The following is a 51,859-nucleotide window of genomic DNA, read 5'->3' as shown; positions in this document are numbered from 1 at the left end:
GCGGGCGTTCAGCCGTTGTCCGTCGAGGACGGGCTGGCCCTGTTCGACACCGCCGTATCGTCCGGCCGGGCCGTGCTGATCCCCGCACGATTCGCCCGGACTAGGACCAAGGTCCGCCGCGGCCGCCCCACCCAGGGGCTGGCGGAACGGCTCGCCGCGATGGACCAGGACCAGCGGCGGGCCGCGCTGTCCGACCTGGTCAAGGGCCAGGTGGCCGCCGTGCTCGGCTTCGCCGACGAGTCGGCGATCGAGTCGCGGCGCCTCTTCCAGGACCTCGGCTTCGACTCGCTGACGGCGGTCGAGCTCCGCAATCAGATCAACGCGGCCACGGGGCTGCGGCTCCCGGCCACGCTCATCTTCGACTACCCGACTCCCCACGACCTGACGCGTTTCGTACTGGAGCAGCTCTTCCCGGCCGCCGCGGCCGCGGAGCCCGACGTGTCCCGAAGCGACACCGAGGTACGCCGGCTCCTGACCACCATCCCGATCTCCCGGCTGCGTGCGGCCGGGCTGCTGGAAAGCCTGTTCAGCCTGGCCGGCCCGGATGAGGACGGAGAGATGAACGGCAGGACCGAGGAGATCGACACCATGGACACCGACCTCCTGATTCAGCTCGCCCTCGAGGGCGGGAGTTCCTAGGCAGAACGCCGATCAAAGGAATGATTATGACCCTGGTAACCACTTGGACGACGCTCAACGAATCCGACTCGGCGGACCTGGTGCTCTGCGTGGACTTCACCGAGACCGGCCGGGCGGAGGCCGGCTTCCCCGATCTGGTGCGGAATCTGGACTACGACGCGACTTTCTGGCACGTGCACCCGCCCGCCGTGGCGCCCGGTTCCGACGTTGACGGAGCCGACTATGTCCGTTCCTGGATCGAGCCCATCAAGGAGAGCGGCCGCAAGGTGCACGCGGTCATGGGCTACTGCGTGGGCGCCGTGTACGCGGCCGAGCTGGTCGACCTGCTGGCCGAGCTGCAGGGCAAGGCGCCGAAGCTCATCGTGTTCGACCCGGAGCCCACGAGCCTGGAGAACGTCTATTTCCAGTTCGGCAAGGTCTTCGGAATCCTCTCTTCGATTCTCAGCGAGGAGGACGTGGCCCAAACACGGGAGACCATGGACCGGCTGCTGCAGGTCGAGGGGATCACGGTGGAGGGCTACGCGGCCCAGCTGTACGCGGCCTTCCGCGATGTCGGTCACAACGCGTTCGAAAGGGCCGGTTTCGACGTCGAGTACTCCGAGGAGATGTGGGAGACGCTGGGCGCCTTCCTGTCCTTCCTGACCTACGCCGATCACCTCGACCCCTGGGAGGGCTGGCGGAGCGCCGCCGCGGTGACCTCCTCCAATCCGCGCAACGGCCTCAACCGCATGCGCGAAGCCGGACGCGACAACGTGGTCGCCGAAGAGCTCACGTTCACCGAGGGTCACGACGTGCTGCTCACGTCCGGCGATGTCGCCCGGGCCGTCACCAAGCTGCTGGAGAGATGATTATGGAGCAAGTGCTGAGCCAGCGCGCCGCTCGCAAGGAGCAGGCGCTGTGGATGCTGGAGGAGTTCGTCCCCGGTACGGGGGTCAACAACCTGGGCGTGGCGTTCAGCGTGGCGGGCCGGGCGAGCCGTCCCCTCATGCTGGAGGTGATCAACCGCCTGATGTGCCGCCACGAGGTCCTGCGTACGGTCTTCCGCATCGACACCGATGGGATGACGCGTGAGGTCGTGCCGCCCGAGGAGGCCGGGCTGCGGTTCGAGGAAGGCGGTCCGGGCGCCGGGCGGGAGTGGCTGACGGAGTTCGTCGCGCGGCCGTTCCAGCCGGACGGCGGGCTGCTGGTCCGCGCCGCCGTCCTGGAGGAGGAGGCGGGCGAGGTCTACTGCCTGGCCATCCACCACGCGATCTTCGACGGCCTGTCGTCGGCGCTGCTGATGAACGAGCTCGTCGCGCTCTACAACGCCCTGACGTCGGGCGAGTCGCCGCCCCGGGAGATCGTACCGGCGTGGGAGGAGCCGGAGCCCGCGCCCGTCAGCGGCGAGTTCTGGCGCGAGAAGCTGGACGGATTCCACGCCGGCGACCTGGACTTGTGGTGCGAGCAGCCGGAGGCGTCGCAGACCTCCCTCGTGGGCGATGTGATCAACTGGGAGCTGTCGCCCGCCGCCCGCAACGCGGCCCGGCAGATGCAGCGCGACCTGCGGGCACCCGAGTCGGTCGTCCTCCTGGCCGCCTACGGCGTGCTGCTCGCCGCCCACGGCGCGGGCCCCGACCTCACCGTCGGCTCGCCGGTCAGCGTCCGGACGCCCGAGGCCGCCACCCGCATCGGCTACCACATCAACGTGCTCACGCTGCGTACGCGGGTGCACTGGGCGAACACCTTCCGCACGTACGCGCGGGTCGTCCGGCGCACGTTCATGGAGGCCATGTCGCACGCCGACTATCCGGTCGACGACCTCCTGGAGATCGTGCCCCGCGACGGCTGGCGCAACAACCTGTTCCGGCACACCTTCAACTACGTCCCCGCCGACCTCACCTCCACGTTCACGCTGGGCGGCCTGAGCGCCGAGCAGTTGGTGATCGAGAACGGTTTCAGTAAGTTCGACCTGGAGTTCTTCGTCACGTCCACCCCGGACGCCATCAAGATCAGGACCGCGTTCTGCCTGGACGTGTTCGACCGGGCCGACGTGGAGCTGATGCTGGCCCGCTTCGACGAGCTGCTCGTCACGCTCGCGGAGGAATCCGACACGCCGCTCTCGGACGTCCTCGTCTGGTGCCACCGGGACCGGGCGGCCATCGAGATGGCCAACGCCACGGAACGCACCGTGTCGCCCGCGACCGTGCTGGAGCGGATCGCCCGCCGGGTCTCGGCCGCACCCCAGGAAGACGGCGATCTCCCACAGGACGGCGGCGCGGTGCTCGACGGCGAGCGCCGCGTCGGCCTGCGCAGGCTGTGGGCCGCCGCCGAGGCCACTCGCGACGCCCTGGAGGCCGTCGGCGTGAACAGGGGCGACGTCGTCGCGCTGCTCGCGCGGCGCGGTCCCGAACTGGCCGCGGCGGCGCTCGGCGTGTGGCTCGCCGGGGCGGCGTACCTGCCGCTCGAACCCGACCACCCCCAGCAGCGCCTCGACTACCAGCTCGACGACGCGGGCGCCGCCGTGGTCCTCGCGGGCGAGGGGATAACCGTCTCCGGCGACCGCACGGTGCTGCCGCTCGTGCCCGTGGACTCGGTGACGCCGATCGCCGGGACGGTCGCGCCGTTCACCGTCAGGCCGGAGGACTGCGCGTACCTGATCTACACCAGCGGCTCCACCGGGCTCCCGAAGGGGACCCTGATCGACCACTACAGCCTGGCCAACCTGATCGCGCACTTCGCGCACCAGCTGGCGGTGGGCCCGCAGGACACCGTGCTGTGGCTGACCACGTTCAGCTTCGACATCTCCATGCTGGAGCTGTTCATGCCCCTGGCGACGGGCGCGCGGCTGGCCGTCGCGCCGGACGACGCGCGCACTCAGGGCGAGCCGCTCGCCGAGGCCCTGCGACGGTACGACGTCACCGTCGCCCAGGCCACCCCGACCACCTGGCGCATGGTGATCGACCAGGTCGCGGACCTGCTGGCCGGCCGCCGTGTGCTCTGCGGCGGCGAACCGATGCCACCCGTCCTGGCCAAGCGGCTGACCGCGACCGGGTGCGAGCTCTACAACGTGTACGGTCCCACGGAGACCACGATCTGGTCCACCGCCGGCCGGATCGACCCCGCCGCGGACCGCGTGGACGTGGGCGTGCCGATCGCCAACACCAAGGTGTACGTGTCCGCCCCCGACGGCCACCCGCTGCCGGTCGGGGTCCGCGGCGAGCTGTGCATCGCAGGCGACGGGGTGGCCATCGGCTACCACGACCGTCCGGAGCTGACCGCGGAGCGGTTCGGCGAGCACCCCCTGTACGGCCGGTTCTACCGTACGGGCGACCTCGCGCAGTGGACGTCCGACGGCAAGCTGGAGATCCTCGGCAGGCTCGACCGCCAGATCAAGCTACGCGGCAACCGGATCGAGCTCGCCGAGGTCGAGAACGTGCTGCTGACCCACCCGGACGTCCGGGCCGCCGCGGTCGTGGTCGTCGGCGACCCCAGCGCCGACGCGGTCCTGTGGGCGTTCGTGGTGGCGCCGGAACGGCCCGAGGTCACCGTGGAGCTGTGGGAGCACGCGAGCGCGTCACTCCCGTACTCCGCGACCCCGCAGGAGTACGTGACCATCGACGCCTTCCCGATGACCGGCAACGACAAGGTCGACTACCCCGCACTCCGCCGCCTGGCTCTGGAGCTGCGCGACGCCCAGGCCGGCATCGAGGAGGCCGACATCCCGGCCGAGAGCGGGGACGCCCTGGTCGACTCCCTGGTGGCGCTGTGGAAGGCCATGCTCAACCGCAACGATCTCGGCCCGGCCAGCAACTTCTTCGCGCTCGGCGGGCACTCGCTGCTGGCGGTCAAGCTGCTGCAGGAGATCAAGCGGGAGACCAAGATCCGGCTCAAGCTGAAGGACATCTTCGAGGAGCCGACCCCGGCCGGGCTCGCCCGGAGGCTGCAGGCGGCCCTCGACAACGCCTGATAAGGGAGCGGAGCTCCCAAGCCAAGAGGTCCGCGGCCGGGTCCACCCCGGCCGCGGAAGCGACGTGAGTCTGCGGCAGCAGTGGAGAGGCGGGTTCTTTCGTGTTGGACAAAGTCGACGAAGTCTCGTTCGTGCCATCCCGGCGTTCCGGCCGCCCCGCCGCCTCGCCACCGACGCTCGACTCGATGCGCGCGGACATCGCGGGCCAGCTCGATCTCGACCCCGCCGCGGTCACGGACGACGCCGACCTGATCAGCCTCGGCCTCGACTCGCTGCGTGCCATGCGACTGGCCGGACGTTGGCGCCGCGCGGGAGCCCGCATCGTGTTCGCCGAGCTGGCGACGGAGTTCACGCTCGCGGCCTGGTGGTCGCTGGTCCGCTCGCGGCTGTCCGGCGCCGACGTACCCGCGGAGCCGGAGCCGGAGCCGGACGTGGACGAGGCGGCGCCGTTCCCGCTCACCCCGGTCCAGCTGGCTTACTGGATCGGGCGGGGCGACGGACAGGTCATCGGGGGCGTAGGCTGCCACGCCTACCTGGAGTTCGACGGCCCGGGCATCGATCCCGCCAGGCTGGAGCAGGCCGTCCGCGCGCTGATCGAGCGGCACGGCATGCTGCGCGCGATCTTCCATGACGACGGCACCCAGCAGATCATGGACACCAGCCCCTGGCCGGGCCTGACCGTCAACGACCTGTCGGAGCTCGGCGAGGACGCCGCCTCGAGCCTCAGGGAACGGCTCTCGCACCGCCGCTTCGACGCCTCCAAGGGCGAGGTGTTCGACATTCAGCTGTCGCTGCTGCCCGGCGGGCGCACAAGGGTCCATTTCGAGGTGGATTTCCTGGTCGCCGACGTGCTCGGCCTGCAGATCCTGCTGAAGGACCTGGCCCAGCTCTACCTCGGCCGGCCGCTTCCCAGCCTGTCCTACTCGTTCCCCCGCTACCTGGCCGCCCGCCAGACCGAACGCGCGGCGCGGCGCGCCCGTGACCAGGAGTACTGGCGCGCCAGGCTGGACGAGCTGCCCGGCGCGCTCCAGCTGCCCCTAGCCGTGGAACCCGGCCGGATCACCCGGCCCAGGTTCGTCCGCCGCGAGCGGTGGCTGCCCGTGGACTCGTGGCGGCGCATCCAGGAGCGGGCACGCGCGTACGGGCTGACCCCGGCGATGGTGCTGGCCGCCGCCTACAGCGAGGTGCTCGCGGCCTGGAGCGGCGAGTCGCGCTTCCTGCTCAACCTGCCGCTGTTCGACCGGGACGACACCGTCCATCCCGACGTGGCCCACCTGGTCGCCGACTTCACCAACCTGATCCTGCTGGCCGCCGACCTGTCGGAGCCGCAGCCGTTCGCCGACCGCGCCCGCGCCCTGCAGGCCCGCTTCCGCGCCGACGCCCGGCACACCGGGTATTCCGGCGTCGACGTGCTGCGGGACCTCGCCCGCAACGGGGAGCACACCGGAGCTCCGGTGGTGTTCGCCTGCAACCTGGGCACCGACCTGATCGCCCCCGAGGTACGCGAGGCCTTCGGCGCGCCTGGGTGGATGATCACGCAGACCCCGCAGGTCTGGCTCGACCACCAGATCAACGAGTACGACCACGGGCTCCATCTGGCTTGGGACGCGGTGGAGGAGCTGTTCGCGCCCGGGGTGCTGGACGCGATGTTCGAGGTGTACGGGGGGTTGCTGGAGTGGCTGGCGGAGGGGGACTGGTCGGTCGCCGCTCCGGTGCGGCTGCCTGACAGCCAGGCGGTGGTGCGGGAGCGGGTGAACGACACGCGAGGGCCGTTGCCGGAGGGGGTGCTTCACGAGGGGTTCTTCGCGTGGGCGGGGCGTGAGCCGGGTCGTGTGGCGTTGATCGCCGGCGATCGGACGGTGTCGTATGGGGAGTTGGCGGATCGGGCGCTTGAGGTGGCGGGCTGTCTGGAGATTGCGCCTGGTGATGCGGTGGGTGTGGTGTTGCCCAAGGGGCCGGATCAGATCGCGGCTGTGCTGGGGATCTTGGCGGCCGGGGGTGTGTATGTCCCGGTCGGGGTGGATCAACCGGTGGCCAGGCGTGAGCGCATTCTGTCGCGGGCTGGCGTGCGTGAGGTGTTGACGGAGCTGCCGAGCGCAGGGCGGCCGTTGTCGGGTCCGGTGGCGGTGTCGCCGGAGATGTCGGCTTATGTGATCTTCACGTCGGGTTCGACTGGGGAGCCGAAGGGTGTGGAGGTCGCTCATGGGGCGGCGCTGAACACGGTGGTGGATATCAACGGGCGTTTCGGGGTCGGCCCGGACGATCGGGTGCTGGCGGTCTCGGCGCTGGACTTCGATTTGTCGGTGTTCGACATTTTCGGGCTGTTGTCGGCGGGCGGTGCGCTGGTGTTGCCTGAGGAAGGCGAGCGGCGTGATGCCCAGCGTTGGGCGGAGTTGTGCGCGGCGCATGGGGTGACGGTCTGGAACAGCGTGCCGACGCTGCTGGACATGCTGTTGACCGTGGCCGAGCCGCCGCTGCGTCTGGCGTTGGTGTCGGGCGATTGGGTGGGCCTGGATCTGCGGGCCCGGTTGTCGGGTCGGCTGGTGGCGTTGGGTGGTGCGACGGAGGCGGCGATCTGGTCCAACGCCTTCGAGGTTGATCACATCCCGGCGCACTGGACGTCCATCCCCTACGGTTTCCCTCTCCGCAACCAGCGCTACCGAGTAGTCGATGTGCGAGGAAGGGACTGCCCGGACTGGGTGCCGGGGGAGTTGTGGATCGGTGGTGCCGGGGTCGCCAAGGGCTACCGGGGTGATCCGGAGACCACGGCGGCGAAGTTCGTCGATGGCTGGTATCGCACCGGCGATCTGGGCCGCTATTGGCCGGATGGCACGCTGGAGTTCCTGGGCCGGGCCGATCACCAGGTCAAGATCCGGGGCCACCGCATCGAGCTGGGCGAGATCGAGGCCGCGCTGGAGGCCCACCCCCAGGTCACCCGGGCAGTCGCCCTGGCGGTCGGCGACCGGCGGCAACGCAGGCTGGCCGCCTTCGTCACCCCTTCCCAGGTGGACGGCCTGAAGACGTTCCTGGAGGACCGTCTCCCCGGCTACGCGATCCCACCCACGATCACCACCCTGGACCACCTGCCCCTCACCGCCAACGGCAAGATCGACAGAAGTGCGCTCGTCGCCCTCGTCGCCGACGCCCCGGAAAGCACCGCGCACGAGCCGCCCATCGGCACGGCCGAGACCGTGCTCGCCACCATCTGGGCCGACCTGCTCGACCTCCCAGCCGTACAACGCACGGACAACTTCTTCACCCTCGGCGGCGACTCCCTGCTCGCCACCCGCATGATCGCCCGGCTACGCGCGGAAGGCGTTTCCGACGCCAAGCTCAGCCTGCTGTTCCAGACGCCGGTGCTGGCCGACTTCGCGGCCACCTTCACCGTTGGACAGGCGGCTCCGCCCACCCCTGCGCTGACGCCGGACATCGAGCACCGGCACGACCCGTTCCCGCCCACGGAGGTGCAGCGGGCCTACTGGCTCGGCCGGGCCGAGCACTTCACGCTGGGCGGCGTCGGCTGCCACTTCTACACCGAGTTCGACGGCGACATCGACCTCGACCGGCTGGAAACGGCCTGGAACCTGCTGATCGAGCGCCACGAGATGCTGCGCGCGGTCTTCGACCCCGACGGGCTCCAGCGCATCCTGCCCGAGGTGCCGCGCTTCACCATCGCCGCCGCCGACAGCGTCGAGCAGTTGCGCGAGCAGATGTCGCATCAAGTGCTCGACGTGTCCACCTGGCCGCTGTTCGACGCGCGGGCCGTCCGCCACGACGGCCGCGTACGGCTCGGCATCAGCTTCGACAACATCATCGTCGACGCGCTGAGCATGATGATCTTCCTTGCCGAACTCGACCAGCTCTACCACGACCCCACCACTGTCCTCCCCCCGATCGAGGTGTCGTTCCGCGACTATGTGCTCGCGCAGAACCCCGATCCCGCCGTCTTCGAAACCGCACAGGCCTACTGGGCCGACCGGCTGCCCGAGCTGCCGCCCGCTCCCCAGTTGCCGCTCCGTGTCGACCCCGCCATGATCGGCCGGCCGCGGTTCGCCCGCCGCGAGCTCCGGCTGCCCGCTGAACGGTGGCGCGCCATCACCGAGGTGGCGCGGCAGCACGAGCTGACCCCCGCCACGGTGCTGGCGACCGCCTTCGGTGAGGTCCTGAGCAGGTGGAGCGCCCAGGAGGCGCTGACGCTCAACCTCACGCTGTTCGACCGGCGCGAGGTCCATCCCGACATCCACCGCGTGCTCGGCGACTTCACCTCGCTCCTGCTCGTCGGCTACCGCCCGGGCGGCACCTGGCTGGACGGCGCGCGCCGGCTGCAGGAAGAGGTGTGGAACGGCCTGGAGCACGGCGAGGTCTCGGCGGTCTGGGTGATGCGCGAGCTGGCCAGGCGGTCGGCCGCGATCGAGATGACCATGCCGGTGGTGTTCACCAGCACGCTCGGCGTCACCGGTGAGGGCGCGTACGGGCTCTCGTTCGCCGAACCCGTCTGGGGTGTGTCACAGACCCCGCAGGTCTGGCTGGACAGTCAGGTGGGGGAGGTGGACGGCGAACTCCTGGTCCGGTGGGACGCGGTGGAGGAGCTGTTCGCGCCCGGGGTGCTGGACGCGATGTTCGAGGTGTACGGGGGGTTGCTGGAGTGGCTGGCGGAGGGGGACTGGTCGGTCGCCGCTCCGGTGCGGCTGCCTGACAGCCAGGCGGTGGTGCGGGAGCGGGTGAACGACACGCGAGGGCCGTTGCCGGAGGGGGTGCTTCACGAGGGGTTCTTCGCGTGGGCGGGGCGTGAGCCGGGTCGTGTGGCGTTGATCGCCGGCGATCGGACGGTGTCGTATGGGGAGTTGGCGGATCGGGCGCTTGAGGTGGCGGGCTGTCTGGAGATTGCGCCTGGTGATGCGGTGGGTGTGGTGTTGCCCAAGGGGCCGGATCAGATCGCGGCTGTGCTGGGGATCTTGGCGGCCGGGGGTGTGTATGTCCCGGTCGGGGTGGATCAACCGGTGGCCAGGCGTGAGCGCATTCTGTCGCGGGCTGGCGTGCGTGAGGTGTTGACGGAGCTGCCGAGCGCAGGGCGGCCGTTGTCGGGTCCGGTGGCGGTGTCGCCGGAGATGTCGGCTTATGTGATCTTCACGTCGGGTTCGACTGGGGAGCCGAAGGGTGTGGAGGTCGCTCATGGGGCGGCGCTGAACACGGTGGTGGATATCAACGGGCGTTTCGGGGTCGGCCCGGACGATCGGGTGCTGGCGGTCTCGGCGCTGGACTTCGATTTGTCGGTGTTCGACATTTTCGGGCTGTTGTCGGCGGGCGGTGCGCTGGTGTTGCCTGAGGAAGGCGAGCGGCGTGATGCCCAGCGTTGGGCGGAGTTGTGCGCGGCGCATGGGGTGACGGTCTGGAACAGCGTGCCGACGCTGCTGGACATGCTGTTGACCGTGGCCGAGCCGCCGCTGCGTCTGGCGTTGGTGTCGGGCGATTGGGTGGGCCTGGATCTGCGGGCCCGGTTGTCGGGTCGGCTGGTGGCGTTGGGTGGTGCGACGGAGGCGGCGATCTGGTCCAACGCCTTCGAGGTTGATCACATCCCGGCGCACTGGACGTCCATCCCCTACGGTTTCCCTCTCCGCAACCAGCGCTACCGAGTAGTCGATGTGCGAGGAAGGGACTGCCCGGACTGGGTGCCGGGGGAGTTGTGGATCGGTGGTGCCGGGGTCGCCAAGGGCTACCGGGGTGATCCGGAGACCACGGCGGCGAAGTTCGTCGATGGCTGGTATCGCACCGGCGATCTGGGCCGCTATTGGCCGGATGGCACGCTGGAGTTCCTGGGCCGGGCCGATCACCAGGTCAAGATCCGGGGCCACCGCATCGAGCTGGGCGAGATCGAGGCCGCGCTGGAGGCCCACCCCCAGGTCACCCGGGCAGTCGCCCTGGCGGTCGGCGACCGGCGGCAACGCAGGCTGGCCGCCTTCGTCACCCCTTCCCAGGTGGACGGCCTGAAGACGTTCCTGGAGGACCGTCTCCCCGGCTACGCGATCCCACCCACGATCACCACCCTGGACCACCTGCCCCTCACCGCCAACGGCAAGATCGACAGAAGCGCACTGGCCGCACAACCGGACCCATTGCCGGACGACGACGACCCCCCACGCCCAGGCCTGGAACAACAGCTGGCCGACCTCTGGGCCGAACTCCTGGAGATCCCGTCCCCCGGCCGCGGCCAGAGCTTCTTCACCCTCGGCGGCGACTCCTTGCTCGCCACCCGCTTCGCCGAGCTGGCCCGGCGGCGGCTCGGCGTGGAGCTGTCGCTGCGCCGCTTCTTCACCACCCCCACCATCGCGGACTGCGCCGAGGCGATCGGCCTGACGGAGGAAGGCGTGCTATGACCCAGGCACCAGCCGTACGAGAGCTGATCGCCGACATGGAGGCGGCAGGCATCCGGCTGTGGGAGGACGACGGCAGCCTCCGCTTCCGCGCGCCCAGCGGAGCCCTGACCGAGGAGCGGCGCGCGGCACTGGTCGGCGCCAAGCCTGAGATCATCGCGCACCTGCGCCGCGAGTCCGCGGCCGAGACCGTGCGCCCGGACCCCGCCCGTCGCCTCGACCCGTTCCCGCTGACCGACGTCCAGCAGGCCTACCTGCTCGGCCGCAACGACGCCTTCGGCTACGGAGGGGTCGCCTGCCACGGCTACGTCGAGGTCGCCTTCCCCAGACTCGACCCGGAGCGGGTCCAAGCCGCCTGGCGCACCCTGATCGGCCGCCACGACATGCTCCGCGCCGTGATCCATCCCGACGGCCACCAAGAGGTGCTGGCCGAGGTCCCCGGCTACGAGGTACGCGTGGCCGACCTCCGCGGCGCCGACCCGGAGGAGCGGCTCGCCGCCATCCGCGAGGAGATGGCGCACACGGTCTACCCGGCGGGCGCCTGGCCGCTGTTCGAGCTGCGGATCTCTCTCACCGACCGGGGCGCGCTCCTGCACGCCTCGATCGACCTGCTGATCGCCGACTACGTCAGCATCCAGCTCCTGCTCGCCGAGCTGCACCTGCTGCACGACGACCCCGGCGCGAACCTGCCGCCGATACCGGTGAGCTTCCGCGACTGCGTTCTGGCCCTGCGCGCGCAGCGCGAGAGCGGCCGGTACGACCGGGACCGCGCCTACTGGCAGGCACGGATGGACGACCTGCCGCCCGCGCCCGAGCTGCCCGCGCTCGGCCAGGACGCGGACCCGCGGTTCGAACGCTGGGAGAGCAGGGTGGAGCCGGAGGAGTGGGCGCGGCTGCGGGAACGGGCCGCCGTGGCCGGCACCACGCCGTCGCAGGCCGTGCTGGCCGCCTACGCCGAGGTCATCGGGCGGTGGAGCCGCAGGCCCAGGTTCACGCTCAACCTGACGCTGCTCGACCGTCCGCCGCTGCACCCCCAGATCGACCGGGTCGTGGGCGACTTCACCACGCTCAACCTGCTCGCCGTCGACACCACGCCGGACGCCCCCTTCGCCGACCGCGCCCGCGCCATCGGCAGGCAGCTCTTCGCCGACATGGAGCACCGCCGCCACGGCGGCGTCGAGGTCATCCGCGAGCTGGCCCGCCGGCGCGGCCGCGACGCCGCGCTGATGCCGGTGGTGTTCACCAGCGCCGTCGGCCTCGGCCAGGACGACGCCGAGCACGGGACGCCCGAGTACGGCATCAGCCAGACGCCCCAGGTGTGGATCGACTGCCAGATCAAGGAGCACCGCGGCGCGCTGCTGGTCAACTGGGACGTGCGCGCGGGTGTGTTCCCCGATGGGCTCGTGGACGACATGTTCGCCGCCTTCACCGCGCTCCTGCGCGACCTGACCGCCGGTGAGACGTGGGCGTCGGCGTCCCCCGTCCCGCTTCCCGCCCCGCAGGCGCACCGCCGGGCCCTGGCCAACGCCACCGCCGCGCCGCTCCCCGACGGGTTGCTGCACGACGAGGTGGTGGCCCAGGCCCGCCGCACGCCGGAACGCACTGCCGTCATCAGCGAAGCGGGCGCGATCACGTACGGCGAACTGCTGGACCGCGCGACGGCGGTGGCGCACGCGCTGCACGAGGCGGGGCACACGCCGGGCGAGATCGTCGCCGTGGTCATGGACAAGGGCGTCGAACAGGTCGTGGCCGTGCTCGGCACGCTGCTGGCCGGCGGCGCGTACCTCCCCGTGGACACCGGGCAGCCGCCGGCGCGCCGCGACCGCATCCTCGCCGACGCCTCGGCCCGCCTGGTCCTCACGCAGTCCTGGCGCGCCGAGGACGGCTGGATCGCGGTCGACACGCTCCCACCGGCAGCGCAGGTCCCATCGGCCCTGCGGCATCCCGACGACCTGGCGTACGTCATCTACACCTCGGGCTCGACCGGCGTGCCCAAGGGCGTGATGATCTCCCACCGGGCCGCCCGCAACACCATCGACGACATCAACGCCCGCTTCGAGATCGGCGCGGACGACCGCGTGCTCGGACTGGCCAACCTCGGATTCGACCTGTCGGTCTACGACGTCTTCGGAACGCTCGCCACCGGCGCCGCCCTCGTGCTGCCCGGCCCGGCCCGCAGGGGAGATCCCGCCCATTGGGCCGAGCTCGCCGCCGGGCACGGGGTCACGGTGTGGAACTCGGTGCCCGCGCAGCTCCAGATGCTCCAGCACTACCTGGATGCCGAGCCCCGGGCGGAGCTGCCCGCGCTGCGGCTGGCGATGCTGTCGGGCGACTGGATCCCGGTGGCGCTGCCCGGCCAGATCCGCCGCCGGATCCCCGGGCTGGACGTGATCAGCCTGGGCGGGGCGACGGAGGCCGCGATCTGGTCCATCCACCACCGCGTCGAGGAGCCGCTGCCCGGCTGGGTGAGCGTCCCGTACGGCACGCCGTTGGCCAACCAGACCTTCCATGTGCTCGACGCCGCCGGGCGGTCCTGCCCCGACTGGGTGCCGGGAGAGCTGCACATCGGCGGCGCCGGCGTGGCGATCGGCTACCTCGGCGACGCGGCCAAGACCGCCGAGCGCTTCGTCGAGCACGCCGGCGAACGCCTCTACCGCACCGGCGACCTCGGCCGCTACCGGCCCGGCGGCGTCATCGAGTTCCTCGGCAGGGAGGACTCACAGGTCAAGATCCGCGGCCATCGGATCGAGCTGGCCGAGGTGGAGACCGCGCTGCAGGCGCACCCGGCGGTCGCGGCCGGCGCCGTGATCGTCGACGGCGACCGGGCGCTCGAACGCCGCCTCATCGGCTTCGCGCAGGCCGTGCAGAAGGAAGAAGACCAGGACGACGCGCCCGACGTCGCCGCCGCGGCCCAGGCGGCGGCCCGCGCGGCCATCGACGGCGTCGACCTGCCGCGCGTGGTGGCGGTCGCCGAGACGCTCGACGAGATCGCGCTCACCTCGATGGCGGCGGCGCTGCGTACGGGCGGGCTGTTCACCGGCGCGGACAGCGCACACGACCTGGCGGAGATCCTGGACACCGCGCGGGTCGCGCCCGGCCACCACCGGCTGGTCCGGCGCTGGCTCACCGCGCTGCACGAGCGCGGGCTGCTCGACCGCGACGCCGCGGGCCGGTACCGGAACCTGCGCGGAAGCGCCGGCGTGGAGCGGCTCTGGGCGCGGGTCGAGAGCCTCGCCGACGGGCTCGACTACGGAGCCGAGCTGATCAGCTTCCTGCGGGTCAGCACCACGCACCTGCCCGAGCTGATGCGCGGCGAGCTCGACGCCCGCGCGCTGCTGTTCCCCGAGGGCGAGCTGGAGACCGCCGAAGGCGCGTACAAGGACAACGTCCTCAGCAGGTACGTCAACCGCATCGTGCGCGCCGTGCTCGGCCGTGTCGCCGAGCAGTACACCGGCGGGCCGCTCCGCGTCCTGGAGGCCGGCGCGGGCGTGGGCGGAACCAGCGCCGAGCTGATCCCCGAGCTGGCCGGACACCACGTCGACTACCTGTTCACCGACCTGTCGAAGTTCTTCCTCGACCAGGCGGCCGAACGCTTCGCCGGCCATCCGTGGGTGCGGTACGGCCTGTTCGACATCAACGCCGACTACCGCGCCCAGGGCTACGAGCCCAACTCCTTCGACGTCATCCTGTGCGCCAACGTCCTGCACAACTCCCACGACGCCGCCGCCGTGCTGGCCAGGTTCCGCGAGCTGCTCGCGCCCGGGGGCTGGCTGGTGTTCATCGAGACCACCCGCGAGCACGTGCAGATCATGAGCTCGATGGAGTTCCTGATGAACCCGCACGACTACGCCGACGTGCGGCAGGGCCGCGACCGTACGTTCATCGCCCGGGAGGAGTGGCTCGAGCTGCTGGAGGCGGCCGGCGCCCGCACCCTGGCCTGCCTGCCGGAGCCGGCCGATCCGCTGGCCTCGCTCGGGCAGTGCGTCTTCGCCGCCCGCTTCCCCGCCGACCGGGAACGCCTCGACCTCGCCGGGCTGCGGGCGTTCCTCGCCGAACGGCTGCCCGACTACATGATCCCCTCCCACGTCCAGGTGGTGGACCGGCTGCCGCTGACCGACAACGGCAAGATCGACCGGGCGGAGCTGCGTTCCCTGCTGCCCCGTACGGCCGGCGAGAGCGTGGCGGCCGGCGAGGAACCGCGAGACGACCTCGAACGGCGGCTCGCCACGCTCTGGGCCGACCTTCTCGGCCTGCCGCGGATCGGCAGGGACCAGGACTTCTTCGCGCTGGGCGGCGACTCGCTGCTGGTCACCCGGCTCGCCGGGCGGATCCGCGAGGACCTGCCCGAGGCGCACGACCTCTACTGGGACAGCTTGGTCCGCCAGATCGTCAACCAGCCCACCGTCGCCGCGCTGGCCGCCCATCTCCGCCAGGCCCGCGACGACCGCGACCGCGGCCGGCCCGCCGCCCCCGCCGGCCCGCTGATCCGCCTGGCCGGCGGCGAAGGCCCGGCGCGGGTGCTGCTCCACGACGGCACCGGCACCCTGACCCCCTACCGGGCGCTCGTACCGGAGCTGTCCGGTTCACCGCTGCTCGGCCTGGCGATCAACGATGCCCAGCGCTACCTGGAGCTGGCGCCCGAGGAGGCGGTGGACGCGCTGGCCGGCTCCTACGCCCGGCTCCTGCTCCAGGAACGCGCGACCAGCTACCACATCATCGGCTACTGCATGGGCGGGCTGATCGCCACCGAGGTCGCCCGCCGGCTCACCGAGAGCGGCGCGGTCGTCGCCGAGCTCACCGTCATCAGCAGCGCGCGCTTCCCGTACCGGATCGACGATCAGCTCATGCTGGAGTACGGCTTCGCCCAGGCCTGCGGCCTCGATCCGGCCCGGCTCGGCTACCCCGGCGAGGACCTGGCCAGAGCCCTGCACGCCGTGCTGGACTTGTCGCCCGGGCAGGTACGCGAAGGCAGCCTGGCCGCGCTCGCCGGCAGCGGCGACCACGGTCTGGCGGAGATCGGCCGCCGCTTCACCGCGCTGTCCGCCACCCCGCCGCCGCAACGGCTCGCGGCGCTGGCCGGCGGCCTCGGCCAGCCGGCCGAGCGGGTGGATCTCGCCTACCGGGTGTTCAAGCAGAGCTTCACCGCCGTCACCTGCTACGACCCCGAGCCGTACGCGGGGGACATCACGTTCCTGCGCCAGCGCGGCGTCACCAACCTCGTCCCGACCTTGCAGGACGACATGACCGGCTTCTGGCGCGACCTCTGCCTGGGCCTGCTCACCGTGCACGACATCGAGGGGGACCACTTCAGCTGCCTCGACCAGGCGCGCGCCCCAGGCGTGGCCGGCCTGATCACCGGGGTCCACGCATGATCGGCGTCCTCGGCGGCTACGGCGCGGTCGGCAGCACCACAGCCCGGCTGCTCACCGGCCGGGACGTCCGCGTCGGCGGCCGGGACGGCGCTGCGGCGCGCCGCTTCGTCCGCGACGCGCTGCGCGGGCAGGGCGAGGCCTGGCAGGTGGACGCCGACGACCCGGCCTCCCTGGCCCGGTTCTGCCGCGGTTGCCGCGTCGTCGTCAACTGCGCGGGCCCTTCCTACCTGCTCCAGGACCGAGTGGCCCGAGCCGCCCGCGCGGCGGGCGCCGACTACGTGGACGCGGCAGGCAACCCGGCCGCTTTCCCCGAACTGGCGCCTGGGGGGACCGGTAACGGCGCCGCGGATGGATGGGTGGCGGTGGTGGAGGCGGGCATGTTACCCGGGCTGACCGGCGTGCTGCCGCGTCATCTCGCCGCGCTCGCCGGCTCGGACAGCGGGCCGCTCCGGCTCGACGTCTACACCGGCGGTCTGGACCGGCTGACCCCCGCGGCCGCGGGCGACGTCATGCTCGTCGGTCAGGAGGAGCAAGGGGCCGCGCTGGCCGCGTGGCGCGGCGGCGGCAGGGTCGCCCGGGCCCTGACCCCCGCCCAAGACGTCGAGCTGCCGTACTTCCCCGGACCCGTCACCGCCTACCCCTACCTGAGCGCCGAGGCGGAGCGGGTGGCCGGCGATCTCGGGTTGGCGGAGGCCCGCTGGTACAACGTCATCACCGGCGACCGCATCCTGGCCACCGCCGCCACCGCGGCCTCCTCCGCCGGTCCCCCCCGTGCCGCCGGCCTGGCCCGCGCCGCCGAGCTCGAGTTAGCCGGACGCACCCCGTACTACGTCCTGCTCTTCCAGCTCAGCAGCCCGCAGCGCACCCGGACGCTCGCGCTGCGCACCGCCGACTCCTACGCGCTCACCGCCGCCGTCGTCGCCCACGCGACCACGGCCGTGCTGGAGGGCGGCATCCCACCGGGGGTTCACCACGCCGACGCCGTCCTCGACCCGGCGCGGATGCCGGCCGAACTGGACGCCGTGGCGACGATCGAGATCACCGACGGGCTGGCGCCCATCGACCTGACGGCGCCGGCGTTCGAGGAGGGCGCGCTGTGAAGCGGGTCGTGGTGTGCGGGACCAAGTTCGGCCAGATCTACCTGTCGGCCCTGCGGGAGGGCCCCATGAAACTGACCGGCATCCTCGCCCGCGGCGGCGCCCGCTCCGCCGCGTACGCCGAGCAGCATGGAGTGCCGCTGATCACCGACCCCGACCAGGTGCCCGACCTCGCCGACCTGGCCTGCGTGGTCGTACGGTCCGGCGTCGTCGGCGGCGAGGGCACCGAACTCGCCACCGCCCTGCTCGCCCGCGGCGTGCACGTGCTGCAGGAACACCCCATGCACGCCGACGAACTCGCCCGCTGCCTGCGCACCGCACGCGCCGCGCCCGCCGTCCACCACGTGAACACCCTGTACGTCCACCTTGACCCGGTACGCGAGTTCATCGCCACCGCCCGCCGCCTGTTCGAGCTCCAGCAGCCGCTCTACGTCGACGCCGCCTGCAGCGTCCACGTCGCCTATGCCCTGTTCGACATCCTCGGCCGCGCCCTGGGCGCGCTGCGCCCGTGGACGTTCACCGCCACCGCGCCGGGCGCGCCCTTCACCTGCCTCACCGGCACGATCGGCGGCGTCCCCCTGACCCTCCGGGTGCAGAACCAGATCGCGCCCAACGACCCCGACGCCCACCTGCACCTGCTGCACCGCATCACCGTGGGCGCGGAAGGCGGCAGCCTCACCCTGGTCAACACCCACGGCCCGCTCGTGTGGAGCCCCCGCATGTACGTCGGCCGCGACGCCGACGACCGGTTCGCCACCGGCGCCGACCACCTGCGCCTGCCCAGCGCCACCACCATCGGCCCCGCCCAGGCGCCCACCTTCCACGACATCGTCACGAAGCTGTGGCCCCAGGGCGTCAGGCGGGCGCTGACCGAGCTGCGCCGCGCGGCCGAGGAAGGGCAGGACCCGCTGCGCCAGGGCCAGTACTACCTGACGCTCAGCCGCCTCTGGCTGTCCGCCACCGCCGCGATCGGCCGGCCCGAGCTGCTGGTCCAGACGGCGCCCCAACCCCTCTCCGCCGCGGAGCTGTCATGAACTGGTTCCACTGCCACCAGCCCAGGCCGTACGCCGGGACACGGTTGTTCTGCTTCCCGCACGCCGGCGGCTCGGCGAGCTTCTACCGCGGCTGGCACCGGGACATGGCGCCCGCCATCGAGGTGCGCGCCGTGCAGTACCCGGGACGGGCCGACCGCCGCGCCGCCCCGCTCATCGACGACGCCCACCATCTGGCCAAGCTCATCACCGATGCGATGGCGCCCCTTCTCGACCGGCCGGTCGCGTTGTTCGGGCACAGCATGGGCGCGCTGCTCGCCTACGAGGTGGCACGCGAACTGGAGGCCAGGGGCCGGGGCGTGACGCACCTGTTCGCCTCGGGCCGGCACGCGCCCCACGAGCACCGCGCCGGCGACACGTACGAACGCTCCGACGACGAGCTGGTCGACGAGCTGGTCCGGCTCGGCGGCGTGGACCGGGAGCTCATGGCCGACCCGGAGATCCGGGAGCTGACCCTGCCCGCCGTACGCAACGACTACCGGGTGGACGAGACCTACCGGCACCGCCCGGGCGGCGTGCTCGCCTGCCCCGTCACCGTGCTGCTCGGCGCGGACGACCCCGAGGTGACCCCAGGACAGGCGGCCCGCTGGGGCGAGCTGACCAGGGACCGATGCGGCGTCCGGGTGCTGGACGGCGACCACTTCTATCTCGTGCCGCGGCAGGACGAGGTCATCGCGGCGCTGTCCCGCGCCGTCGCCATGACGTGGCTGTCCACGCCCTGAGGAAGGAGAACGATGGAGCAGGAGCTCATGCGCATCCTCACCGGAGGATGGGTGGCGCAGGCCACCTTCGCCGCGGTCCGGCTCGGGGTGGCGGACACGCTCCACGGCCGCCGCCTGGCCCCCGAACAGATCGCCGAGGAGGTCGGCGCCGACCCCGGCGCCCTGCGCCGCTTGCTCCGCCTGCTGGCGGGGGTGGGCCTGGCCTACGCCGACGACAAGGAGAGATACGGGCTCACCCCGATGGGAGCGCAGCTGCGCCGAGAGGCGCTCGGACCGCTCGCCGCGCTCTACGGCGAGGACTACTTCGCCGCCGCCTGGGGCGGGCTGGCGCACGCCGTACGCACCGGCGAGCCGGCCTTCGAGCACGTCCACGGCAAGCCCGTCTTCGCGCACCTGGCCGGCGACCACGACAAGGCGGCCGTCTTCAACGCGGGGATGGCGGCGGGCGCGTCGTTCTTCCGCCACGTGCCCGCCGCGTACGACTTCTCCGGCCCGCGCCGGGTGGTCGATCTGGCCGGCGGCACAGGTGCCCTGCTGGCCGCCGTCCTGCGCGAGAACCCGGAGGCCAGGGGCGTGCTGTTCGACGTTCCCGACGTGATCGCGGCCGCGCCCGCGCACCTGGAGCGGATGGGGGTGCTGGACAGATGCGAGCTGGCCGGCGGCGACCTGTTCGACTCCGTGCCCGAGGGCGGCGACGTCTACCTGCTGTCGCGCGTCCTGCACGACTGGGACGACGAACGCTGCGCCGTCCTGCTGACCAACTGCGCGAAGGCGATGGCGCCGGGGGCCGAGCTGCTGGTCATCGAGCGGGTCGTCGGACGGGACTCGTACCTGCCGCTCGCCTTCGACCTGCACATGATGGTGATGACCGGAGGACGGGAACGCACCGAGGCGGAGTACCGGGCGCTGATGGAGGAGGCGGAGCTGACCCCGGGCAGGCTGCTCGACCTGCCGCTCGGCATGCGTCTGCTCACCGCCACCCGCTGAGACCACATGCAGGAAGGCGCCGGGCTCTCCTCGAGCCCGGCGCCTTCGTCGCGTTCCGCGGTCAGCTCAGTACGAGCGCCGCCTCCGTGATCACCTCGACGCTGCCCGTGCTCCCGTCGACGCGGATCCGGTCACCGTCTCGCACCAGCATGGTGGCGTTCCTGGTCCCGACGACGGCGGGGATCCCCAGCTCACGCGCCACGATCGCGGCGTGCGACAGCGGCGCCCCCACGTCGGTGACGACCGCCGACGCCCGCGGGAACAGCAGCGTCCAGCCCACGTTCGTCACGGTCGTCACCAGGATCTCCCCCTCGCCCAGCCGGTCGCCCTCCGCCACGGACGCGAGCACCCTGGCGGTGCCCTCGACCACGCCGGCCGCGCCGGGGAAGCCGCTGATGGTCTGCGACGGTGGCGCCACCGTCGCGGCGGCGTCGTACACGTCGCCTCGGCGGTCGGGGTCGGCGGCCCACCGCTCGGGGTCGAACCGGCCGCGGATGATGCCGGGGTACGGCGGCAGCGACTTGTACAGCTCGTACGTCGCCCGCCGCCCGTCCACCCGCGTCAGCGGCCGGCGAGAGCCGCTCAGGACGTCCAGGATCTCCGCGATCGTCAGGAAGAACAGGTCGTCGCCGCGCCCGGTCACCTCCCCGGCGCGCAGCACGAAGTCACGCACCATCCAGAAGCCGCGCATCATCTCCGACCTGGTCTCCTCGCGGGAGCGGACGATCGCCTCCCACCGGTCGACGTCGCGGCGGAACTTCGCGGCCTTCCTCGGGTAACGCTCGTGGAAGCGCCGCCAGGCGGCCCGGCCGGCCTCCTCCTGCCGCTCCAGCAACTCCGCCGGATCGACCGTGAGGCCCGCGAGCTGCTCCTCCAGCCAGTCCGGGTTCTCCACGGGCCGGGCCGCGGAGACCTCGAACTCGTCCGGGCACCGGTGCCCGTACCGGCCGATGTACTCCTCGCGGGAGATCTCGCCCCGCTTGATCCGCGCCAGGCCGAGCAGCGGGCCGAGGCTCTCCAGCCTGCCGTCCCCTCCCTGGACCCCGGACATCAGCACGGTGGCGTCCCTCTCACCGACCAGCTTCGCCAGCCGGGCGCCGAGGTAGACGAGCGAGCCGGCGTCCTGGCGGGCGGCGGCGGCGAGCATGCGGTTGCACTCCGCGAACCGCGGCTCGACCTCGTCCTGCCAGAGCGTCACCAGGTCGTTGCTGCCAGCGATCTTGGCGCGGAGCTCCTCGGTGATCGCGGGCGCGGTGGCGATGTACTCCGGGATCCGCGCGACGAGCTTCTGGATCTCGCGGCGTCCGCCCAGCATCGGCTTGGCCGCCTTGAGGGTCTGCCAGCGCGACATCGGCAGCAGCGGGGTCTCGACGCCCTCGGGCAGCTTGCCGTAGATCGGCAGCTGGGTGTCGCGGATCTTCTTGGACATGCCGAGCGCCTTGCCGAGCGAGGCGGTCAGGCTCATGTTCATGTAGACGCGGCCGCCGATGTTCCCGCACATGGGGTGCCCGCCGAGGTCACTGACGATCATGATTTCGGAGATGAACGCCTGCACGAGCGACCAGGTGCACGGCGTCATGACGCTGGGGATGGCCTCACCCAGGTTGCCGTTGCTCCACAGGTAGTCGCCCTTGAGCGAGTCGTTCCACATCTCACGCTGGCCGGTGATCGGCCTGGCCTGCAGGATGTGCGGACGACCGCGGTGCAGCGCCCATTCGACGTCCATCGGGCGCCCGTACAGCTCCTCGATGTCCATGCCCAGCTCGGCGAGCCCCACCGCCTGCGCCGTGGTCAGCACCGGCTCCTCGCGCTTGCCGGGCGGGACCGGCTCCTCGCGGGTGCCCTCGGCGGTGCGTACGGTCATGACGGTCTTGGCCGCGATCCGCTGGTCGACGACCATGCGGACGGCCCGGTCGATCGTGACCGTGTCCGGCGTGACCAGGCCGCCGACGACCGCCTCGCCCAGCCCCCACGCCGCGTTGATGGTCAGCCGGTCGCGGTCCTCGGTGAACATCACGCCGGCCGCGTCGGCGGACACCAGCTCCTGGACGACGACCGCGATGGCCACTTCGTCCCGCGAGATGCCGTGGCGGTCGCGGTAGGCGATCGCCCGCTCGGTCCACAGCGAGGCCCAGCAGCGTTTGACCGCGTCCAGGACCTGGTCGGCGCCGCGGATGTTGAGATAGCTGTCCTGCTGCCCGGCGAACGACATCCCGGGGAGGTCCTCCGCGGTCGCCGACGACCGCACGGCCACCGCCGGGTTCCCGCCCAGCGACTCATACGCGGCCCTGATGTCGGCGGCGATCTCCGGCGGCATCTCATGGGCGGCGAACAACGCCTGGATCTCGGCCGCGTCCCCGGAGAGTATCGCCTCCCGGAGATCGTGACGGGCGACGAAGTCGCGGTAGGCGCCGGTGGTGACGTGAAAACCCGCGGGCACCGGCAGGCCGGCCCGGGCCAGGCGGGCGAGGGACTCGCCCTTGCCACCGACGATCTCCAACTCGGCACCAGGATCGGCCAGGGCAAGGGTGTTCATAGGCTCATCTCCAAAATTCAGCTGGGAAGAGAAACGGCCGCCTGTTCCACGGTATGAACCATGGAAATGGCGGCCCACCCCTAAACGCCCTTAATCAGCCATCGGCCCCCGGCTTGAGCAGGCCGGTCTCATAAGCGGCGGCCACGGCGGCCGCGCGGTCCTTCACCTCGAGCTTGGCGAAAATGTGCAGCAAATGCGTCTTCACGGTCGCCTCGGTGATGAACAGCCGCACGGCCACCTCGCGGTTGGTGGCGCCGCGGGAAATGAGCGAGAGCACCTCCAGCTCCCGGCGGCTGAGCGTCTGCTGCTGCGGCGCGCGGAGCTTGTGCGTCAGCACTCCCGCCACGGAAGGCGACAGCACGGTCTCGCCGCGGGCCGCCGCCTGCACGGCGCGGCGCAGCTCGGCCCGTGGAGTGTCCTTGAGCAGGTAGCCGGTCGCGCCCTCCTCGATCGCGGGCAGCACGTCGACGTCGTTGTCGAACGTGGTCAGCACGAGCACACGGACCTCGGGCATCTGCTCGCGCAGCCGGCGGATGAGCTCGGCGCCCTTCATCTTCGGCATGCGCAGGTCGGTGAGGACCACGTCCGGATTGGTGCGCTTGGCCACGGCCAGCGCCTCCGGCCCGTCGCCCGCCTCGCCGACCACCTCGAACTCGTCGCCGGTGAAGATCCCGCGCAGTCCATCGCGTACGACAGGGTGGTCGTCCACGATGATCAGACGAATCGGCATATCTCACCCGGCGTTTCTGGGACGGCAAGCGGCTCGGTGTCGGCGGCCGGGATGGCGGGGACAGTGGCGGAAATGCCGGTGCCCTCGCCTGGAGCGGACTCCACCTGGAAGTCGCCGGCCAGCCTCGTCACGCGCTGCCGCATGGCGAGGAGCCCGAAACCGCCTGACTCCACGGTAGCGGGCGCGACGGAGGCATCCAGCGGCTCGGGGCTGAATCCGGCTCCGTCATCCCGTACGTCAAGCACCACGACATCTTCCATGTACGACAGAGTGAGGGCAACTCGTCCGGCCGCCGCGTGCTTGGCGACGTTGGCCAGCGCCTCCTGCGCCACCCGCAGCAGGGTCACCTCCACCTCCGGATGCAGCGGCAGGGCGTCACCGGTGACCGACAGCGTGGCGGGCACGCCGGTGGTCTGCGACCACTTGTCCGCGACGTCCCGCACGGCGGCGGGCAACTGGGCGTCGGCCAGTGGCGCCGGGCGCAACGCCTGGACCGATCGGCGGGCCTCGTTCAGGCTGTCCCTGGCCAAGGTGCGCACCGTGTCGAGGCGGGAACGCGCGGCCGCCAGGTCCTCGAGCGCCTCCTCGGCGGCCTCGACCTGGGTGACGATGGCGGTCAGCCCCTGTGCGATGGTGTCGTGGATCTCCCTGGCCATCCGCTGCCGCTCCCCGAGCACCCCGGCTTCCCTGGCCCGGCTCAGCAGCTGGGCCTGCAGGCTGGCGTTCTCCTCCGCGAGCGTGGCCAGCTTGGCGCTGGTCTCCCGGAGCTGCTCGATCATCGCCTTGCGGCTCTCGTTCTGGTCGGAGATGGTCTTGACGATCAGGCCCACCGCGGAGGCGATGAGCGCCGCGACCAGGAAGGAGTAGAGCATCTCGGTCACGCTCCGCCCGGCCTCGGGCCGCATCGAGACCAGCACCCCGGCGGTCGCGACCACACCCGCGTACGCCCACCACCGGGGCAGCAGCGTGAAGGACTGGATGAACGCCGCGGGCCCGGTCACCGTGAACACCGAGTCGATGCTGACCAGCGCTCCGATGACGGCGAGCAGGACGACGAAGTAGACGACCGCCACCGCCGGCACACTGATCCACTCCGGGCGCGCTGCCACCATGAACCAGTGCCAGGCCACGGCGAACACCACCAGCGCCACCGTGTCCAGCCGCCAGTTCTGCGACAGCGAGAACGCGGCGGGAAGCAGGATGAACAGGTAGGGCAGCACGGGCCAGACCCGGTCCCAGCGCGAAAAGTCGGGACCGGTGGAGACGACCACCGGTCCCGGCCTTTCGCGGTCGGCGTTGCTCACCACCGGAAGGCTTTGATGGCGATGCCGCCGCTGACGAGGCAGATCCCCAGCATGACGGCCATGCTCACGGGGGACAGGGCCTGACCCTCCCAGGCGGCGCGGATCGTCTCGACGGCAGGCGCCATGGGCGTCATCCCGCCGATGGACTTCATCGCGCCGCCCATGCTCTCGAACGGGATCACCGCGCCGGAGATGAAGACCATCGGGAAGAACAGGGCCAGCCCGAGCACGGTCGCGGTGCGGCCGGAGGGGACGACGGCGGCGAGCAGGAGGCCGATGCCGCTGAGGCTCAGCGCGGCCAGGAGCCACGCCGCGACCACGGCGCCCACGCTGGCGGGAGACGACAGGCCGTAGCCGATGGCACCGACGGCGATGATCAGCGCCGTGCCGAGCACGGCCAGCAGCACGTGAGCGGCCAGCTGAGCGCCGAACAGCATGCCGGGCGAGGCGGGGGTGGCACGGAGCCGCTTCAGCACCAGGCGCTCGCGATACTGGGCCAGTGTCGCCGGCAGGATGACCAGTGTGGCCATGCCGATGACGAAGATGGTCAGCATCGGCACGTTGGCGTCCACCGACGGCAGCCCGCCGGGAAGGGGCTTGCCCGTGCGCAGCTTGACCCAGAGCATGACCGTCGGGAAGGCCAGCGCGAAGAACGCCGACATCGGATCCCGCACGATCAGCTTGAGCTCGACCCCGATGACCTGCGTGATGCCTCTCATGCCGCCAGCCCTCCAGTCAGCGCGAAGTACGCGTCCTCCAGGTTTTCCGTACGACCCTGGACGATCAGCTCGTCCGGGGTGCCCTGGATGATGACGCGGCCGTGGTCGATGATCGCCATGCGGTCGCACAGCGCCTTGGCCTCGTCCATGAAGTGGGTGACCAGCACGACGGTCGCCCCGCGGTCGCGGATCTCCCGGATCAGGCCCCAGGTCATGCGGCGGGCGGAGGGGTCCAGGCCGGTGGTGAGCTCGTCAAGGAACACGACCTCCGGGTTGCCGACCAGCGCCAGCGCGATGAACAGCCGCTGCTTCCAGCCGCCGGACAGGTTCCCGAACCTGGAGCGCTGCCGCTCGGTGAGCCCCCATTGGTCCATGACCACCCGCCAGTCGGCGGGCTTCTCGTAGAACGAGGCGTACATCTTCAGCGCCTCGCCCACCTTGATCGCGTCCGGCAGGGACGCCTCCTGCAGCTGGACGCCAAGGCGCGGCAGCAGCTCGCGCCGGTCCGTCTGCGGGTCCAGGCCGAGGATGCGCAGGACGCCGCCGTCGCGCTGCCGCAGGCCGGCCATGCACTCGACGGTCGTGGTCTTGCCCGCGCCGTTGGGGCCGGCGATCCCGAAGATCTCGCCCCGCTCAACCTTCAGGGATACGCTCTCCAGAACCTGGCGGCCTCGGTAGCTCTTACTCATGCCCTCGATTTCGATGACTGTCATGTTTACAGAGTCCCCATGCGCCGCCTCTTACGACATCCCCCGATCGGTTGATAGGGGTCAACTCCTTGATTTCGGGGCCTACCTGCGACTCTGGCCCCTGACCAGGTGAAACCAGGAATAGGGGTGTCGGAGGCAGCGCGGATCCCCAACCCTGATTGCATGAGCGATACAGCGGTGCGCGTACGTGAGCTGCGCAAGCGTTACGGCGACACGTTTGCCGTCGACGGCGTCGACCTGGATATCGCCAGAGGCGAGGTGTTCGCACTCCTCGGACCCAATGGCGCAGGTAAGACGACAACTGTTGAGATTCTCGAAGGGCACCGCCGCCGGGACGCCGGCGAGATCAGCGTGCTCGGCGAGGACCCAGGCCGGGCCGGACGCGTATGGCGCTCCAGGCTCGGCATCGTGCTGCAGTCGGCAACCGACGCCGCGGAGATGACCGTTCGCGAGATGGTCCATCACTACGCGAGCTACTACCCGCGGCCCCGCGATCCCGACCACGTGATCGAGCTCGTCGGCCTCACCAGCAAGGCCGACGTCAGGACCCGCAACCTGTCCGGCGGCCAGCGGCGCAGGGTGGACGTGGCGGTCGGCGTCGTCGGCAACCCCGAGCTGGTCTTCCTGGACGAGCCCACCACAGGGTTCGACCCCGCGGCCCGCCGCCAGTTCTGGGACCTCATCTCGCGGCTGGCCGACGAGGGCACCACCATCCTGCTGACCACGCACTACCTGGACGAGGCCGAAGCGCTGGCCAGCCGGGTGGGCGTGCTCGTGGGCGGCCAGATCGTCGCGCTGGGTGATCCGGCCACGCTCGCCGGTCGCGCGCAGGCCATGGCGACCGTCACCTGGTCCGCCCCGGACGGCGAGCGCAGCGTCAAGACCGCGACGCCCACCAAGGTCGTCGCCGAACTCGGCACCCAGTTCGACGGGGAGATCCCCGAGCTGAGCGTGACCCGCCCGAGCCTCGAAGACATCTACCTCGGCCTTATCGGAGACCAGCCGTGACAACCACGATGTCAAGACCACCCACCCGCATTCCCACCGCGAGCACGGCGCGCCTGCCCAGCGTCGGCCGGCTGGCGCTCAAGCGTGGCGCGCTGGAGCTCCGGAGCTTCTTCCGCACCAAGAGCCAGTTCATCGTCATCTTCTCGCTCCCGGCGGTCATGCTGCTGCTGCTCGGCGCGATGCAGGCCAACAAGCCGGACATCGGCGGCGTGACGGCTGCGCAGCTCCTCACCGCCGGCATGATCGGCGCCGGCATCATGAGCACGTCCTTCCAGAACCTGGGCATCAACGTCGCACTGGAGCGGCACGACGGGACGCTGAAGAGGCTGTACGGCATGCCCATGCCGCGGATGGCCTATTTCGGCGGGAAGGTCATCCAGGTCCTGGTGTGCATGGTGGCCGAGGTCGCCATCCTGATCGTGGTCGGGGTGCTGCTGTTCGGGCTGCAGCTGCCTGCCTCGTTCGAGAAGTGGGTGACCTTCACCTGGGTCCTCTTCCTCGGCGGCATCGCGTGCACCCTGCTGGGCATCGCCGTCGGCAGCCTGCCGAAGTCCACACGGGGCGCCAACGCGGTGATCACGTTGCCGTTCCTCATCGTGCAGTTCTGCTCAGGCGTCTACATGCCCTTTTCCGATGTACCGAGTTTTCTGCAGTATTTCGCGGCCTTGTTCCCGCTCAAGTGGATCACCCAGGGGGTGCGGTCGGTGTTCCTGCCCGACCACGCGGCGGCCATGGAACCGGCCGGCTCTTGGGAGCATCCGATGATCGCACTTGTGCTCGTCGCCTGGTGCGCGGGGTCCCTGCTGCTTTGTATGAAGACTTTTCGCTGGACGGCCCGGGACAGCTGACGCGCTGACGCGAAGAAATCCTTGTGACGGTGGCGGATCGCATCGACGCCACCGTCATTTCGCGTGCCCGGCCGTGTTATTAACGTGTCCAGAACTATTTATGTACGCGGCCGTTTTCGTGCGCGCGGCATCGGCCTGTCGCGCCTCGCGGCCGGGGCCTCGCGGCCGGGTCAGGCGCGCACGATGGCCTGCGGGACGGGACGCTTGAGCGCCGAGCGGCGGCGCCGGGAGGCCGAGCTGGCGGACAGCGCGATGGCGGTGAGCAGGAGCCCCTCCGTGGCCATCCACCGGCCGGAGAAGCCCATCAGCTGCCGGCCCTCCACCTGAGGCCCGGTGACCAGGAGCCGGGCGGAGAATTTACCCGCCACCGGATCGAAGGTCAAGATCGCGTCCTCGAAGTCCAGCCACCGCTTCGCCAGCGGGAACCACGCCTTGTAGACCGCCTCCTTGGCGGAGAACAGCAGGCGGTCCCACGACACGTCCGGGTAGTCGGCGGCGAGCGCGCTCAGCGCCTTGCGCTCCTCAGCCAGCGAGACGGCCTCCAGGACGCCGTTCGACAGCGGCTCGTCGGGCTCGGCGTCGATGCCGATTGTGATGGTGTCGGCACCGGGGCTGACCACGGCGCCGCGGTAACCCGCGCAATGCGTGATGCTGCCCACGAAGCCGATCGGCCACTGAGGCTCGCCACGCACGCCGGGCAGGAGAGGCTGCGGCGGCAGGCCCAGGACGCCCATGGCGGCCCTGGCGCACATGCGTGCCGTGGCGAACTCCTTGCGCCGGTTCTCCACCGATCGGCTGATCACCTCTTCTTCTGCGGGAAAGAGCACTGCGTCGTGGTCGTCGAAGGTGTCGACGGCCACGACCCACGGGGGAAGGATGCTCCCGATCAAGGCATTCGCATTCACAATTCCACGCTAGGCACGGCCCTGGCGGAAAGGAATGTCACGGCCCGTCTTCTCGGGCCGTCCAGCGGCTGTTCCGGGGTCAACGCAGGCTGATAAGGGGGCTGGTCATGTGTCGGTACGATTCCTCGACGGCTGGATCAGCGAGGCCTCGATCGCCCGGTTGACGGCGTCGATGCGGGACGCCGCTCCGAGCTTCACGAAGATGTTGCGGAGGTGGCGTTTGACCGTGGCTTCCGTGGTGTTGATGCGGGCGGCGATCTGCCGGTTGCTGAGCGCCTGAGCGGCCAGTTCGAGGACTTCCCGCTCCTTGCTCGTCAGCACCTCGGAAGGAGCGCTCTCCATCTGGGCGAGGCTCTCGCGCGAGACGGCGAGGACGACGCGTTCCGGCTCGTCGTGCACGCTGCGGATGGCCGAGACCAGCTCGTGCCAGTGGACGCTCTTCAGGAGGTAGCCGCGGATGCCGGCGGCGAGGAGCCTGCGCAGCAGCTGCGGCCCGTCGTACATGCTCAGGATGATGATCTGGGTGTTCGGCGACTGCATTCGCAGGCGCGTCACGGTGTCGGTGGCCGAGTCGCCGGGGATCTCCACGTCGAGAAGGAGGATGTCCGGCTTCGCGTCCGCCACGAGGTTGAGGGCGCCGCTGGAGGTGCCGGCCTCGCCGACCACGGCCAGCCCGTCCTGGGCGTCCAGGATCTCCCTGAGTCCTTCCCGGAAGAGCGCGTGGTCGTCCACTATGGCGATCGTGGTCGGTTGGTCACTCCTGATCATCGGATCGCCTCTGGAGGGGGACGGTGAGGTCGATCCTAACTCCCCGGCCAGGCTCGCTCGCGATGGTGACCGTGCCGCCGAGTAGCTGGGTGCGCTCCCTGATGGAGGACAGTCCCATGCTTCCCTTGGGCGTCGGCTGGTCGGGGTCGAAGCCGCATCCGTCGTCGATCACGGAGGCGACCAGTTCGTGGGGGGCGACGTCGATTCTGATGAGGATGGCCGAGGGTGCTCCGTGGGTGAGCGCGTTGCGGGCCGCTTCACGCAGGATGAGCAGGCACTCCTCGCTCACGTTCGGGGGCGCCCAGCTCTGGTCTCCGTTGACCACGAGCTCGATCTGCACGTCGTCGGCCCCGACCATGTCGAGGTAACCGAGCAGGCCCTTCTCGAGAGTCCTGCCGCCGGGGGGATGGAGGTCGGAGGTGACCTGGCGCAGGTTGTACATCGTCTCCTGGATGGCCTGCTGCGCCATTTCCAGCTTGGCCAGCGCTTTCGCCGGTTCGGTCGGCCGGTAGAGGTTCGACAGCTCCAGTTGCCGCTGGGCCACGCTGATGCTGTGGCCGATGCGGTCGTGTAATTCCCTGGCGATCCGCTGGCGCTCGGCCCTCTGCGCCTCGGTCACCTTGTTCAGCAGGAAGCCCGTGTAACTGCTCGCGGCCTCCCTGATGCGCATGGAGATGCTCTGCTCCAGAGCCGTGACCACGAGCTTGAGCAACTGCGCGGCCTGGCTCTCCCCCAGGAGTCGTTGACTGAGCGTGGTGAAGGCGGCTCGGAAGAACACCGACGCCGCCATGAGCGATTCCCGGGGGTGGACGCCGGCGGATGCCCTTGAGACGCCGATGTCCCAAGCCAGGAACACGGACTCCTCGTCGTCCTGCAGTCTTCCGGTGCGTAGCGTGTTGGCCATCTCTGTCAGGATCTGGCTCGCGTTGGTCATGACCTGGGTCTTCGTGCGCTGGTCCTTGATCAGCACACTGCCGATGGCGGTAAGCCCCTGCTCGTACTTCTGCAGGATGTCCGTTCGACACTCCTCGATAATGTTGGCTGGCCCCGTAGCATCTCCCTTTTGCGCAATGTCTCCCACCGTGTCCCCTTGGAGAGCTGCAGAAATGCTTACATCTTGGGTCAACACCGGTGAGTAGGCAACTGTATGAAGATAGTGAGTGCAGGTCGGCAGGGCCCTCGCCTTCGTGGTTCAAGCCACTGACCAGCGCAAACAGGTCACATATGGAAATGTCCGCATTCTGTGATCGGCGGCGTGGCGCGGTCGGCGCGGCGGGGTCTGACCTAACGATTCATCTGGGGTCGGTTGTGAGCTGTGAGCCTGTCATGATCATTATCGCGGCCGTCTGACATGAGCCAGGCTCAAATTAACCCTGCCCGCCTGTCTGCCTGCCTGCCGCTGTGGCCCGTGCCGGCCTCGAGTGCCCTGCGACCTGGTGCGCCGGTCCCTTCGGTACGACTCGGCGATATGACTCGGACCACGCTGTGGTCCGAAAGTTGGAGGCCGATTGGTCCGTATGACGCGACAAGCGCTTTTTAAGGATATGTCGTATTGTCGGCCCGCCGTGCTAACACCTAGCGTGATGACCGTCAACCCAGAAGCGGGTGCGGAAGAGGTTGAGGGTCATGAGGCAAATCCGGCAGATCAAGACGTCGAAGCCGAAAAAAGAGCTGAATAACTCTTTGGATCTCCGAACTCCTTCCGGTCGCAAATTGCCTTTCTGAAAAAGGGGTGTCCATCATGGGGCTGTTCGAGAGAGATGCGGCCATGACCTCCATGCACGACCTCCTCGCCGAGGCCGTGGCCGGCAAGGGCAGGGTCGCGATGGTGACCGGGGTCGTCGCGACAGGCAAGAGCGAGTTGCTGCACGCTTTCGCCGAGCAGGCTCTCGAACGGGGCGCGCTGCCGCTAGTGGCGGCTGCCACCCGGGCGGAGAGCGACCTCCCGCTGGGCGTGTTCGGGCAGCTTTTCCAGAACGCGCCGTTACGCGAGGACGCGAGCGCGCTCGCGGCCGACTTGTTGCGCGAGGGCGCGCAGATGGCCTCTCCCGCGAAGGGGGACGGCTTCGATCAGATCGACGCCCAGATCGTGCACTCACTCTGCGCGGTGCTGCTCTCTTTGGCCGAGCGCCACCCGCTGGCGATCGTCATCGATGACGTCCACTACGCGGACCGGGCCTCGCTGCTCTGCCTTTCCTACCTCGTACGCAGGGCCAGGTGCTCGCCGCTCATGGTCGTCTTCAGCCAGGCTGAATACCGGCAGCACATGCACGGCTCGTTCGCCACCGAGATGCTGCGCCAGCCGCACTGCACCGCCGTCAGGCTGGCGCCGCTGTCGTACGACGCCGTGACCACCATGACGTCCGAGCACCTGGACGAGGAGGTGGCCGCGGGCCTGGCGCCGGAGTGGTACGCCCTCAGCGGCGGCAACCCGCTCCTGCTCCGCGGCCTGATCGAGGACTTCGGGACGAGCGGGGGCGCCCCCGGGGAACGCTACGGCGAGGCCGTGCTGTCGTGCCTGCACCGGGCCGACCCCGCGCTGATGCAGGTCGCCGGCTGGCTCGCCGCCCTGGACGACCCGGACCTCCTGCAGCGCATGATCGGCCCGGACCCCGCGATCGTCTCCCAGGCCCTGCACTGGCTGGAGACCGCCGGGCTGCTGCGCTCCGGCCGCTACCGGGCCGAGATCGCGCGGCGGACGGTGCTGGCCGAGCTGAGCGACGAGGTGCGCCGCGGCGTGCACCGGCGCGCCGCCGAACTGCTCTACGCCGAGGGCGCCGACGCGGTCGCCATAGCAACGCACCTGCTCGGCGCGGAGGCGGCCGACCTGCCCTGGGCCGTGCCCGTGCTGGAGTCGGCGGCACTGCACCGGCTGGACGACGGGTTCGTCAACCTGGCCGTGGACTATCTCAAGCTCGCCTGGCGGGGATGCACCGACGAGCGCCGGCGTACCACCATCGCGACGCTTCTGATGCGCGCCGAATGGCGCATCAACCCCAGAACCCCGGGCGAGCACATCGCCGAGCTGACCGACGCCCTGCACAACGGCACCCTGCGCGGCAGCGACGCGGTCGTCCTGGCCAGGGCGCTGCTGTGGCACGGCAAGGTGGACGAGGCCTGCCAGGTGCTCGAACACCTGAAGGAGAGCGGCGACACCGAGCCGCAGACCGTGGCCGAGCTCATCGGCACCCGGCTGTGGCTGCGCAGCTCGGCGCCCCCATTGCTGGCCCACGTCGACAGGTCGACCAGCGAGCAGGCCAGGGAGCCCGTGCTGCCGGTGCGGGTGAGCCGCCGGCTGGAGGCGGCCAACGCGCTGGCCTCGGTCCTCACCCGCGGGCCGCGCGAGCGCATACTGAGCATGGTCGAGCGCATCCTGCGGAGCTCCCACCTGGACGAGATGTCCATGGACACGGTGGAGAGCTCCCTGCTCGCCCTCGTCTACGGAGGCTGGCCCGACAAGGCGGCACCCTGGTGCGACGCCTTCATCGAGGAGGCGGAGTCCCGCCGCGCCCCGGCCCGCCGGGCCCGGCTCACCGCGATCCGCGCCGAGATCGCCATGCGGTGCGGCGACCTGGAGACCGCGGCCTCGTGCGCGCGCTTGGCCCTGCAGCTCATCCCGCCGGCCAGCTGGGGCGTGGCCGTGGGCGCGCCGCTGGCCAACCTGATCCTGGCCACCACGGCCATGGGCTTGTACGACGAGGCCCTGGAGCAGGTCAACACGCCGGTGCCGGAGGCCATGCTGCAGACCCGCTTCGGGCTGCACTACCTGCACGCCCGCGGGCGCTACCACCTCGCGATCGACCACTCGGCGGCCGCGCTGCGCGACTTCCGCTTCTGCGGCGAGCTCATGGGGGAGTGGGAGATGGACACGCCGGGGTTCATCGCCTGGCGGGCCGACGCCGCCGAGGCCCTCATCAGGATGGGCAAGACCGAGGAGGCCCGCGTCCTGATCGAGGAGCAAATGTCGCGGTGCGGCCCGGGGGCCTCCCGTACGCACGGTATGGCGCTGCGCGTGCTCGCCGCCACCAGCGAGGCCAGGCACCGGCCCATGCTGTTGCGGCAGTCCTCCGACCGCCTGCACGCCTGCGGCGACCGCTACGAGCTCGCCAGGTCGCTGGTCGATCTCACTGAGGCCTTCCACGGCGTCGGAGAGTTCCGCAGGGCGGGCATCATCGCCAGCCGCGCCCGCACCCTCGCCCAGGAGTGCGGCGCCCAGCCCCTGAGCCAGGCGCTGGCCGGTGACGGCTCCGGCGCCGCCGGGGAGAACGCGGAAATGAGCAAGGTGGCCGCCATCCTCAGCGACGCCGAGCGCCGGGTCGCCGGCCTGGCGGCGGTCGGCTACACCAACCGGGAGATCGCCGCCAAGCTGTTCATCACGGTGAGCACGGTCGAGCAGCACCTGACCCGCATCTACCGCAAGCTCGGCATCACCCAGCGTTCGGATCTGCCCGCCAATCTGGAGCTCAGCCCGACGATGCGCTGAAACCCTCCAGAGTCTGTCCACCACGCGGAATCCGCGTGGTGGACAGCATTGTTGACAGAGCACATAACTCGGAGTTGCGAGGCCTGTCAGGCTGTGATAAGTGATAAATTTCCCAATTATTCACCGACGTCGTGGCGGATAGGGGTTGTGACGCAATCCTGAAGCCCAGATCGTATGGTAATACCCATGACGTCGAGTGGAGGGAGTGTCGTGGACAACAGGAAGCTAGGCGATACGGGGCCGGTGACCTCGTGTCTTGGCTTCGGCTGTCTGGCTCTCTCAGGCGTATACGGCGAAGTGGACCGAGAGGAATCGATTTCACTGATCCATGGTCTCCCCGACACCGGGGTGACATTAATAGCAATGTCCGATGATCACGCCGGCGGTGAAGTCGAACGACTCGTCGGCGAGGCCATCAGGCCATGGCGTGACGAACTCCTCCTGTCGACGGGGACCTCCCAGCGCGACGCCGACTCCGGACGGCTGGCGCAGTCGTGCGAGGCCTCGCTGAAGCGGCTGGGCGTCGACTTCGTCGACCTTTACATCGTCGGCTGCGAGGCGCGGTCCGTGCCCATCGAGGAGACGGCCGGTCAGCTGGCCGAGTTGGTGGAGGCGGGGAAGGTCCGCCACGTGGGCCTGTCCGGGGTGACGGGGGAGGAGCTGCGCCGGGCGCACGAGGTCCACCCGATCGCCGCCCTGGCCATGGAATATTCGCTGATGTGCCGTGACGTCGAGCTCGACCAGCTGCCGGTGGCGCGCGAGCTCGGGATCGGCATGATGGCCTGCCGGCCGCTGGGCCGTGGCTTCCTGGCCGGGCGCGGCATCTCGAGCCGGGCACTCGCCCCCGGAGACGTCCGCCGCACCGATCCCCGTTTCAAGACGCCCGAGCTGGAGCGGAACCTCGCCATGCTCAGGCAGGTGGAGGCCGAGGCGGCGAGTATGGACGTCAGCACGGGCCGCCTGGCCCTGGCCTGGCTGCTGTCGAGGGGGCCCCACGTGGTGCCGGTCCCCAGCACGCGCGATCCGGTCCACCTGGAGATGAACGCGGTCTCCAGCAGGGTGGTGCTGAGCGAGGCGACGTGCCGGCGGCTGGAGGACGTCTTCCTGCACGGCGGGGCCGGAGCCTTCGCTGAGGATTGAGCCCCGCCGATCGGTGGCCGGAGGAACCGCCGGCGCTGAGCCCTGCCCGGAAGATCCGCCCAGGCAGGGCCTTGCCGGTCGTCAGGCGAGCGGCAGGATCGTCAGGCCGTGCAGGGCGTACTGGGTCGCCATGAAAGCGCCGTACGGTTCGCGTCGGAAGCCCTTCGCGCACAGGACCGCGATGACCGCGGCCCCGGCGAGCATGGCCAGCGCGCCGGACCACAGCGGCAGATCCAGGACCAGGATCACCACCGTGAAAGCGACCGCGAGCCCGAGCGCGACGAGGGTGATCGCCCGGCGCAGCACGCGCTCACCGTGCACGACCGCGAAGGTCGCCCGGCCCGCCTGCGCGTCGCCCTCGATGTCCGGCAGGTCCTTGGCCGTCGAGCCCACCAGGGCCGTCCACAGCGAGGCGGCGACCACGAAGACGATCAGCATCGTCGAGCTCGTGAGCTGGCCCGCATGGGCGAAGACGCCCCCGAAGTACGTGAGCAGGGTCGCGGCGAACCCGGTGAAGACCGTGCCGGCGGAGCTGCGCTTGAGCGGGAACGGCGGGCCCGAGTAGAGGTAGCCGAGCACCAGCATGGCCACGAGCATGCCGCCCATCACCGGGCTGAGCGCGAAGCCGGCCACGAGGGACAGCAGCGCCGTGCACACCGCGACCGAACTGGCCAGGCCGGGCTCCAGGTCGCCGCGGGCGATGGGCCTGCCCGAGCCGTTGAGCCGGTCCTCCTCCAGGTCCGTGACGCCGTTGAAGAGGTAGATCGCGAACAGCATCGTCATCCAGGCGACGGCGCCCCACGCCGTCCTGCCCAAGTGGCCGTTGTCGCCGGCGACCTCGGCGCACAGCGCCGCACCGGTGAGGAAACGCAGCAGATACATCAGCTGGACTGAAGGACGGGATTCCGCCAGGCACATCCCGCCGCGCTGGAGCAACGCCGATTCGATAGCCGCCATGACCGGATTGTGATCGGCGCGCAGGGGTGCGAAAAGGGGGGTGCGTCGAAAGATACCGGGACCCGCACTCTCGATACTCCGCCCGATCCTATGGCTAAGGACGGGCATTCTCGTGATCCCCCACCTGTTCCGCGCGCCCCGCCGATTGTACGTTGTGACCGGAGATCTCCTAGAGGCACACCATGAACCAGCGAAGGGGATTCACTATGTCACCCACCCGCTCCGTGGAACGTTATGCCAACTTCACTCCGCTGGCGCTGGCCGATCGCACCTGGCCGGACAAGAGGATCCTGGCCGCGCCGCGTTGGCTGTCCACGGACCTGCGTGACGGAAACCAGTCGCTGGCCAACCCGATGTCGCCGGCACGGAAGCTGCAGATGTTCGAGCTGCTCGTCGGCATGGGCTACAAGGAGATCGAGGTCGGGTTCCCGGTCGCCAGCCAGGACGACTACGACTTCGTCCGCATGCTGGTCGAGGAAGACAGGATTCCCGACGACGTGTGGATCTCGGTGCTCGTACCGGCCAGAGACGAGTTGATCGAGCGCTCGGTATGCGCGCTCGCCGGCGCCCCCCGCGCGACCTTCCACCTCTACAACGCGACCGCGCCGCTCTTCCGGCGCGTGGTGTTCGACATGGACCGCGCGCAGTGCAAGGACCTGGCCGTGCACGGCACCCGGCTGATGATGAAGTACGCCGAGCGGGACCTGGCGGACTGCGACCTGCGTTACCAGTACTCGCCGGAGCTCTTCAACGAGACGGAGGCGGACTTCGCCCTGGAGGTCTGCGAGGCCGTCATGGACGTGTGGGAGCCCGGGGCGAGCCGCCCGATCGTTCTGAACTTCCCCACCACCGTGGAGCGCTCGCTGCCGTCGGTGTTCGCCGACCAGATCGAGTGGCTGGACCGCAACCTGTCCCGCCGGGAGCACGTCTGCCTGTCCATTCACCCTCACAACGACCGGGGCACGGGGGTGGCCGCGGCCGAGATGGCGCTGCTGGCCGGGGCCCAGCGGATCGAGGGCTGCCTGTTCGGCAACGGGGAGCGCGCGGGGAACGTGTGCCTGGTGACGCTGGGCATGAACATGTTCACCCACGGGGTGGACCCGCGGATCGACTTCTCCGACATCGACCACATTCGCGACACGGTCGAGCACTGCAACGAGATCCCCGTGCACCCCAGGCATCCCTATGGCGGCGAGCTGGTGTACACCGCCTTCTCCGGCTCGCACCAGGACGCGATCAAGAAGGGCTTCGACCGGCTCGAGCTCGAGGCCGCCGAGTCCGGCGTCAGCGTCGACGAGATGCCGTGGACCATGCCGTACCTGCCCGTGGACCCCAAGGACGTCGGGCGCACGTACGAGGCGATCGTGCGGATCAACAGTCAGTCCGGCAAGGGCGGCATCGCCTACATCATGAGCGCGTGGCACGGCATGGAGCTGCCGCGCGAGCTGCAGAGGGACTTCGCCCGCGTCGTCCAGTCGGACACCGACCTGCGGGGCAGCGAGTTGTCGCCGGACGAGATCCGCGCGCTGTTCGAGCGCGAGTACGTCGCCCGCGGGGACGCGGCCGGCCTGCCGGGGGCCGGCGGCGAGCGGATCAGCGCCACGCTGCACGTGCACGGCCAGCGCGAGCAGGCCGTGCGATCCATCGGCGCCGCGCTGGCGCCCTGGGGGATCGATGTGCGAGCGGTCCACCGCACCGGGAGCACCGGCCGCATCACCAGCATGGAGACGATGGTCTACGCCGAGTGCAAGGTGGGCGGCACGACGGTCTGGGGCGTCGGCGTCCGCACCGACGTGGTCGACGCTGCCCTCGCCGCGGTCGGCGCGGCCGCCGGGCGCTGCGGCAGGATCGAGGAGGTCAAGCTGGCGACGGCCAGCTGACGAACGTCGCCGGCCCGCCGGCGGCCGCCGAAAGGCGGCCGCCGCGGCGTTTCCGGGAAATTCCGGCAATTCGGGAAATTTTGCACACAGAGAGAGCCATCGCCCGTCTTGTCATGGGCGATGGCTCTTCTTTTTGTGGCTGCTTCGCAAAAGGAGTACGACGTCTAGTCCAATGCCTCACCTCGCCGGCCGGATAAACATCCGTCAAACCTGTTGCTCATATTGAATCGCCGGGCAGCGCGATTTCCCACCCCTAGCACACCCTTAAGCGCTTCGCCGGCCGATCGGCCGTAAAAGGCCCGCCGCGCCGCGCCGCCGCCGCCATTCGCGGGGGTAGCCGAGCGACACCTCCTCGAAGCGGACGCCGTTGTGCCACGTGGTCCGGGGAATGTGCAGATGCCCGTAGACGACCGTGTGCACATTGAACCGCACGTGCCAGTCGCCGGTGCGCTCGGTGCCGCACCACAGGGCGAAGTCCGGGTACCGCAGGATGTCGGTGGGCCCGCGGACCAGCGGCCAGTGGTTGACCAGCACGGCCGGGAGGCCGGCGGGCAGGTCGTTCAGCCGCCGCTCGGTCTCTTCCACCCTGGCCGCGCACCATGCCTGCCGCGAGGGGTACGGGTCCGGGTGGAGCAGCATCTCGTCCGTGCAGATCACGCCGCGTTCGTAGGCCTGGGACAGGGCCTCGGCCCGCGAGCGCGCGCCGGGGACGCGGAAGGTGTAGTCGTACAGCGAGAACAGCGGCGCCACGATGAGCGACTCCTCCCACACCGGGTAAGGGTCCTCCGGCGTGACGACGCCGAGCTCGCGGCAGAACCGCACCAGATGGTCGTACCGCTCGGCGCCGCGCAGGCGGAACGGGTCGCTCGGGTGGGTCCACAGCTCGTGGTTGCCAGGAGTCCACACGACCTTGGCGAAGCGCCTGCTGAGCAGGCGCAACGCCCATTCGACATCGGCCATGAGCTCGGCGACGTCGCCCGCGATCAGCAGCCAGTCAGCGGCGGACCCGGGCTTGAGCGCTTCCACGATCTCCCGGTTCTCCGCGTGGCCGATGTGGAGGTCGCTGATGGCGAGCAACGCCGACATGTCTACTCCGCGATGGCCGTTCGCATGATCCACTGGTAGACGGGCAATTCCCGCCCGTCGATCTTCTTCTGCTCGCCGCGGTGCAGGAAGTGCTCATAACCGCTGCCGAACGGCAGCTTGATCTTCTCGCACCCCCTCGCGACGGTCATGATGCGCCGCTCCTGCGGCAGGTGATTCGGGCCCCCCAGGAGCATGACGGTGATGGTTGACATGGTCTCCTCGATTCAGAGTGGGATATTGGTGTGGCAGCCGCGGGACTGCGGTGCCTGTGCCAGTGCCTCTGCCAGCCGGCGACGGGTCTCCGAAGGCGATATGACCTCGTCGACCACGCCGAGCGCCATGGCACGCTCGACCCCGCCGGCAGTGCGCTGATGTTCTTGCAGCAGCCGCGCGTGCAGGTCCGCCCGCTCGGACTCGTGCACCGCGGCCAGCCGCTTGCGGTGCAGGATGCCCACGGCCGCCTCGGCCCCCATCACCGCCACCTCCGCGTCGGGCCACGCGTACACCGCGGTGGCGCCCAGCGAGCGGGAGTTCATGGCGATGTAGGCGCCGCCGTACGACTTGCGAGTGATGAGCGTCACCCGGGGGACGACCGACTCGGCGAAGGCGTGCAGCAGCTTGGCGCCCCGCCTGACCACGCCGCCCCATTCCTGCTGGACGCCCGGCAGGTAGCCGGGGACGTCGACCACGACCACGAGCGGAACGCCGAGCGAGTCGCACATCCGCACGAAACGCGAGGCCTTCTCGGCCGAGAGCGAGTCGAGGCAGCCGCCCTTGCGCAGCGGGTTGTTGGCCAGCAGGCCCACGGCCCGCCCGCCGAGCCGGCCGAGCCCGACCACCATGTTGGGGGCCCAGCGCGGCTGCAGCTCCAGGAAGTCCTCGTCCAGGAGGTTGCGTACGACCGGCCGGACGTCGTAGGCGCGGCGCGGCTGGTCCGGCAGCAGCGCGCGCAGGTCGCGCGGCTCGCACAGCGCGGCGAAGTCGAAGCGGCCGGGGTGGGTGAAGAACCCCGCCAGCAGGCGCGCCCGGTCGTACGCCGCCTCCTCGGAGTCGACCGTGATGTGCGCGACCCCGGACTTGGGGCCATGCGCCTCCGGACCGCCCAGACCCGCCATGTCGATGTCCTCACCGGTGACGGTGCGGACGACGTCGGGCCCGGTGATGAAGACGCGGGCCGAGTCCGACATGATGATCACATCGGTCAGCGCGGGCCCGTAGGCCGCGGCGCCTGCGGCCGGTCCGAGCACGACCGAGATCTGCGGGATGAGGCCGGAGGCCGCCGTCATGGCGGCGAACATGCGCCCGACTCCGTCCATCGACTCCACGCCGTCGGCCAGCCGCGCGCCGCCGGAGTGCCACAGGCCGATCACCGGGCAGCGCCGGCGGACGGCCAGCTGGATGGCCTCCACGATGCGGTTCGCGCCGACCCAGCCCAGCGCGCCGCCCATGCGGGTCGCGTCGGTGCAGAAGGCCACGACCGGCGAGCCGTCGATCAGCCCGTGCACGGCGTGCACGCCGCTCTCGTCGTCGCCGGACATCGGCACGATCGAGCCGTGGTCCAGCAGTCGCGAGAGGCGTACCGATGGCGACCTGGGATCGAGTATTGCTTCGGTGGAAATAGCGGTCAGGACCGTCATCGTTGTCCTTTCACCGGGATCTGTGATTCGAATGTCGCGGCCCACCCCTATAGCGGACAACCCCTACTGCCTCGTACCTCCACCTGGGCCTCGCTCCGGCATAGGGGGATCGTGGGGTGACCGAGAATTCCGCGCCGTGTGACACTCGAGCCTGTGTTCTTCCTCACATCCGTGGGGCCGGCCAGCAGCACGGCGGGCCGAGGACTCTCACGGAATCCGCAGTTCACCCATCCCGGAAAGGTGCGGAATCATGAAAGTCACGCAACTCAAAAAGACGGCGCGCCCGTCGCGGGTCCGGACCGGAAATGAGGTGCTCGACATGCGCACCCCCTCCGGCCGGCTGCTGCGGTTCTAGGAGCGCCGGATGACGACCGAAATCACCACACCGCCCATCAGCCTCGCCGCGCTGCTCGCCCAGGACCCGGCTTTCCGCCTGCACGAGGGCGGCAAACTCACCACACGCCCGTCCGTACAGGTACGCGACGTCCACGACCTGTCGCTCGCGTACACGCCGGGGGTGGCCCGCGTGTGCACGGCCATCGCCGAGCGGCCGGAGCTGGCCGACGACTACACCTGGCGGTCCAACGTCGTCGCCGTCGTCACCGACGGCACCGCCGTGCTCGGCCTCGGCAACATCGGGCCGACCGCGGCCATGCCGGTCATGGAGGGCAAGTCGCTGCTGTTCAAGCAGTTCGCCGGCGTGGACTCGGTGCCTCTCTGCCTCGACTGCACGGACGTGGACGAGCTCGTGGAGACGATCGCCAGGATGGCGCCGTCCTTCGGCGGCATCAACCTCGAGGACATCAGCGCGCCGCGCTGCTTCGAGGTCGAGCGCCGGCTCAAGGAACTGCTGGACATCCCCGTCTTCCACGACGACCAGCACGGCACGGCGATCGTGGTGCTGGCCGCGCTGCGCAACGCGGCGAAACTGACCGGGCGACGACTGTGGGACCTGCGCGCCGTCGTGGCGGGCGCCGGCGCCTCGGGCCTCGCGGTCACCAGCATGCTGATGAACGCCGGCATCGGCGAGGTCGTCGTGTCCGACAGCAAAGGCGTGCTCCACCAGGGCCGTAAGGACCTCAACCCGTACAAGGCGCTGATCGCCGCCACGACCAACCAGTCGGGCTACAACGGCACCACCGAGGACGCGCTGATCGGCGCGGACGTCTTCATCGGCCTGTCGGGATCGACGATCAGCGAGGACGCCATCGCGTCGATGGCGTCGAACTCCATTGTGTTCGCCTTGTCCAACCCCGAGCCGGAGATCCATCCGGAGATCGCCAGGGAGCACGCCGCCATCGTGGCCACCGGGCGCAGTGATTTCCCGAACCAGATCAACAATGTGCTGGCTTTCCCGGGTGTGTTCAGGGGCGCATTGTCGGCACGCGCCTCGGCCGTGACCGAGAACATGAAGGTCGCCGCGGCCCTTGCCCTGTCCGCCGTGGTGGAGGAGGAGCTGTCGGCCGACCGGATCATACCCGAGCCGTTCGACCCCAGGGTCGTGCCCGCGGTCGCGGCCGCGGTGGCCGACCAGGCCCGACGTGACGGTGTGACCCGCCTGCCCGGCATCTGATGCCGCCCCGAGCCGAAACCGCCTGGTGCGCTGCCAGGCGGTTTCGTCACGTCGGCGGCCTGTCCCTTCGGTAGGTTCGGGTGTCATGGATCTGATGGAGCGGGCCGGGCAGCTCAAAGCCGAGTTGATGGACTACGTGTTGTCGCCGCGGTTCGGCCGGGTCGTCTCCGACGCGATGCACGAGGCGTTCCCCGGCGGCGTGGGCGACGACGACGAGGCTCTGCTCACGGCCAGGCTGGAGGCATTGGTCTACAGTCGGCGGCTGGAATCCGGGCAGACCATCCTGGAGATGTTCGCGGAGACGTTCTCCGGCGCCGACCGTGATCTGCTGCTGTCCTGGGCGGATCACGTACAGGGGATCTTCGAGACCAAGCAGCCGCACGGCGACGACGGGATAGTCGCACTCAACCACATCGACGAGCTCACCTACCGGATCCGCTCCAACATGGGCCCCGTGGGGATCAAGGACGTCGTGGCCACCGGCACGGTCATGATCGGTGGCATCGTGCCGGTCGGTGACGAGTGGATGATCAGCGGGAAGCCCATGGCGTATTCCGCGGACGACGCGGACGCCGTGCTGGCCGGGGTGCGCGACCTGCAGCTGAAGAGCCCTGACCTGGTCTTTCGCAATCCCGACAAACTCGCCCAGGGCCGGAGGCTGCAGGCGGAGCAGCGCGCGTCTTTCATCGATCTCTTCGGGAGCGATCTGATCGTCGTGCCCGGCGACGAGGTGAAGGAGAGGATGCTCGCCTTCTACCGGCATTCCTATGAGCGGGCGGGCAGCAAGGGCGGGCCGTGGACCCGGCCCGACCTGCCCGATTTCCCCTTCACCGGCGACGAGAAGGTCGCCATCATCTTCGACGAGGAAGACGGTCTCGGCTTCTACCGTGACTTCGACCTGGCGCAGGAGGTCTTCGCCGAGCCGGCGCTGGTCATCCGCCAGCGGTATCGGGAGGTCGTGACCGCGTACCTGCGAGACGAGGACGTCACCCCCGTGCCGCTGCGCCGGCTGGCCGCGCAGGACGCCGGCAAGGCCGGCGAGGTCTTCCGCCGGCTGCTCAAGAAGAAGGACTTCTCCTGGGAGCGGGACGGGGAAGCGCTGCTGCGCAAGCACAAGCCCGACTGGTTCGCCTCCCCACGCCTGCCCCGCGTCATTCCGATCTGAGCACGGGCAGTGCCCGGTCAGTGCCCGCCATGATCCTGCCCCAGTCGTAGCTGGTTGTTCTGCATTGCAAAACGCTGTGTTGCAGATGTGCTTTCAGAGGTATGTTGGCCCTCGTGTCCGAACGCAACCAGTCCGCCTCGCTCAGACGGGCGCTGGCCGTGGTCGACCACGTACGCGAGTGCCCCGGGTTGTCGCTCACCCAGCTGGCCGAGGCGGCCGGGCTGCCCAAGAGCACGGTGCTGCGGCTGACGGTGCCGCTCATCGAGGCCAGGCTGCTCGAACGCGACCGCAGGACCGGGGCGTACCGGCTGGGCCACGGCACGCTGCGGCTCGGCCAGGCCTACCTCGCCACCCTGGACCTGCGCGCGGTCGCGGCCGAGGAGTCGCACCGGCTGATGAGCGAGGTACGCGAGACCGTCCACCTGGTCGTGTACGACCCGCCGCACGTCGTCTACATCGACAAGGTGGAGAACGACGCCAACGTCCGCATGGGCTCGCGCATCGGCAGCCGCGGCCCGGTCCACGCCACCGCGGTCGGCAAGGCCATCCTGGCCTGGCAGCCGGAGGACGCCGTGGATGAGCTGACGCTGGAGCCCAGGACCAAGCACACGATCATCGACCACGACCGGCTGCGCGCCGAGCTGGCGCACATCAGGCGCCGAGGCTACGCCGTGGACGACCGCGAGAACGAACCCGAGGTGCGCTGCGTGGCCGCGCCGATCTTCAACCACAACGACGCCGTCGGCGCCGCCATCTCGGTCTCCGGGCTCACCTCGCGGATCACCGCCGCGCGGGTACGCGAGCTCGGGCCGCTGGTGGCCGGGGCGGCGGCGCGGATCTCGAGAAAGCTGGGTAGCCCCGAGCGATGACCGATCTCGTCACTTTCGGAGAAACCATGGCGCTGTTCGCCGCCCGCCGCACCGGGCCGCTGCGCTTCGCCCGCGACTTCGACCTCGGCCTCGGCGGCGCCGAGTCCAACGTCGCCATCGGCGTGGCCAGGCTCGGGCACAGCGTGACATGGGTCGGCAGGGTGGGGGCCGACGAGTTCGGCGACCTGATCCGGTCGACCCTCGCCGGCGAGGGAGTGGACGCGCGCGCCATCCCCGACCCCGGCGCGCCCACCGGGCTGATGATCAAGGGCAGGCGCACGGCCGACCTCATCGACGTGCGCTACTACCGCAAGGACAGCGCCGGCTCCCGGCTGTCGGCCGCCGACCTCGACCCGGAGCTCATCAGGTCCGCCCGCGTGCTGCACGTCTCCGCGATCACGCCCGCGCTGTCCGCCTCCGCACGCGAGGCCGTGGGTCACGCGATCGCCGAGGCGCGGACCGCGGGCGTGGTGGTCTCGCTCGACGTCAACTACCGCAAGGCGCTGTGGACGCCCGAGGAGGCGGGCGCGTGGCTGCGGGAGACGGTCGGCCAGGTGGACGTGCTGTTCGCGACCGAGGCGGAGGGCCGGTTGATCGCCGACGCCCAGGAGCCGGTCGAGCTGGCCAAGGCGCTGGCGGCCCATGGGCCACGGCACGTGCTCGTCAAGTTCGGCGCGAAGGGCGCCATGGAGTTGTCCGACGGCGTCGTCCACCGGGCTGAGCCGTACGAGGTGACCGAGGTCGACCCGGTGGGAGCCGGGGACGCGTTCGCGGCCGGGTGGCTGGCGGACTGGCTGGCCGGTGCCGGGCCGGAGCGGCGGCTCAGCACGGCGTGCGCGGCGGGGGCGTTCGCGGTGACCTCCCAGGGCGACTGGGAGAGCCTGCCCCGGCGGGCCGACCTGAGCCTTCTGCAGCGACCCGCGGACGGCGTGAGCCGCTGATCACGTCCGGAAACGCACTCCATCGGTTACCTCCGCTACCTTGGGCCGGGACCGAAGCGACGGTAAGGGTGTCATGGATCTGATGGAGCGGGCCGGGGACCTCAAGGGCGAGTTGATGGAGTACGCCTTGTCGCCGCGGTTCGGCCGCGTCGTCCTCCGGCGCCGACCGTGATCTGCTGCTGTCCTGGTCGGACCACGTACAGGGGCTTTTCGAGAGCAGGCAGCCGTACGGGGACGACGGGATCGTCGCCTTCAACCACGTCGACGAGCTCACCTATCGGATCCGCTCGAACATGGGCCCCGAGGGCATCCAGGCTCTCACGGCCCCGGGCACGATCATGGTGGGCAGCGTCGTGCCTGTCGCGACGACTGGATGATCAGTGGGACGCCCACGGCGTTCCCCGCGGCGGATGCGGATGCGGTGCTGGCCGGGCTGCGCAACCTGCAGATGAAGAGCCCCCACCTGGTCTTCCGCAACTCCGACAAGCTCACCCAGGGCTGGAAACTGCAGGCCGAGCAGCGCGCGTCGTTCATCGACCTCTTCGGGAGCGATCTGATCGTCGTGCCCGGCGACGAGGTGAAGGAGAAGATGCTCGCCTTCTACCGGCATTCCTATGAGCGGGCGGGCAGCAAGGGCGGGCCGTGGACCCGGCCCGACCTGCCCGATTTCCCCTTCACCGGCGACGAGCAGGTCGCCGTCATCTTCGACGAAGAAGACGGCCTCGGCTTCTACCGTGATTTCGACCTGGCGCAGGAGGTCTTCGCCGATCCCGCGTTGATCATTCGCCGGCGGTATCGCGACGTCGTGACCGCGTACCTGCGAGACGAGGACGTCACCCCCGTGCCGCTGCGCCGGCTGGCCGCGCAGGACGCCGGCAAGGCCGGCGAGGTCTTCCGCCGGCTGCTCAAGAAGAAGGACTTCTCCTGGGAGCGGGACGGGGAGACGCTGCTGCGCAAGCACAAGCCCGACTGGTTCGCCTCCCCGCGCCTGCCCCGGGTCATTCCCATCTGACGGCGGCCCCGCTCAGCGGTGGTAACCCTCGGCGGAGGGGGCGTGCGGTTCGCCCGGCAGACGTCTCACGATCCCAGGCGGCGGATCACGGCCTGCTTGGCCTGCGAGAACTCCTCGTCCGTCAGCACGCCGGAGCGGTGCAGCTCGCCCAGTTCGGCCAATCGGCGCAGGACGGCGTCGTGCACATCGTCGGAGACCGGGGGAGGAGGCGGCGGGAGCTCGGGCACGTTACGCGGCAGGTGGGCCAGCACGGCCGCGGCGACCAGGGCGGTCGCGCCGCCGTAGCGCTGGACGCCCCACGCCACGCAGCGCTTGTCCTTCTGCGGCGGCTTGGCCGGGCCCTCGCCCTTGAGCCGGAAGCGCAGCGTGCCGTAGCCCATGCCGGCCTGCGGCTTCCACTCCACGCCGGAGATGTCTGACAACGGGAATTCCTGCGGCCCGGCCTTCTCCTTCTTCTCGTCGGCGAATCCGGTCCACTCCAGGCGCACGCTCTCGCCGTCGAAGAACACCGTGCCGTCGCCGGCCGTGGCGGTGATGGGCACGTCGGGGCCGGGTAACAAGTAGTCCTCGCAGGGACCGGCCGGCGTCTGGTAGATCGTCAGCGTGTCGCGGACCTCGTCGGCGAAGTATTCGGCGGCACCCACGCGGGTCTTCGGGACCGACAGACGGTACGGGTCCGCGGGCGCTCCCAGCGCGCCCGCCACCACGTCGGACAGCGGATCGGCCCCCTTGCGCAGCCGCAGCCGCAGATGCCCGCCCCTGCGGGCCGGTTCGAACGCCGCCCCCGCGATCGCGTCGCGCGGCACCACCACCTCGCCCATCGTCTTGCGCAGCTCGTGCACGTCCTTGCCGCTGCCGGGCACGATGCGCAGGATTTCGCCGTTGAACGTCCACGAGCCGTCAGGGACGGCGAGCTCGGCCATATCCTCAGCCTAGGACACGCCCCGAAGGGAGTGGGATGGAGATCTTCACGAGCTGGACGTCCTGGAAGCACGCGGAAGGCCCGCTGTCCGCGGCGCTCCCGGCGCCCACCGTGGACGCGCTGCGCGAGGCGGTCGCGTTCGCCCGCCGGTGGCACGGGGCGCAGCAGCGGCCGACCGGGCGGCCGTACCTGGAGCATCTGCTGGAGGCGCTGGAGGTGGCGGTGGCCGGTGCCGGGGTGAGCGACAAGGACGTGCTGGTGGCGATCGTGCTGCACGACGTGCTGGAGGACACGGCGTGCACCGAGCGGGAGATCGCGCGGTGCTTCGGCGGCCGCGTGGCGGAGCTCGTGCGGTGGGTGACCAAGCCGCGCGGCGTGGCCAAGGCCGACTACCTGAGCTCCCTCGTCAAGGCGCCGCCGGAGGCCGTGCTCGTGAAGCTGGCAGACCGGGCGAGCAACGTGCAGGAGCTGCAGCGGATGCCGTGGCGGTTCCAGCGGCGCTACTACCTGCAGACCGTGGCGTACATCATGCCGCTGGCCGGGGCCCACCCGTGGTTCGCGCAGTGGTACGGGGAGTGGCGGCGGCTCTGGCGCCGGGTCGAACGCCGGCCCGCCTAATACGTCCGGTCCCCGAGCCGGGCCAGGCGGTTGCGTACGCCGTCGAAGTGGGCGGTCACGGCGGCCGCCGCGGCCGGGCCGTCGCCGGCCAGGACGGCCGTGTAGATGTCGCGATGCCGCTTGGCCACGTCGCCGGGCGGCTCGTCCGGCGTGCCCAGATGGTCGCGTAGCTGGTAGTAAACGTCCCAGAACGCCCCCAGGAGCTGGCTCACGAGCGGGTTGCCGAGCGGCCGGTAGAGCAGGTCGTGGAAGAGGCGGTCGGTCTCCGGGGAGACCAGGCCGGTCTCCGCCTCGGCGTCCATCCGGGCCATCACGTCGGCGACCGGCGCCAGGTCGGTCTCCGACCCGAGGTCGATGAGGCGCTGGACGAGGCCGCGCTCCAGGATCTCGCGGATCTCGACGAGGTGGGCGAGGTGGTTCTTGCCGTTCTGCATGGTGATGCGGCTGTGGAAGGCCAGCTCGTCCACCAGCCCGGCCAGCGACATGCGGCCCACGAACATGCCGAAGCCGTGGCGGATGTCGACGATCCCGACCGCCTGCAGAGCCTTGAGCGCCTCCCTGATCGAGTTGCGGCTGACCTGGAGCTCTTCCATGAGCTCGGACTCGGTCGGCAGTGGATCACCGGCCACCAGCCCGCGCCGGACGATCAGGTCCTTGACGCCCTCCTGGGCCTCGAAGGCACGGCTGGGCCGCGCCGGACGCGGGACAGCGGGCATGAAGGATCCTTTCGTCGTAGGTAACAATCCTGAAATCTTCTGTTGACCTCAAGCCGTGGTGGCATTTAGCGTCCACTTTACGCACAAGGTAGGACATGGGATGTCCCACGTTCCATGTCCTAGGCAATCCAGGAGGCATCCGTGAGCTCTGAGTTCAGCCGCCGTGACTTCCTGCGTTACAGCGGAGCGACGGGTGCGGCGGCGTTCGTCGCGGCGACCGTCTCCGCCTGTTCCGGAGGACCGGCCTCGACCGGTTCGGTCGGCGCGGGATCCAACAAGGACTTGATCACCGCGGTCATCGGCTACGGCAACGACCAGAGCTGGGACCCGACGCAGACGGCGTCGGCGTTCGCGATGGCCGGGATCAGCCACATCTACGAGGGACTGCTCGACACCGACCCGATCACCCGGGAGCCGTACCCGGCGCTGGCGACCGCGCTGCCGTCCGACCTGAACGCGACCTCGTGGAGGTTCACGTTGCGCGAGGGCGCCAAGTGGCACGACGGGCAACCGGTCACCGCCGACGACGTGGTCTTCACCTTCGAACGCGTCCTCGACACCGAGGCGAACGTGCTGGTCGGCAACTTCTTCAAGTCCTGGCTGCAGGAGGTGAAGAAGATCGACGACAAGAACGTCGAGCTGGTCTTCAAGTTCCCGTTCCCGGACGCGGCGCCCCGGCTGACGATCGCGAAGATCATGCCGAAGCACGTGTTCAGTCAGCCGGGAGCCTGGGACCAGGCCAAGAGCGGCAAGACGGTGGGCTCGGGGCCGTACAAGATGGTCCAGCACAACCCGAAGTCCAACACCTCCTTCGAGGCGTTCGACGGCTACAACGGCCCGCGCCCGGCCACCGTCAAGAAGATGAACTGGCTGACGATCGTGGACGCCTCCGCGCGCGTGGCCAAGATCTCCGGCGGCTCGGCCGAGGCGCAGATCGCCGACAACATCCCGTACGCCAACGTCGAGCAGCTCAAGCAGCAGGGCCTGACGGTCGAGGGCGGCAAGGGCATGAACCACATGTTCCTGATGTTCAACACGGCCGCGAAGCCCTTCGGCGACGTACGGGTGCGCCAGGCGCTGCACTACGCGATCGACAAGCAGAAGATGATCGATGTGGCGCTCAAGGGCCACGGCACGGCTTCCAGTTCCTTCCTCAACGAGGGCCACCCCGACCACAAGCGGGCCTCGGTCGTCTACGACTACGACCCGGAGAAGGCCAAGGCGCTGCTGAAGGAGGCGGGCGTCAGCAACCTGACGATCAACCTCATGGCCGTCAACGTGAGCTGGATCGCCGACTGCCTGCCGACCATCGCCGCCTCCTGGGAGGCCATCGGGATCAAGACCACGCTGGAGCCGCAGGACACGGCCGCGCTGTTCACCAAGATGGACCAGTTCCAGGACTACCAGGTGGTCGCGGCGGCCTCGAACCCCAACCAGTTCGGCATGGACGCCGACCTGATCCTGCACTACAACTACGTGCCGGGCGGCCTGTGGATGAAGTACAGCCACATCGACGGCGGCGACGACGCCAAGAAGCTGTTCACGATGATGGACGAGGCCAGCAAGGAAACGGACAAGGCCAAGAGGGCCGAGCTGATCCATAAATATCTGGATCTGGTGGCGGAGCTGGCCGTGCTCTACCCGGTCGTCCACAACGAGCTGATGACCGCCTGGGACCCGAAGAAGTTGTCCGGCATCCGCGCCCAGCCGTACCCGGGCATCAACCTGCTGCAGGCGAAGAGGACATGACGCTCGTCGCCCGGATGCTGCTGCGGCGGCTCCTCGTCCTGGTCCCCATCCTGCTCGGGGTGGTCGCGTTCGTCTTCATCGTGATGCGTTTCTCCAACAGCAAGCCGGAGTACGCCTACTTCCAGGGCGCGAACCCGACCCCCGAGCAGATCCGCCAGTTCCAGCTGGAGAACGGCCTGCTCGACCCGCTGCCGATCCGCTACGTCCGCTTCGTGGCCGACCTCGCGCAGGGCGACATGGGCACCAGCGTGCTCACCAAGAAGCCGGTGCTGGAGTCCGTGACGACCGCGCTGCCGCTGACGCTGCAGCTGACGTTCCTCGGCCTGGCCGTGGCGGTCGTGCTGGCGCTGGTGTTCGGCGTGACCGCGGCGCTGTTCCGCGACCGCTGGCCGGACCAGGTGATCCGGGTGGTGTCGCTGGTCGGGGTGGCGGCGCCGCCGTTCTGGCTGGCGCTGCTGATGATCCAGTACCTGGCCGTCGGCGAGGGCCTGTTCCCGACCGGTGGCTACATCAACCCGGCCGACTCGACCACGGGCTGGCTGCAGTCGATGACGCTGCCCGCCCTGTCGTTGTCGCTGCCGATCGCCGCCCAGCTCACCCGCATCATCCGGACGTCGATGGTGGAGGAGCTGGACCGCGACTACGTGCGCACCGCGATCGGCAGCGGCCTGCCGCCGATCGTGGTGATCGGCAGGAACGTGCTGCGCAACGCGCTGATCACCCCGCTGACCGTGCTGGGCCTGCGCATCGGTTACCTGATCGGCGGCACCGTGGTCATCGAGACCATCTACGGCCTGCCCGGCATGGGTCAGCTCATGATCAACGCGGTGCGCGACGGCGACCCGGCCGTCGTCCAGGGCGTCGTGCTCACCATCGCGGTCGGGTTCATGGTCGTCAACCTGGTCGTCGACGTCCTCTACCTGCTGGTCAACCCCCGGCTCAGGAGTGCCGCATGAGACGTGGACTGACGGAGCGCCTGGCCCGGCCTGGAATGCGTTTCCGCAGGCTCAAGCCGCTGTCGTGGGTCGCGGTCGGCATCGTCGCCGTCGTCGTGCTGGCCGCGCTGCTCGCGCCGTGGATCGCACCGTACTCGCCGTACGAGCAGGCGGCCGCCGGTGGCGGTCCCTCCGCCGCGCACTGGATGGGTCTCGACAGCGCCAACCGCGACATTCTGTCCAGGCTCCTGCACGGCGCCCGCTGGTCGCTGATCATCGGCCTCGGCGCGACCGGCCTCGCCCTGGTCGCCGGGGCGATCGTGGGCGCGGTCGCGGCCACCTCGCGCCGCGCCCTGGACGAGACGATCATGCGGTTGCTCGACGTCATCATGGCCTTCCCGGGCATCGCGCTGGCCGCGGTGCTGGTGGCGGTGTTCGGCGGCAGCATCCCGGTGCTGGTCA

General features: G+C 70.2%; 37 protein-coding genes (1 of these 37 cut by a window edge). 23 read left to right on the top strand and 14 right to left on the bottom strand.

The window, feature by feature from the left end:
• From ACIBX3_RS53930 to ACIBX3_RS53890, 9 genes are all read left to right on the top strand, one after another.
• Positions 1-639, top strand: a 639-nt coding sequence (locus tag ACIBX3_RS53930; protein WP_397128586.1) for a beta-ketoacyl reductase, incomplete at its 5' end; no start/stop codon positions are given.
• Positions 640-665: 26 nt separating this feature from the next.
• Entirely contained in the window at positions 666-1,487 is an 822-nt protein-coding gene (locus ACIBX3_RS53925) for a hypothetical protein (protein ID WP_397128585.1), read from the top strand.
• A 2-nt stretch (positions 1,488-1,489) separates the two neighbouring features.
• Positions 1,490-4,585, top strand: coding sequence for an amino acid adenylation domain-containing protein (locus tag ACIBX3_RS53920; RefSeq protein WP_397128584.1), 3,096 nt, complete (start codon positions 1,490-1,492; stop codon positions 4,583-4,585).
• Positions 4,586-4,770: 185 nt separating this feature from the next.
• Positions 4,771-10,959 (top strand): amino acid adenylation domain-containing protein, encoded by a 6,189-nt coding sequence (locus ACIBX3_RS53915; protein WP_397128583.1) that lies wholly within the window; start codon positions 4,771-4,773, stop codon positions 10,957-10,959.
• Complete coding sequence (locus tag ACIBX3_RS53910; protein ID WP_397128582.1) at positions 10,956-16,328, top strand: amino acid adenylation domain-containing protein; 5,373 nt, start codon at positions 10,956-10,958, stop codon at positions 16,326-16,328. Before ACIBX3_RS53915 ends, ACIBX3_RS53910 begins: the two co-directional genes overlap by 4 nt.
• Positions 16,325-17,428, top strand: coding sequence for a saccharopine dehydrogenase NADP-binding domain-containing protein (locus ACIBX3_RS53905; protein WP_397128581.1), 1,104 nt, complete (start codon positions 16,325-16,327; stop codon positions 17,426-17,428). The genes ACIBX3_RS53910 and ACIBX3_RS53905 overlap by 4 nt, the downstream gene beginning before the upstream one ends.
• Positions 17,425-18,459 carry a Gfo/Idh/MocA family oxidoreductase gene (locus ACIBX3_RS53900; protein WP_397128580.1) on the top strand — a complete coding sequence of 345 codons (1,035 nt, stop codon included), beginning with the start codon at positions 17,425-17,427 and terminating at the stop codon, positions 18,457-18,459. Before ACIBX3_RS53905 ends, ACIBX3_RS53900 begins: the two co-directional genes overlap by 4 nt.
• A complete protein-coding gene (locus ACIBX3_RS53895) occupies positions 18,456-19,199 on the top strand; it encodes a thioesterase II family protein (protein WP_397128579.1) in 744 nt (247 codons plus the stop codon). Before ACIBX3_RS53900 ends, ACIBX3_RS53895 begins: the two co-directional genes overlap by 4 nt.
• A 12-nt stretch (positions 19,200-19,211) precedes the next feature.
• Positions 19,212-20,186, top strand: a complete 975-nt coding sequence (locus ACIBX3_RS53890) for a methyltransferase (protein WP_397128578.1) — start codon at positions 19,212-19,214, stop codon at positions 20,184-20,186.
• Positions 20,187-20,247: 61 nt separating this feature from the next.
• Here the strand turns inward: ACIBX3_RS53890 and ACIBX3_RS53885 are convergent, their stop codons facing one another.
• From ACIBX3_RS53885 to ACIBX3_RS53865, 5 genes are all read right to left on the bottom strand, one after another.
• Positions 20,248-22,722, bottom strand: a complete 2,475-nt coding sequence (locus ACIBX3_RS53885; RefSeq protein ID WP_397128577.1) for a PEP/pyruvate-binding domain-containing protein — start codon at positions 22,720-22,722, stop codon at positions 20,248-20,250.
• A 94-nt stretch (positions 22,723-22,816) separates the two neighbouring features.
• Complete coding sequence (locus ACIBX3_RS53880) at positions 22,817-23,452, bottom strand: response regulator (protein WP_397128576.1); 636 nt, start codon at positions 23,450-23,452, stop codon at positions 22,817-22,819.
• Positions 23,437-24,756 carry a sensor histidine kinase gene (locus ACIBX3_RS53875; protein ID WP_397128575.1) on the bottom strand — a complete coding sequence of 440 codons (1,320 nt, stop codon included), beginning with the start codon at positions 24,754-24,756 and terminating at the stop codon, positions 23,437-23,439. Before ACIBX3_RS53875 ends, ACIBX3_RS53880 begins: the two co-directional genes overlap by 16 nt.
• Entirely contained in the window at positions 24,753-25,475 is a 723-nt protein-coding gene (locus ACIBX3_RS53870; protein ID WP_397128574.1) for an ABC transporter permease, read from the bottom strand. Before ACIBX3_RS53870 ends, ACIBX3_RS53875 begins: the two co-directional genes overlap by 4 nt.
• Positions 25,472-26,188 carry an ABC transporter ATP-binding protein gene (locus ACIBX3_RS53865; protein WP_397128573.1) on the bottom strand — a complete coding sequence of 239 codons (717 nt, stop codon included), beginning with the start codon at positions 26,186-26,188 and terminating at the stop codon, positions 25,472-25,474. Before ACIBX3_RS53865 ends, ACIBX3_RS53870 begins: the two co-directional genes overlap by 4 nt.
• Before the next feature lie 159 nt (positions 26,189-26,347).
• Between ACIBX3_RS53865 and ACIBX3_RS53860 the strand changes: the two genes are divergently transcribed.
• Positions 26,348-27,193, top strand: a complete 846-nt coding sequence (locus ACIBX3_RS53860) for an ABC transporter ATP-binding protein (protein WP_397128572.1) — start codon at positions 26,348-26,350, stop codon at positions 27,191-27,193.
• Complete coding sequence (locus ACIBX3_RS53855; protein WP_397128571.1) at positions 27,190-28,041, top strand: ABC transporter permease; 852 nt, start codon at positions 27,190-27,192, stop codon at positions 28,039-28,041. The genes ACIBX3_RS53860 and ACIBX3_RS53855 overlap by 4 nt, the downstream gene beginning before the upstream one ends.
• A gap of 170 nt (positions 28,042-28,211) precedes the next feature.
• Here the strand turns inward: ACIBX3_RS53855 and ACIBX3_RS53850 are convergent, their stop codons facing one another.
• The 3 genes from ACIBX3_RS53850 to ACIBX3_RS53840 all read right to left on the bottom strand — a co-directional run bounded on the left by ACIBX3_RS53850 (position 28,212) and on the right by ACIBX3_RS53840 (position 30,684).
• Positions 28,212-28,946 (bottom strand): 4'-phosphopantetheinyl transferase, encoded by a 735-nt coding sequence (locus ACIBX3_RS53850; RefSeq protein WP_397128570.1) that lies wholly within the window; start codon positions 28,944-28,946, stop codon positions 28,212-28,214.
• 105 nt (positions 28,947-29,051) lie between these two features.
• Positions 29,052-29,714: a response regulator gene (locus ACIBX3_RS53845; protein ID WP_397128569.1), complete on the bottom strand. Its 663-nt coding sequence runs from the start codon at positions 29,712-29,714 to the stop codon at positions 29,052-29,054.
• Positions 29,701-30,684 (bottom strand): sensor histidine kinase, encoded by a 984-nt coding sequence (locus ACIBX3_RS53840; protein WP_397128568.1) that lies wholly within the window; start codon positions 30,682-30,684, stop codon positions 29,701-29,703. Before ACIBX3_RS53840 ends, ACIBX3_RS53845 begins: the two co-directional genes overlap by 14 nt.
• A gap of 771 nt (positions 30,685-31,455) precedes the next feature.
• On the opposite strand from ACIBX3_RS53840, the gene ACIBX3_RS53835 reads away from it, so the two are divergent.
• Both ACIBX3_RS53835 and ACIBX3_RS53830 read left to right on the top strand, forming a co-directional pair.
• Positions 31,456-34,197: an AAA family ATPase gene (locus ACIBX3_RS53835; protein WP_397128567.1), complete on the top strand. Its 2,742-nt coding sequence runs from the start codon at positions 31,456-31,458 to the stop codon at positions 34,195-34,197.
• Between the two features lie 174 nt (positions 34,198-34,371).
• The gene (locus tag ACIBX3_RS53830; RefSeq protein ID WP_397128566.1) at positions 34,372-35,337 is read left to right on the top strand and encodes an aldo/keto reductase; all 966 of its coding nucleotides are present in this window, start codon (positions 34,372-34,374) and stop codon (positions 35,335-35,337) included.
• A gap of 81 nt (positions 35,338-35,418) precedes the next feature.
• On the opposite strand, the gene ACIBX3_RS53825 is transcribed toward ACIBX3_RS53830, so the two are convergent.
• Positions 35,419-36,294 carry a UbiA family prenyltransferase gene (locus ACIBX3_RS53825; RefSeq protein WP_397128565.1) on the bottom strand — a complete coding sequence of 292 codons (876 nt, stop codon included), beginning with the start codon at positions 36,292-36,294 and terminating at the stop codon, positions 35,419-35,421.
• A 206-nt stretch (positions 36,295-36,500) separates the two neighbouring features.
• Between ACIBX3_RS53825 and ACIBX3_RS53820 the strand changes: the two genes are divergently transcribed.
• Positions 36,501-38,174, top strand: coding sequence for a 2-isopropylmalate synthase (locus ACIBX3_RS53820; RefSeq protein ID WP_397128564.1), 1,674 nt, complete (start codon positions 36,501-36,503; stop codon positions 38,172-38,174).
• Between the two features lie 264 nt (positions 38,175-38,438).
• Here ACIBX3_RS53820 and ACIBX3_RS53815 read toward each other — a convergent pair whose 3' ends face one another.
• The 3 genes from ACIBX3_RS53815 to ACIBX3_RS53805 are packed head-to-tail and all read right to left on the bottom strand — an operon-like array spanning position 38,439 to position 40,897.
• Complete coding sequence (locus ACIBX3_RS53815) at positions 38,439-39,260, bottom strand: metallophosphoesterase family protein (protein ID WP_397128563.1); 822 nt, start codon at positions 39,258-39,260, stop codon at positions 38,439-38,441.
• A 2-nt stretch (positions 39,261-39,262) separates the two neighbouring features.
• Positions 39,263-39,472: a DUF5988 family protein gene (locus ACIBX3_RS53810; RefSeq protein ID WP_397128562.1), complete on the bottom strand. Its 210-nt coding sequence runs from the start codon at positions 39,470-39,472 to the stop codon at positions 39,263-39,265.
• 12 nt (positions 39,473-39,484) lie between these two features.
• Positions 39,485-40,897: an acyl-CoA carboxylase subunit beta gene (locus tag ACIBX3_RS53805; protein WP_397128561.1), complete on the bottom strand. Its 1,413-nt coding sequence runs from the start codon at positions 40,895-40,897 to the stop codon at positions 39,485-39,487.
• 364 nt (positions 40,898-41,261) lie between these two features.
• Between ACIBX3_RS53805 and ACIBX3_RS53800 the strand changes: the two genes are divergently transcribed.
• The 5 genes from ACIBX3_RS53800 (at position 41,262) to ACIBX3_RS53780 (ending at position 46,457) form a co-directional block, all read left to right on the top strand.
• Positions 41,262-42,470 carry an NADP-dependent malic enzyme gene (locus ACIBX3_RS53800; protein ID WP_397128560.1) on the top strand — a complete coding sequence of 403 codons (1,209 nt, stop codon included), beginning with the start codon at positions 41,262-41,264 and terminating at the stop codon, positions 42,468-42,470.
• Between the two features lie 85 nt (positions 42,471-42,555).
• A complete protein-coding gene (locus tag ACIBX3_RS53795; protein ID WP_397128559.1) occupies positions 42,556-43,635 on the top strand; it encodes a hypothetical protein in 1,080 nt (359 codons plus the stop codon).
• A gap of 101 nt (positions 43,636-43,736) precedes the next feature.
• Positions 43,737-44,504 carry an IclR family transcriptional regulator gene (locus ACIBX3_RS53790; protein ID WP_397128558.1) on the top strand — a complete coding sequence of 256 codons (768 nt, stop codon included), beginning with the start codon at positions 43,737-43,739 and terminating at the stop codon, positions 44,502-44,504.
• On the top strand, positions 44,501-45,445 hold the full coding sequence (locus ACIBX3_RS53785; protein WP_397128557.1) for a sugar kinase: 945 nt from the start codon (positions 44,501-44,503) through the stop codon (positions 45,443-45,445). Before ACIBX3_RS53790 ends, ACIBX3_RS53785 begins: the two co-directional genes overlap by 4 nt.
• Positions 45,446-45,818: 373 nt before the next feature.
• Entirely contained in the window at positions 45,819-46,457 is a 639-nt protein-coding gene (locus ACIBX3_RS53780; RefSeq protein WP_397128556.1) for a hypothetical protein, read from the top strand.
• A gap of 65 nt (positions 46,458-46,522) precedes the next feature.
• Here ACIBX3_RS53780 and ACIBX3_RS53775 read toward each other — a convergent pair whose 3' ends face one another.
• Positions 46,523-47,380, bottom strand: coding sequence for a DUF4429 domain-containing protein (locus ACIBX3_RS53775; RefSeq protein WP_397128555.1), 858 nt, complete (start codon positions 47,378-47,380; stop codon positions 46,523-46,525).
• A gap of 35 nt (positions 47,381-47,415) precedes the next feature.
• Between ACIBX3_RS53775 and ACIBX3_RS53770 the strand changes: the two genes are divergently transcribed.
• Entirely contained in the window at positions 47,416-47,997 is a 582-nt protein-coding gene (locus ACIBX3_RS53770) for an HD domain-containing protein (protein WP_397128554.1), read from the top strand.
• Here the strand turns inward: ACIBX3_RS53770 and ACIBX3_RS53765 are convergent.
• Positions 47,994-48,713 carry a FadR/GntR family transcriptional regulator gene (locus ACIBX3_RS53765; protein WP_397128553.1) on the bottom strand — a complete coding sequence of 240 codons (720 nt, stop codon included), beginning with the start codon at positions 48,711-48,713 and terminating at the stop codon, positions 47,994-47,996. The genes ACIBX3_RS53770 and ACIBX3_RS53765 overlap by 4 nt on opposite strands.
• Before the next feature lie 141 nt (positions 48,714-48,854).
• Here ACIBX3_RS53765 and ACIBX3_RS53760 point away from each other — a divergent pair, with 141 nt between their 5' ends.
• The 3 genes in view from ACIBX3_RS53760 to ACIBX3_RS53750 are tightly spaced (each overlapping or abutting the next) and all read left to right on the top strand, a layout consistent with a single transcriptional unit that may run on beyond the window.
• Entirely contained in the window at positions 48,855-50,462 is a 1,608-nt protein-coding gene (locus ACIBX3_RS53760) for an ABC transporter substrate-binding protein (protein ID WP_397128552.1), read from the top strand.
• Positions 50,459-51,418: an ABC transporter permease gene (locus ACIBX3_RS53755; protein ID WP_397128551.1), complete on the top strand. Its 960-nt coding sequence runs from the start codon at positions 50,459-50,461 to the stop codon at positions 51,416-51,418. The genes ACIBX3_RS53760 and ACIBX3_RS53755 overlap by 4 nt, the downstream gene beginning before the upstream one ends.
• A protein-coding gene (locus ACIBX3_RS53750) for a dipeptide/oligopeptide/nickel ABC transporter permease/ATP-binding protein (RefSeq protein ID WP_397128550.1) crosses the window boundary here: on the top strand, positions 51,415-51,859 show its 5' portion. Its footprint extends 1,490 nt past the window's final position; 445 of the gene's 1,935 nt are visible here — the first part of the coding sequence; the start codon lies at positions 51,415-51,417; its stop codon lies beyond the right edge, outside the window. Before ACIBX3_RS53755 ends, ACIBX3_RS53750 begins: the two co-directional genes overlap by 4 nt.

Origin of the sequence: Nonomuraea sp. NPDC049480 (genome assembly GCF_044465905.1) — a bacterium.
In the GTDB taxonomy this organism is placed as follows: Bacteria; Actinomycetota; Actinomycetes; order Streptosporangiales; family Streptosporangiaceae; genus Nonomuraea.
Note: the sequence above shows the minus strand (reverse complement) of the source record. Positions and strands in the feature narration are given on the sequence as shown.

Coding starts and splice junctions, on each gene's coding strand:
- ACIBX3_RS53805 (WP_397128561.1), bottom strand. CDS start 40,897: ATGACGGTCCTGACCGCTATTTCCACCGAAGCAATACTCGATCCCAGG.
- ACIBX3_RS53785 (WP_397128557.1), top strand. CDS start 44,501: ATGACCGATCTCGTCACTTTCGGAGAAACCATGGCGCTGTTCGCCGCC.
- ACIBX3_RS53845 (WP_397128569.1), bottom strand. CDS start 29,714: ATGATCAGGAGTGACCAACCGACCACGATCGCCATAGTGGACGACCAC.
- ACIBX3_RS53830 (WP_397128566.1), top strand. CDS start 34,372: ATGGTAATACCCATGACGTCGAGTGGAGGGAGTGTCGTGGACAACAGG.
- ACIBX3_RS53890 (WP_397128578.1), top strand. CDS start 19,212: ATGGAGCAGGAGCTCATGCGCATCCTCACCGGAGGATGGGTGGCGCAG.
- ACIBX3_RS53880 (WP_397128576.1), bottom strand. CDS start 23,452: ATGCCGATTCGTCTGATCATCGTGGACGACCACCCTGTCGTACGCGAT.
- ACIBX3_RS53780 (WP_397128556.1), top strand. CDS start 45,819: ATGATCAGTGGGACGCCCACGGCGTTCCCCGCGGCGGATGCGGATGCG.
- ACIBX3_RS53800 (WP_397128560.1), top strand. CDS start 41,262: ATGACGACCGAAATCACCACACCGCCCATCAGCCTCGCCGCGCTGCTC.
- ACIBX3_RS53910 (WP_397128582.1), top strand. CDS start 10,956: ATGACCCAGGCACCAGCCGTACGAGAGCTGATCGCCGACATGGAGGCG.
- ACIBX3_RS53835 (WP_397128567.1), top strand. CDS start 31,456: ATGGGGCTGTTCGAGAGAGATGCGGCCATGACCTCCATGCACGACCTC.
- ACIBX3_RS53865 (WP_397128573.1), bottom strand. CDS start 26,188: ATGACAGTCATCGAAATCGAGGGCATGAGTAAGAGCTACCGAGGCCGC.
- ACIBX3_RS53885 (WP_397128577.1), bottom strand. CDS start 22,722: ATGAACACCCTTGCCCTGGCCGATCCTGGTGCCGAGTTGGAGATCGTC.
- ACIBX3_RS53925 (WP_397128585.1), top strand. CDS start 666: ATGACCCTGGTAACCACTTGGACGACGCTCAACGAATCCGACTCGGCG.
- ACIBX3_RS53775 (WP_397128555.1), bottom strand. CDS start 47,380: ATGGCCGAGCTCGCCGTCCCTGACGGCTCGTGGACGTTCAACGGCGAA.
- ACIBX3_RS53755 (WP_397128551.1), top strand. CDS start 50,459: ATGACGCTCGTCGCCCGGATGCTGCTGCGGCGGCTCCTCGTCCTGGTC.
- ACIBX3_RS53920 (WP_397128584.1), top strand. CDS start 1,490: ATGGAGCAAGTGCTGAGCCAGCGCGCCGCTCGCAAGGAGCAGGCGCTG.
- ACIBX3_RS53770 (WP_397128554.1), top strand. CDS start 47,416: ATGGAGATCTTCACGAGCTGGACGTCCTGGAAGCACGCGGAAGGCCCG.
- ACIBX3_RS53825 (WP_397128565.1), bottom strand. CDS start 36,294: ATGGCGGCTATCGAATCGGCGTTGCTCCAGCGCGGCGGGATGTGCCTG.
- ACIBX3_RS53820 (WP_397128564.1), top strand. CDS start 36,501: ATGTCACCCACCCGCTCCGTGGAACGTTATGCCAACTTCACTCCGCTG.
- ACIBX3_RS53895 (WP_397128579.1), top strand. CDS start 18,456: ATGAACTGGTTCCACTGCCACCAGCCCAGGCCGTACGCCGGGACACGG.
- ACIBX3_RS53905 (WP_397128581.1), top strand. CDS start 16,325: ATGATCGGCGTCCTCGGCGGCTACGGCGCGGTCGGCAGCACCACAGCC.
- ACIBX3_RS53765 (WP_397128553.1), bottom strand. CDS start 48,713: ATGCCCGCTGTCCCGCGTCCGGCGCGGCCCAGCCGTGCCTTCGAGGCC.
- ACIBX3_RS53810 (WP_397128562.1), bottom strand. CDS start 39,472: ATGTCAACCATCACCGTCATGCTCCTGGGGGGCCCGAATCACCTGCCG.
- ACIBX3_RS53870 (WP_397128574.1), bottom strand. CDS start 25,475: ATGAGAGGCATCACGCAGGTCATCGGGGTCGAGCTCAAGCTGATCGTG.
- ACIBX3_RS53915 (WP_397128583.1), top strand. CDS start 4,771: ATGCGCGCGGACATCGCGGGCCAGCTCGATCTCGACCCCGCCGCGGTC.
- ACIBX3_RS53790 (WP_397128558.1), top strand. CDS start 43,737: ATGTTGGCCCTCGTGTCCGAACGCAACCAGTCCGCCTCGCTCAGACGG.
- ACIBX3_RS53795 (WP_397128559.1), top strand. CDS start 42,556: ATGGATCTGATGGAGCGGGCCGGGCAGCTCAAAGCCGAGTTGATGGAC.
- ACIBX3_RS53860 (WP_397128572.1), top strand. CDS start 26,348: ATGAGCGATACAGCGGTGCGCGTACGTGAGCTGCGCAAGCGTTACGGC.
- ACIBX3_RS53815 (WP_397128563.1), bottom strand. CDS start 39,260: ATGTCGGCGTTGCTCGCCATCAGCGACCTCCACATCGGCCACGCGGAG.